Consider the following 41,300-nt stretch of genomic DNA (forward strand, 5'->3'; position numbering starts at 1 on the left):
GCTGATCGAAGCCAGCGGCCGTGATGCGGCGCGGCTGACCGCCACTGACATCGGCTTCGCACTCGGCCCGCGCCTGAATGCCGCGGGCCGGCTGGAAGACATGGCGCTGGGTATCGCGCTGTTGCTGACCGAAGACCCGCGCCAGGCACGCGAGATCGCGCAGACGCTGGAGCAGATCAACTCGGAACGGCGCGCCGTCCAGCAGTCGATGACTGACGACGCCGAGCAGGCGTTGAGCCGCGTGGTGCTGGACATGGCCGGGCAGCGACCGGTCGCGGCCTGCCTGTTCGATGCCGACTGGCATCCCGGTGTGGTCGGCCTGGTCGCTTCGAAGATGAAGGATCGCCTGCACCGTCCGGTGATCGCCTTTGCCCCGGCCGAACCCGGCGCCGACACCCTGCGCGGCTCGGCGCGCTCCATTCCCGGCCTGCACATCCGTGACGCGCTGGCGTTGGTCGATGCGCGCCATCCGGGCCTGATCGAACGCTTCGGTGGCCACGCCATGGCGGCCGGCCTCAGCCTGCGGCGTGACCACGTCGATGACTTCAAGGCCGCCTTCGTCGCGGTGGTGCTGGAAATGCTCGATCCGGCGGCACTGCAGCAGCAGGTGCTCAGTGACGGCGAGCTGGCCGTGGACGAGCTGGACCATCGCCACGCCGATGCGTTGCGCCTGGCCGGGCCGTGGGGCCAGGGTTTCCCCGAGCCACTGTTCGACGGCCACTTCGAAGTGGCCAACTGGCGCGTGCTGAAGGAGCGTCACCTGAAGCTGGAACTGCGCCTGCCGGGCGTACCCGGCACCATCAACGCCATCCATTTCGGCGGCTGGCACGGCAATGCGCCTGGCCGCCACGTGCACCTCGCCTACCGCTTGGCCTGCGACGACTACCGTGGCGGCAGCGCCATCCAGCTGATCATCGAACACTGCCTGCCCGCCTAGAAAAAGGGGACGGAGGGGATTAAGCCGCTTTTGCCTTGTTTGCCAATTGCGACTTAATCCCCTCCGTCCCTTTTTTGGGGCCCCGCCAACCCCGTTACGGTTGCTGGTGCGTTCAACGATCCACGATCCCACTGGAGTCCGGTCATGGTCTTCGCCCGTTGCTGCACTGTGTTGTTGCTGGCCCTTGCGGCCTGGCCTGCTGGCGCGCAGTCGCCGCCGATCTCCCGGCCGCAGGCCAGCACGCCGTTGCTGATTGCCCCGGCTGCCGAGCAGGCGGTCCAACTGCGACACGCCCGCATCGAAGGCGAGGTCCAGGCCGGCGTTGCCCAGACCCGGATCACCTTGGAATTCCACAACCCGAACCGTCGTGTGCTGGAGGGTGAGCTGCAGTTCCCGCTGGCTGATGGCCAGCAGATCACCGGCTTCGCGCTGGATATCAACGGCGAGATGCGTGACGCGGTGCCGGTGGCCAAGGACCGCGGTCGCCAGGTGTTCGAGGAGATCGCCCGTCGTGGCGTCGACCCGGGGCTGCTGGAACAGACCGCCGGCAACCAGTTCCGGCTGCGCATCTACCCGCTACCTGCCGGCGGCATTCGGCGCGTGCAGCTGGTGATGCGTGAGCCGTTGGCCTTCGACGGCCACGGCTGGCAGTGGACGCTGCCGCTGCAGTTCGCCGCCGGAGCAGCCTCGGTTGAACTGAAGCTGCAGGCCCCGGGCGCGACGGCCGCGGGTACGGCGCCATTCCGCATCAGCGCGGGCCAGCTGCAGTGGCAGGGCAGGGGCGCGCAGTTGCCGAAGCAGCTGCAGTGGAGCCTGCCCGCAGCACGTCAGGCGCAGGTCCAGGTGGCGTCCTGGCAGGACGGGCACTACCTGTTGGCGCAGCTGCCGGTGTCGACCGGCAGCACGCCGCGCACGTTGCCCCGCGAGATCGGCCTGCTGTGGGATGGCTCCGGCTCGGGTGGGCAGCGTGACCGCACGCGCGAGTTCGCCCTGCTGGATCGGTACTTCGCCGCGATGGGTGACGGCACCGTGGCGTTGACCGTGCTGCGCGATCGCGCCGAACAGGTGCGTCGATTCCGCATCCGCGCAGGCAACTGGAGCGAGCTGCGCGCGGCACTGCAGGCGGTGCGCCCGGACGGTGCCAGCGCGCTGGCCCAGTGGCAGCCGCAGCCGAGTGTGAAGGAATACCTGCTGGTCAGTGATGGCCTGCTGACCTATGGGCCGGACCAATTGCCGACGCTGGCACCGGATCAGCGCCTGTTCGCGATCAGCAGCGCCGGTGCCCGCACCGACAGCACGCGCCTGCGCGGCTGGAGCGAATCCCATGGCGGCCGTTTCGTCGCGCTGGGCAAGGATGTCGACGCGGCCGCGCATGCGCTGCTGGCGTCGCCGTTGGATGTGCAGGTCGATGCAGGGCGCGGCGTGCAGGATGTAGTGATCGATCGTCGCAGTGAAGCCCAGGGCTGGTTGTGGCTGCATGCACGACTGGCGGCCGACAGTGTGCCGATGCGGGTGCGCGTGGGTGGCGGCGAATGGCAGGCGCTGCCCGCCACGCAGAAGAGCAACGACGGCGAACTGCTGGCGGGCTTGTGGGCGCAGGCGCGCCTGCAGCAGCTGGCCGCCGACCGCCGTGGCAACCGCGAGGCGATGCAGCGGCTGTCGCAGCAGTTTGGCCTGGTCGGCCCGGACACCTCGCTGATCGTGCTGGAGACGTTGGAGGACTACCTGCGCTATGCGATCCGCCCTTCGGGCACGCTGCGCGCCGGGTACGACGCCAGGTTTGCAGTGCAGGTAAGAGATCGCGCCGCTGCTGATCGCCAGCGCCTGGATGAGGTGGCGGCACGCTGGAAGGAGCGCCAGCAGTGGTGGAGCCGCAGCTGGCCGAAGGGTGTGCCACCGCAGGCGAAGGGCGGGGCACTGGAAGTGGCCTCGGCGGACCATGCGATGGAATCGGCGCCGGTGGCAATGCTCGCCGCGCCGGCCCCTGCGGCACCGCCCGCCCCGGCACCGATGGCCGCCGCCGCCGAGCAGCGCATGGAAGCCAGCAGCGCGCGTGCACGTCGCTCTGCGTCTGCATCGAACAAGGCCCTGGATTCAATTACGGTCACTGGTGGCCGTGTCGCTGCGCCCGCTGCCGCCAACGAGGGCGAGCTCGGTATCCAGCTGGCGGCCTGGCAGCCGGACTCGGCCATCGCCCGGCGCCTGCGCCAGGGCCCGGCGTCGCAACTGTATGACCGCTACCTGGCCGAGCGCGATGCGCATGCCGACAGCAGCGCGTTCTTCCTCGACGTGGCTGACCTGTTGCTGGAGCAGGGTCAGCGCGACCTGGCACTGCGTGTGCTGTCGAACCTGGCCGAGATGGACCTGGACGACCGCCACCTGCTGCGCGTGCTCGGTTACCGGCTGATGCAGGCTGATGCCCCCGCACTGGCGGTGCCGGTGTTCGAGCAGGTGCTGGCGATGGGCCAGGAAGAGCCGCAGAGCTTCCGCGACCTGGGCCTTGCACTGGCAGCGGCCGGCAAGCCGCAGCAGGCGCTGGCGCCGCTGTACCAGGTGGTTGTGCGGCCGTGGGACAGCCGCTTCGATGGCATCGCCCTGATCGCACTGGATGAACTGACCAACCTGGTGGCCCGCAGCACGCCCCGGCTGGATACCACCAGTATCGACCCGCGCCTGCTGCAGGCGATGCCGCTGGACCTGCGCGTGGTGCTGTCGTGGGATGCCGACAACAGCGACATGGACCTGTGGGTGACCGACCCGAACGGCGAGCGCGCGTACTACGGCAACCGCCTGACCTACCAGGGCGGACAGATGTCGCAGGATTTCACCGGCGGCTATGGCCCCGAGCAGTTCTCGCTGCGTACCGCCAAGCCGGGCAAATACAAGGTGGAAGCGAACTACTTCGGCAGCCGCCAGCAGCTGGTGACCGGTGCCACGACCCTGATGCTGCGCCTGACCACCCACTGGGGCACGGCCAAGCAGAAGGACCAGATGGTGACGATGCGGCTGAAGGATCGTGCCGAAACCGTGCTGGTGGGCGAGTTCGAGGTGCGTTGAACGCCCGGACACCCGTGTAGAGTCGAGCTTGCTCGACTCTGCATTTCTCCCGCAAGCGGTGCAGGATAGGAGCGGAGGACCCGGACTTTTCCGACCGGGCACTCCGGGTAGATCCAGTGTGCCCATTCCGAGACGAGCCACTCAGTACGCACGCCACGCAGATTCGGATGCTCGGCTTCCGGCGACAGAAGAGCCAAAATCAATCCGGCCTTATTCATCGAGCCGGTACTGACGCGAAATCCATCGCGCCAGCGCCACCCGGCCATTTACTCTAACCGCGTATCCAGCTATCCAGCTGTTTTGCCAGCACGCGGTTCTTGTGCGCGCTGGCGACCATGCCTTTGCCTGGTGCCAGATTGATGCCCAGTTGTGCATTGACCTGCCTGATCCATTGTGGGAACTGTGCAAGATTGACGCCTGTAATTGGCGGCAGTTCGAGGTCATTGCTGATGGGCCGGTCCCCATATGCCTCGTACGTTCCATCACCTGCGGACAAACTGATCGACCACGAACTATCGGGCCAGCTGCTGAGAGTGAGGCTGACACGTGGATGGCCGTTCTGGGAGCTGTACTCGCCATCCTGATACAGCGTGATACGCGCGTTCCAGTCTCGGATGTTCTCCACTGTCCATGCCTGCCTCTGGACCAACTGAATGGCGGCGCCTGCCATGACGCGCTCGTTGTGCAGTGTCGACAGCTGTTCGCAGAGGGTGTTGAACGCCGGGTCTTCAGGACCATGCGGCTGGGCTGCCATCGCTGTGTAGTGGAGAAGCGAGAGAAATCGTTCACGGGCTGCGCTCCCTGCGTGATCGCGATCAAGCTGAATTCGCAGCGCGCCGAGGCGGGTTCGAGTATCCAGCAACGTGACCAGAATCATGCCCCAGTACAGGATGCTGTCGAGCTGTTCGGCATCGTGTTGAACGTGTTGAATGGCTTCGAGGACCTGTGGTGCCAAGCTGCGATAGGGCAGAAATCTCTCCACTTTGTCACGTTGGGCGTAGTACGACTGGTACTTTCTGCAATGCTCGACCAGGCGCACGCGCTGCTTGAGCTCTCCCGCGCTGCCAAGAGAGCCACTTGGGAGCTCGCCGTTCTCGTCGAAGCCGAAGCAGAAAAGATGCTCAAGGCCGAGCCTTGGCAGGCGCGAGTAATAGCCAACAGGAAGCCGCGTGAGTTCACGGTAGGCGGCACTCAGTGCCGGTAGATCCTTTTCGGGAAGTCCGGCGACCTTCCAGTCCCCCACTCGCAGCCAGTGGAAGTAGAAGCGTTGCAGCATGTCCCCAGACAGGTGGCGACCTGCTTTCGGTGCAAGTACGCCGAGTTGGTAGTGATAAGCCGGGTAAATGTCGCCTTGACGCTTCTCAGCAAGCGCAGCTTCTTCTGAGTCAACAAAGGCTACCAGCAGCTTGAGGTCGGATTGATCCATTGCAGGTCTCCAGGCAAAGGGGCCTTCTGGCGGGAAGGCGACCTCCTAGGCTGGCAGGGCGATGTGGAACATCCAATGCGAATAGTTGCAAATGCCGTGAAGGGGCGCGTATCCGTTGCCCGTATCAGGTCCCACGCGGAATCCGCCTCGCCAGCGCCACACCGCCGCCTAGGCAGCCAGCATCACGCACAACCCGGCGCGGAGTCGCCCGCCAAACGCGCAAAGCAGTATCAGCGCGGTATAGGCCGTTTCGTAGCCGAGCAGGCTGACGAACTGCATCTGCGACAGCACCCAGCCGGCATCGAAGGTCTGCTGCAGCCACAGGTGCCAATGGGTCTGGAACATCCGTTGTCCTCATTGCGCCGTCGCGGCGCGTACCGTCGGTGACGATAGCGGATCGGCTTTCAGGCCGAACAGCGGCCGCAGCCAGCGCGAACGACGGATCAGCAGTTCATGGATCAGCAGGCAGCCGCCGACGGTACCGCCGAGCAGCAGGGCCGGTTCGGCCCACGGCCCCAGCTGTAGCGGCTTGAGCCAGAACAACAGCACGATGATCAGGCTCTGGTGCAGCACGTACCAGGGATAGATCGCCTCGGTGCAGTACGGCAGCCAGCCGAACGGGCGGTCGAGGGCGACCTTGCCCCAGCCCAGGATGGTCAGCAGGGCGGTCCAGACGTACAGCGACTGGCTGGTGCGGCCCTGCAGGTCCCAGAACGTTTCAGGCCATTGCCGCAGCAAGGAATCAGCCGGCAGTACCTCGCCGAGGATGCGCAACCCCAGATACCAGGCGATCGCGGCCAGCGCCAGCCATAGCGTGGTGCGGCGCAGGGCGACCACACGCTGCCAGAACACCGGCTCGCGACCGAGCAGGTAGCCTGCCAGGAACACCGTTGCGTATTTGGCGTGCTGGTACCAGTCGCCAAGCAGGGCATTGGTGGACGGATAGATCGGCTCCAGCCAGATCACCCAGGCCAGCAGCAGGGCGGACGGCAGGCCGATCAGCAGCATCGGCGATGCAGCGCAGAACGCCACCGCGCGGCGCACCACCGGCCTTCCCAGCAATGGCATCAACAGGGCCAGGGCCAGCGTGTAGTTCCACAGATAGGCCAGGTACCACAAGTGGTTCCAGGTGATGCCGTACTGCCAACCGGCGAAACTCCCTTCCGGCCACGGCCGCACCTGCCAATAGCGCAGCAGGAAGTGGCCGAAGCCGGGTGCCACGTGGCCGTTGGCCACGCCCTCGCAGTAGGGCTGGATCGGCACGATCACGAACATGCCGAACAGCAGGGGCAGCAGCAGCCGCCACGTGCGCAGGCCGGCAAAGCGCAGCAGCCTGCCTTCCGGCCGCATCAGTGCGATGGCGATGCCCGAGATCAGGAACAGCAGCGACATCCGCCAACGATTGACGAACAGCATCGGCCACTGCAGCCATTCGGCGGTATGCATGCTCTTGAGGTGGAAGCCCCAGTCGTCCACATAGGCCATGGCGGTGTGGTAGAGGATCAGCAGGGCGAAGGCGAACACGCGCAGGGCGTCGATGTCGTGGCGTCGGGTCATGGTGGAGGTGTGCCGGAAGGTCGAGCCAAGGTGACGCCGTCCGGATCCTTGCGGCGACTGGCAAGGGGCCGCTGGAACCGACGCAGTGACCAATGGCGGGGGTGGTGGGACCAATGGAGCCGCTACCCTTGGTCCCTTGAGGCAGGCTGGAGCACCGCAACGACATGGATGCAGCAATGACCCAGGGCCGACCATCGCGCTGGCGTACGTCAACTCGCCTGCTGGTATGGGCGGCGATCCTGTCGGCCTCGGCAGTGACCAATGCGCTGGTGGAAGTGATGGACGCCAGTCGCCGCGGCGCGGATCTTGGGCTGTGGGAGCCGATGATCTGGGAGTTCAGCAGCCTCGCCCTGATCCTGTTGACCCTGCCGTTGCTGTGGTGGGGCTGCGAGCGCTGGCCGCTGCATGCCGATACCTGGAGGCGGCGGTTGCCGCTGTATCTGCTGGCCAGCGTCGGCTGGTCGCTGCTGCACGTGATGGGGATGATGCTGCTGCGGCATCTGGCCTACGCGTCGCTGGGCTACCGCTACCAGGACGATGCCGGTTTGTTGGAGCGTTTTGCCTACGAGTACCTGAAGGATGTTCGCACGTTCGCGATGTTCGTGGCCCTCGAGCACTTTGCCAGCTGGTTCGGCAGGCGCAGGCAGGGCGAAGCGAGCCTGCTGGCCGAGCCCGACGTCGGCCCGCCGGTGGAGCCGGTCGAGCGCCCCCAGCACTTCCTGGTGCGCAAGCTGGGCAAGGAATTCCTGGTTGCCACCGCAGATGTGGAGTACGCGCAGTCGGCGGGCAACTACGTGAACTTGCGGGTGCGCGGGCACGACTACCCGCTGCGGATCACCATGGCGGTGCTGGAGCAGCGGCTGGACCCGGGCGAGTTCCTGCGCCCACATCGCAGCTGGCTGATCAATCGCGGCCAGTTGCGCTCGATCGAGCCGCTGGACGGAGGCGAGGCCCTGCTGCACATGGCCGATGGAGCCAAAGTGCCCTGCAGCCGGCGCCAGCTGCCGGTCCTGCGGCAGGCGCTGGGCGGCGCGGGCGCGGGTAGAGTCGACTGTCGGTCGACTATCGCGCGCAGCGCGGGCTCCACCGCAACCTGAATGAAAAGCAGTCGACTGACAGTCGACTCTACTGAGGCGGGTCTACCAGTGGTTGGCTCCCAGCTGCGGGCCTGGTCCCTCATTCCGGGCGCCCCCGGCCTGCGGTATCATTGGCAGTCATCTTTTGAATGCATAACCGCCGACATGATCGAACTGAATCCTGTCCGCCAGCGCATCACCGATCTGACTGATCGCGTGCTGTCGCTTCGGGGGTATCTTTGACTACGACGCCAAGAAAGAGCGTCTTGAAGAAGTAACGCGGGAGCTGGAAAGCCCCGACGTCTGGAACAACGCCGAGTACGCCCAGAACCTGGGCCGCGAACGTTCCAGCCTGGAAAAGACCGTGGGCGGCATCGCCTCGGTGCTGGATGGCCTGAACGACGCCACCGAACTGCTCGAGCTGGCCGAGTCCGAGCAGGACGAGGACACCGCACTGGCGGTGGTCGCCGACCTGGACAAGCACCAGGCGCACGTGGAGAAGCTGGAGTTCCAGCGCATGTTCTCCGGCGAGATGGACAATGCCGCTGCGTTCGTCGACATCCAGGCCGGTGCCGGTGGCACCGAAGCCCAGGACTGGGCCGAGATCCTGCTGCGCATGTACCTGCGCTGGTGTGAATCGCGCGGCTGGAAGACCGAGCTGATGGAAGTCTCCGGCGGCGACGTCGCTGGCATCAAGTCGGCGACGCTGCGCGTGGAAGGCGACTACGCCTATGGCTGGCTGAAGACTGAAACCGGCGTGCACCGCCTGGTGCGCAAGTCGCCCTTCGACTCGGACAACCGCCGCCACACCAGCTTCACCTCGGTGTTCGTGTCGCCGGAAATCGATGACAACATCGACATCACCATCAATCCGGCCGACCTGCGCACCGACGTGTACCGTTCGTCCGGTGCCGGTGGCCAGCACGTCAACAAGACCGAGTCGGCGGTGCGCATCACCCACATCCCGACCAACATCGTGGTGGCCTGCCAGACCGGCCGCAGCCAGCACCAGAACCGCGACAACGCGATGAAGATGCTGGCCGCCAAGCTGTACGAGCTGGAGATCCAGAAGCGCAACGCCGAAAAGGACGCCGTGGAAGCGACCAAGTCCGACATCGGCTGGGGCAGCCAGATCCGCAATTACGTGCTCGACCAGAGCCGCATCAAGGACCTGCGTACCGGCATCGAACGTTCGGATACGCAGAAGGTGCTGGACGGCGACCTGGACGAGTTCGTCGAGGCCAGCCTGAAGGCCGGCCTGGCCGTGGGCTCCAAGCGCGTCGATGCCTGATCTGCGCGCCTGCGCGGATATCGTCACCCTCGTGCGCAACGCCGAGGGTGGCTGATCACGCTTCCGGTAGAGCCGAGCCCATGCTCGGCTGCTGTTGGCGCAGTAGCAGATGCGTCGAGCATGGCTCGACGCTACAACGGGTACGGCGGTAGCGATGATGCGCAGCGAAAGTGAACGCAAGGAACTCGGCGGCTTCCTCAAGGCGTGCCGCGCCCGTGTCGACCCCGCCACGCTCGGTCTGCCGGCCGGGCGGCGGCGCACCCCGGGCCTGAAGCGCGAGGAAGTGGCGCTGGCGATCGGGGTCAGCGTGAGCTGGTACACCTGGATCGAGCAGGGTCGTGAAGTGCGCGCCTCTCCCGAAGTGCTTGAGCGCCTGGCACAGGTGCTGCGCATGAGCGACGACGAACGCGCCTATGCCTTCGCGCTGTCCGGCTACGGCGTGCCGCTGGAATCACCGGACGAGAGTGTGACCGACGGCCTGCGCCAGCTGGTGGAGGCGATGCAGCCGATCCCGGCGTACGTGCGCAACACCCGCTTCGACATCCTGGCCTGGAATCCGGCCATTGCCGAGCTGTTCGTGGACTACAGCCAGCTGGCACCGCACGAGCGCAATACGCTGCGGCTGATGTTCCTGTACCCGCCGTACCGCACGCTGATCCTCAACTGGGAAGAAATGACCCGCGGCCTGCTGGCAGGCTTCCGTGCGGCGATGGCGCAGGCGCCGGACAAGGCCCCGTTCCTGGCGCTGGTCGAGGACATCTCGGCGCACAGCGAGGAGTTCCGCCAGTGGTGGCCGGAGCACGATGTGCGTCGGTTCGATGAAGGTGCGAAGAAGCTGAACCATCCCACGCGCGGGTTGCTGGACCTGCAGTACGTGGCGCTGGTGCCGGAGAGCCGGCATGACCTTTCCCTGGTGACCTACCTGCCGCGGAAGTAGGGGGTGTTCGGCAGGGCTTGCAGCCCTGCACCTGCTCAATGCAACGGCCAAAGCCAAAGCCAGAGCCAGAGCCAGAGCTAGGTTCCGTGGTTTGGCGGGGCGGTGTCGGCGTGCGGGGACGCCGCAAGTACGTCCGTGTAGGCTTGGCAGCCGCATCCATGCGGCTGACACCCCGCACGCCGACACCGCCCCACCTTCGACAGGTTCACGCGGCTGTTGGCAACTGCGGCTTTGTTCCGCGCGGCTGTTGGTAGGTGTCGACCTTGGTCGACACGATTTTTCTCTCAGATATCGAATGAGTCATCCACGCATGGCGTGGGTCTACTGTGTCGACCAAGGTCGACACCCACCAACAGCAACGCAGAGCGCCGTCCCGACAGATCGCTGAACTCTGTCGAAGGCGGGGTGGGTCCGGTTGAGGGGGCGTGAGCCGCATGGATGCGGCGACCGAGCTTACATGGACGTACTTGCAGCGCCCCCCTCAACCGGACCCACCCCGCCAACCCACGGAATGCCAGCTTCTGCCGTTGACGTTGCTCTGGCTTCGGCGGGTGCAGGGCGCAGCCCTGCCGATACCCCCCATTCAGACAGGTAAGTGCGGGTCACAGGATAAGCAGACGCCTTGTTGCCTCCGCCATTCGGGTCCACATTCCTGTGCAGGAGACGGGCCACCGCCCGTTGTCGAGACAACAGGAGCCCTGCATGTCCGCTGCCCCCACCACCGCCATTTCCCGCGATCCGGCCACTGGCCAGCAGATCGCCAGCCATCCCTTCGCCACCGACGCCGAGCTGGAAACAATCCTGGATCGCGGCCAGGTCGGCTTTGCGGCCTGGAGCGTCAAGAGCCTCGAACAGCGCGCAGACGTACTGCGTGCGATGGCCGCGGTACTACGCCGTGACCGTGAAAAGCTGGCCGCGCTGGCTACCGCCGAAATGGGCAAGGTCCAGGCCGAAGCGCTGGCCGAAATCGAGAAGTGTGCTGTGCTGTGCGACTGGTACGCCGACAACGGTGCGCAGTTCCTGCGCGACGAACCGACCCAGGTGCCCGACGACAAGGCTTACGTGTCCTACCTGCCGCTGGGCGTGGTGCTGGGCATCATGCCGTGGAACTTCCCGTACTGGCAGGTGATGCGCGCGGCGGTGCCGATCCTGATGGGCGGCAACGGCTTCCTGCTGAAGCCGGCCGAGAACATCGTCGGTACCGCGCAGCTGCTCGATGCCGCCTGGCGCGATGCCGGCTTGCCGGAGGGCACCTTCATCGCGGCCAACATCAGCCGCGAGGGCACCAGCCGCGCGATCGCCGATGACCGCATCGCCGCGGTGACCCTGACCGGCAGTGTGGCCGCCGGCCGCAGCATTGCTGCCCAGGCCGGGCAGGCGCTGAAGAAGGTGGTGCTGGAACTGGGCGGTTCCGATCCGTTCATCGTCCTGGCCGATGCCGATCTTGATGCGGCCGTCGATGCGGCGGTGGCCTCGCGCTTCCAGAACACCGGGCAGGTCTGCATCGCCGGCAAGCGCATCATCGTTGAAGACGCGGTATACGACCGTTTCGTGGCGCAGTTCTGCCAGAAGGCGCAGGCGCTGACCATCGGCGATGGTCGTGAAGCGGGTAATCGCATTGGCCCGATGGCACGCCAGGACCTGCTGGAACAGCTGGATGCGCAGGTACGCGCCTCGGTGGAAGCGGGCGCGAAGCTGCTGGTCGGTGGCCATCAGCTGGATCGCCCGGGCGCGTTCTACGCACCCACCGTGCTGGCCGACGTGGAGCCGGGCATGCAGGCCTTCGATACCGAGACCTTCGGTCCGGTGGCCTCGATCAGCCGCGCTCGTGATGCCGACCATGCGGTGGAGCTGGCCAACCAGAGCGAGTTCGGTCTCAGCGGCAACCTGTGGACCGGCGACCGCGCCCGTGCGATGCAGCTGGCGCGCCGGCTGCAGACCGGCGGCGTGTTCGTCAACGGCTTCTCTGCTTCCGACCCGCGCGTGCCGATCGGCGGCGTGAAGAAGAGCGGCTTTGGCCGCGAACTCTCGCACTTCGGCGTCCGCGAATTCGTCAACGCGCAGACGGTATGGTTCGACAAGCGTTGACGCGCAGCTTCCATCCTTCCTGCAACGATCCATCACCAGTCCAGCGAAAAGGACGGCATTCCAATGTCCAAGGGTTCAGATCTGCTTGTCGCCGCGCTTGAGAACGAAGGCGTCGAGCGCATTTTCGGCATTCCCGGCGAAGAGAATCTCGACGTGGTCGAGTCGCTGCGCCATTCCAGCATCGAGCTGGTCATCACCCGCCACGAACAGGCGGCGGTGTTCATGGCAGCCACCTATGGCCGCCTGACCGGCAAGCCCGGCGTGTGCCTGGCCACGCTCGGCCCGGGCGCGCTCAACTTCACCACGGGCGCGGCCTATGCGCTGCTCGGTGCATGGCCGGTCATCATGATCACCGGCCAGAAGGGCATCGTTGCCAGCAAGCAGGCGCGCTTCCAGATCGTCGACATCGTCAGCACCATGAAGCCGCTGACCAAGCAGGCGCGGCAGATCGTCTCGGCGCGCACCATCCCGACCATCGTCCGCGAGGCGTTCCGCACGGCGCTGGAAGAGCGGCCCGGTCCGGTGCTGCTGGAGCTGCCCGAGGACATTGCGGCTGATGAGGTCGGGGACGTGGCGCTGATTCCGCCGCATGCGGTGGATCGTCCCATTGCCAGTCCGGAGGCGCTGGACCGCGCGGCGGAGATCATCCGCAATGCCAAGCGACCGTTGCTGATGATCGCTTCGGCGGCGTCGCGGCCGCAGTCCAGCGAGGCGCTGTCGGCGTTCGTGCTGCGAGCCGGCATCCCGTTTTTCACCACGCAGATGGGCAAGGGCGCGGTGGCCGGTGGTTCGGGCCTGTACATGGGCACCGCGGCGCTGACCGAGCGCGACTACGTGCACATGGCCATCGACCAGGCTGATGTGATCGTGACCATCGGCCATGAGGTCACCGAGAAGCCGCCGTTCGTGATGCGCCCGGGTGGGCCGACCGTGATCCATATCGGCTATTCGCAGGCGGCGGTGGAGCAGGTGTACTTCCCGCAGGTGGAAGTGATCGGCGATATCGGCCGCTCGCTGACCCAGCTGGCCGACCGCATCGAAGGCGCGGTGCCGAACGCCGATGCGCTGCTGCCGTTGCGCGCGACCATCCTGGAGCACCTGGCCGCCCGTGCCGAGGAGGCCGGCTTCACTCCTCAGCGGCTGGTGCATGACGTGCGCCAGGTGATGCCGCCGGACGGCATCGTGGCGCTGGACAACGGCATGTACAAGATCTGGTTTGCGCGTAACTACCGCACCCAGGTGGCCAACACGCTGCTGCTGGACAACGCGCTGGCGACCATGGGTGCGGGCCTGCCGTCGGCGATCATGGCCTCGATCCTGTATCCGCAGCGGCGGGTGCTGGCGGTGTGCGGTGATGGCGGATTCATGATGAACAGCCAGGAGCTGGAGACCGCGCGCCGGCTGGGCCTGAACCTGGTGGTGCTGATCCTCAACGACGGCGCCTACGGGATGATCCGCTGGAAGCAGGCGGTGGATGGCTTCACCGACTACGGCATGACCTTCAGCAACCCGGATTTCGTGAAGTACGCGGAAGCCTACGGCTGCAAGGGCCACGAGGTGACCGCCATCGAGCAGTTCATCCCGACGCTGGAGGCGGCCTTCAACGAGGGCGGGGTGCACCTGGTGTCGGTGCCGGTTGATTACTCGGAGAACCAGCGGGTGCTGGTGGACGAGCTGCGGCAGGCGTTCCCTGGGAACGGTTGACGCCGGGACGAGCGCCAACCAAGGTTGGCGACTACCGGGGCATCGGTTCCCCGGAATCCGGTAGGTGTCGACCTTGGTCGACACACGGACCGCCAACCAAGGTTGGCCGCCATCTGGGCGGGCCCGGCCCAAGGCCGGGGCAGGGCGGTTTTGGTATGCTGGGCAACCGGCTGTGCCGGGTGCAACATCCCCCCTCACTACACGATTCCCGCAGATCCATGAGCGAAGCTACCGATACCCCCCCCGTTGACGAAAACAAGTTGATCGCCGAGCGCCGCGAGAAACTCAAAACGCTGCGTGGGCAGGGCATCGCGTACCCGAACGACTTCCGTCGCGAGGACTTCGCCGGTCGCCTGCAGGAAGAATTCGCCGATGCCGAGACCTGGACCGCCGAGGCGCTGGAAGGCAACGGCCGCCAGGTGAAGATGGCCGGCCGCCTGATGGCCAAGCGCATCATGGGCAAGGCCAGCTTCGCGCAGATCCAGGACGAGTCCGGCCGCATCCAGCTGTTCCTGCAGGGCGCGGTGCTGGGCGATGCCTACACGGCCTTCAAGGGCTGGGACGTGGGCGACATCATCGCCGTCGAAGGCGGCCTGACCCGTACCAAGACCGGCGAACTGTCGGTCAAGGCCGAGTCGATCCGCCTGCTGACCAAGTCGCTGCGCCCGCTGCCGGACAAGTGGCACGGCCTGGCCGACGTCGAGCAGCGCTACCGCCAGCGTTACGTCGATTTGATCGTGACCCCGGAATCGCGCGCAGTGTTCATCAAGCGCTCGAAGATCATCCGCGCCATGCGCGCGTGGCTGGACAACCGCGACTTCCTGGAAGTCGAGACGCCGATGATGCATTACATCCCCGGCGGCGCGGCGGCCAAGCCGTTCACCACCCATCACAACGCGCTGGACCTGGACCTGTACCTGCGCGTGGCGCCGGAGCTGTACCTCAAGCGCCTGACCGTGGGTGGCCTGGAGCGCGTGTACGAGATCAACCGCAACTTCCGCAATGAAGGCGTCAGCACCCGCCACAATCCGGAGTTCACCATGATGGAACTGTACGAGGCCTATGCCACGTACAACGAAATCATGGACCTGACCGAGGGTGTGATCCGTGATGTGGCCAAGGCCGTGAACGGTGGCACCGAAGTGGAATGGGACGGCGCGAAGATCGACCTGGGCCCGGCGTTCCGTCGTTGGCGCATGGATGAGGCAGTGCGCCACCACAACCCGGAAATCTCGGCCGCTGATTGCACTGACCGCGATGCGCTGCTGCGCCATTGCGAGCGCTTGAAGATCCGCGTCAAGCCGTCCTACGGCTGGGGCAAGCTGTTGCTGGAAATCTTCGAGGCCACGGTCGAGCACACCCTGATCCAGCCGACCTTCATCACCGACCATCCGGTCGAGGTCTCGCCGCTGGCCCGTGCCAATGACAACGACCCGGGCTACACGGATCGCTTCGAGCTGTTCGTCAACGGCAAGGAGCTGGCCAACGGCTTCTCCGAACTGAACGACCCGGAAGACCAGGCCCAGCGCTTCCAGGCCCAAGTGGCCGCGAAGGAGGGTGGCGACGACGAGGCGATGCACTATGACGCCGACTACATCCGTGCGCTGGAGTACGGCATGGCCCCGACCGGCGGCCTCGGCATCGGCGTTGATCGCCTGGTGATGCTGCTGACCGGCAGCAGCTCGATCCGTGACGTGCTGCTGTTCCCGTACATGCGTCCGGAGCAGTAAGTCGTCTTTTTGACTCCTGTTTGTGCGCGCCGTCGCGAAATGAGACGGCGCGATTGACGCCTCCCGCGCTCGGCGTATCGTTAATGCACTACCTTGACGTCTGTTATGGCTTGATCGGCGCCAGGGGGAGTGCGCATTGTGGAGAGTCCGCTTCACAATGTGATGACGATCATGAACCGGGACGCATGACACGGGAGTCGGGCCGATGCAGGGTGCGAGCGTTCGCAGCAGCAGGGTATCCTCGCCTGCTGATGATCCAGCATGGTCGAGAAACCAGGCGGAGTACGCGTTGAACATCGTCATTGTTGACGACCAGACGTCCGCGCGGACGATGCTGCGTCACGTCATCGAAGACATCGCGCCGGAACTGAGCGTGTATGACTTCGGTGATCCGCTGACCGCATTGGCCTGGTGCGAGGCGCACCCGGTCGACCTGCTGCTGCTCGATTACCGCATGCCGGAGATGGACGGGCTGGAGTTCGCCCGTCGATTCCGGCGCCTGCCCAAGCACCGCGATATCCCGGTGATCCTGATCACCGTGGTCGGCGACGAGCCGATCCGCCAGGCGGCGCTGGAAGCGGGGGTCATCGACTTCCTGGTCAAGCCGATCCGCCCGCGCGAACTGCGCGCGCGCTGCTACAACCTGCTGCAGCTGCGCCAGCAGACCGAGAACGTGAAGCAACGTGCGTTGTCGCTGGAGCAGCGCCTGCTGGCCAGCATGCACGAGGTCGAGGAACGCGAACGCGAGACCCTGTCGCGATTGGCGCGGGCGATCGAGTTCCGTGATGCCGGCACCAGCGCCTATCTCGAACGCATGGCGCGCGTTGCGGGGCTGATCGCCGAGCAGCTTGGCCTGCCCGAAGACGACGTGCGCCTGATCGAGATGGCGGCGCCGCTGCATGACATGGGCAAGATCGCCATTCCCGACGCGGTGCTGCTCAAGCAGGGCAAGCTCAATGACGAGGAGCTGGCGATCATGCGCCGGCACCCACGCATCGGCCACGAGCTGCTGAGTGGCAGCCAGAACCGTTTCATCCAGGTGGGTGCGCTCATCGCGCTGCGCCATCACGAGCGCTATGACGGCAGCGGCTATCCCGACGGCCTGGTCGGCGAAGCGATTCCGCTGGAAGCCGGATCGTTGCTGTCGCCGACGTCTTCGATGCGCTGATCTCGCCCCGTCCGTACAAGGAAGCATGGACCATGGAAGCCACTCTGGCTTATCTGTACGCCCAGCGTGGGCGACTGTTCGATCCGCGTTGCGTGGATGCGCTGATGCGCGGCCACCAGCAGTTGATGGATATCTGCGCCCAGCACTCGACGGCATCGACGCGACCGGGTGGGTGACATGCAGGACCTGTTCGCACGCGTGAGGCGTCGGCTGGCGCAGCGTCCGGATTCGGAACATGGCCAGGCGATCGTGCGGGTAGTGCTGATCTCGCTGATCCTGGTCTATGTTCTGTTGTCCGGCGCCCGCCTGCACCGGCTGGATCAGTACCAGGGCGCGCTGGCAACGGCGGTGACCGGGCTGGGCCTGTCGCTGCTGTTGTTCGGCTGGCTGCTGTGGAGGCCGCAGCGCTCGGACCCGCGACGGGTGGCCGGGATGCTGGCCGATTACGGACTGATCGCGATCGGCATGATCCAGATGGGTGAGCCGCTGGCGTGGGTGTATGCGGTGGTGATGTGGGTCACGGTGGGCAACGGCCTGCGCTTCGGGCCGCGTTACCTGACCGCTGCCATCGTGCTGGCGATGGTCAGTTTCGGCACTACCGTGCTGTTGACTCCCTATTGGCAGGCCAACCTGGGGCTGGCCATTTCCCTGTGGTTGGGGTTGCTGGCAGTACCGTTGTGCTGCTCCTCCCTGCTGCGCCGAAGGATGCGACATCCAACCATGGATACGATTCCCGCCGCTGGATCCGACAAGCGCTCGCTGTTGGCCCGCTTCAAGCAGCGCCTGTCCGGGCGCGAGGACAGCGAGCACGCGCAGAACCTGATCCGCATCATCATCACGGCACTGTTCATCAGCTATCTCGGATGGCGCTCGCTGAGCGGCGGCGGTGAGGCGCTGACGGCGACGTGGCTGATCCTCGCCTTCGAGCTGACCATTTCCGCCGGCCTGCTGACCGCGATCCTGGTCAATCCGGGCGTGTCGCATGTGCGCCGGGTGATCGGCATGCTGACCGATTACACCTGCATGGCCTGGATCATGACCATCCAGGGCGAGCCGGCCGCACCGCTGTATGCGGTGATGCTGTGGGTGACGATCGGCAACGGCATGCGCTACGGCAGCACCTACCTGCGCGTGGCCACGGCCATGGGCTGCCTGGCCTTCCTGTGCACGGTGATGCTGTCGCCGTACTGGCGCGGCCACGATTATCTGGGCTGGGGCCTGCTGCTGGGCCTGGGCGCGATTCCGCTGTACTTCGATTCGCTGCTGCATGCCTTGACCCGGGCGGTGGCCGAGGCGCGCCAGGCCAACGAAGCCAAGAGCCGCTTCCTGGCCAACATGAGCCATGAGTTCCGCACGCCGTTGAACGGGCTGGCCGGCATGACCGAAGTGCTGGCCACCACCCGCCTGGACGACGAACAGCGCGAGTGCCTGAACACCATCCAGGCCTCGACCCGCAGCCTGCTGGCGCTGGTGGAAGAGGTGCTGGACATCTCCGCGATCGAAGCCGGCAAGGTGCGCGTGGAGTGGCACGAGTTCGCGCTGGCCGACGTGCTGCAGGCGATCAACCTGATCCTGACCCCGCAGACCCGCTCCAAATCGCTGGATTATCGCGTGCAGGTGGACGACAACGTGCCGCCGCGCCTGTTGGGGGATGCCGGGCATCTGCAGCAGATCCTGCTGAACCTGATGGGCAACGCGGTCAAGTTCACCGACAGTGGCTACGTGCATCTGCGCGTTTCCAGCCCCGATGCGCTGGGCAGCGAGCGGATGCGCCTGCGATTCGAGATCGTCGATACCGGCATCGGCGTGCCGGTGGCGTTGCGCGGACGCCTGTTCAATGCGTTCGAGCAGGGCGATGTCGGCCTGGCCCGTCGCCATGAAGGCACCGGTCTGGGCACCGCCATTGCCAAGGGCCTGGTCGAGTCGATGGGCGGGCAGGTCGGCTATGCGCCGAACAGCCCGCGCGGCAGCGTGTTCTGGGTCGAGATCACGCTGGACGTCGCAGACACCTCATCAGCCCCGGCGGTTCCGTCCGAGGTGGCTGAAGCCGGCAATGTCATCGCGTTTTCCAACCCCTTCCTGCGCCATCGTGCACGGGTGCGGAGCCTGCGGGTTCTGGTCGCCGACGACCACGAGGCCAATCGCATGGTGCTGCAGCGGCTGCTGGAGAAGGCCGGCCACAAGGTCACCTGCGTCAACGGCGGCGCCGAAGTGCTCGATGCGTTGGAGCAGGCCAGTTACGACGCAGCGATCGTCGACCTGCACATGCCCGGCATGAGCGGACTGGATCTGCTCAAGCAGTTGCGGGTGATGCAGGCCAGCGGCATGCCTTACGTTCCGGTCATGGTGCTGAGCGCAGACGTCACCCCCGAGTCCATCCTGCGTTGTGAGCAGGCCGGCGCCCGCGCCTTCCTTGCCAAGCCCGTGGTGGCCACCCGCCTGCTGGAAGTGCTGGCCGATGTCGCCGCCAACACCCGCGCAGAACCCGGCATCCAGTCAGTGCCTGCATTGCCGTTCGGCGATGGCGTGCTCGATACCGCGGTGCTGGACGAGCTGGCGTCGCTGGGCATGGGCGATGGCTTCGAACGCAAGTTCATCGACCAATGCCTGGCGGACGTTGACGCGAGCATGGGCCAGCTGCAGGGCTGCGGCGAGCGCCAGGCCTGGGAGGATTTCCGCGAGCACGCCCACGCGCTGCGCGGCGTGGCAAGCAACCTGGGGCTTGTCCAGGTTGCCGCCTCCAGTGGCGAAATCATGCGCATGGCGGACTGGCAGCTGAAGGGTGAATGGAGCTCCCGCCTCAGCAACCTGGCGACCGCTCTGCGCAACGGCAGGCATGCGTTGGCTGCCCGTAGTGCGGGGGCACCGCACCGCGACGACAGCGAGCGCAGCCCGTCCTGACCCGCCAGACGATCAGGCCGGGTCGCCATTGCGTCGGGCCTGCGCCCGTACCAGCCGATCCATGGTGCGCAGGGACTTCTCGCCGAGTTGCATGGCGGTGTCTACCCAGATCTCGGTGATCCGCATCATTTCATGCAGCGGCACCATGGTGGCGATCTCGTTGACCTCACGCATCGCCGCCCAGGCGTGCGGGATGCGTCGGCTTTCCTTGATCACCTGTTCGACTGCGGCAACACCTTCGCCCACCGGCACCACGATGTCGACCAGGCCCATTTCCTTCAGCTGGCTGGCGGTGTAGAGGTTGCCTTCCAGCATGATCTTCTCCGCCAGCCGCGGACTGATCCGCTGGCACAGGAAGGAGTAGGCGCCCATGCCGGGGAACAGGTCGAACAGCACCTCCGGCAGGCCCATCAACACGCCTTCCTCGGCGACGATGGTGTGGCAGCTCAGTGCGGCCTCGAAGCCGCCCCCCAGTGCATTGCCCTGGACCAGGGCGATGCTGTGGGCACGGGTGCCCAGGCCAGCATGGAAGGCATGCACGCCGCGCACGCAGCGCTGGGCATAGTCGAGCAGGCGGGCGCGGTCGCCCTCGCGGATCAGGCGGCAGAACAGTTCGAGATCGCCGCCCAGGTTGAACACGTCGCTGTCCGAGGCAAGTACGACATGGGGTGACAGAGCGTGCGAGGCGCTGAGGCGATCGCCCAGTTCGCGCTGGTAGTCGACGATGTCATCGACCAGGCGCGAGGCGAAGCACGGCCGGCCTGGCTGGTTGACCAGGTTGGCGTGCATATGGATCCAGTAAACATCCCGCTCGGGTTCTTCGGTGATACGCAGGGTAGGGTGCTGCTCGGGACGGGTAATGATGGGGCGTACTGCAGACATGGGAGTTCTCCGTGTGACCGTCCGGCCAACCGCAGAGCGGACGGAGAGGAGTGAGGGGGCGAGCTGAACATGCGGCGGCGACTGATTCTATGCACCCGTCGTGAACCGCCCGCAAGCGCCGGGTCGGCCATGTTCCGGCAATAAAAAGACCCCGCCGTCTCCGGCGGGGTCCCCTGTACTGTCGTGTTGCCCGGAAACCCTTACTGGGCGGGCGTATCACGCAGCTCGCGACGGAGAATCTTGCCGACGTTGGTCTTCGGCAGCTCCTTTCGGAATTCTACGATTCTGGGGTGCTTGTAACCGGTCAGGTTGGCCCGGGCATGTTCCTTGACCATTTCCGCGGTCAGATTCGGGTCCTTCTTCACGATCACGACCTTCACGACCTCGCCGGACTTCTCGTCCGGGACACCGACCGCAGCCACTTCCAACACGCCGGGCATCATCGCGATGACGTCCTCGACCTCGTTCGGGTACACGTTGAAGCCGGACACCAGGATCATGTCCTTCTTGCGGTCGACGATGTAGAAGAAGCCCTGTTCGTCCATCTTCGCCATGTCGCCGGTGTGCAGCCAGCCGTCGGCGTCGATGGCGGTGGCGGTTTCCTCCGGGCGCTGCCAGTAGCCCTTCATCACCTGCGGGCCCTTGATGCACAGCTCGCCCACTTCGCCCAGCGCCAGGATGTTGCCGTTGTCGTCCTTGATGCACGCATCGGTGGACGGGATCGGCAGCCCGATGGCGCCGTTGTACTCGGGCAGGGTGAGCGGGTTGATGCAGGCCGCCGGCGAGGTCTCGGTCAGGCCATAGGCTTCGACCAGGGTCACCCCGGTAACCTTCTTCCAGCGTTCGGCCACGGCACGTTGTACCGCCATGCCGCCGCCGAGGGTGAACTTGACCGAAGAAAAGTCGATCTCGTCGAAGCCGGGCGTGTTGAGCAGGCCGTTGAACAGCGTGTTGACGCCGGTGATGGCGGTGAAGCGGGTGCCCTTGAGCTCCTTGACGAAACCCTTCATGTCGCGCGGGTTGGTGATCAGGTGGTTGCAGCCACCGAACTTCATGAAGACCAGGCCGTTCGCGGTCAACGCGAAGATGTGGTACAGCGGCAAGGCAGTGATGATCACTTCCTTGCCCGGCTCGATGCCCGAGGTGGACAGCCACGCCGACGCCTGCTGCATGTTGGCAATCAGGTTGCGGTTGGTCAGCATCGCGCCCTTGGCCACGCCGGTGGTACCGCCGGTGTACTGCAGGAAGGCGATGTCGTCGTGGTCGATCTCGACCTTCGGAAGCGCGTGGCGGCTGCCCAGCTTGAGCGCCTGCCTGAAGCGGACGGCGCCCTTGATGTGGTAGTTGGGCACCATCTTCTTGACGTACTTCAGCACGAAGTTGACGATCGCGCCCTTGGCGCCGAGCAGGTCGCCCAGGCCGGTGGTGACCACGTGCTTGACCGGCGTATCGGCGATGACCTGTTCGACGGTGTCGCCGAAGTTGTCGACCACCACCAGCGCACTGACGCCCGCGTCGACCAGCTGGTGCTTGAGTTCGCGCGCGGTGTACAGCGGGTTGACGTTGACCACGGTCAGTCCGGCGCGCAGCACGCCGAAGGTGGCCACCGGGTACTGCAGGCAGTTGGGCATCATCAGGGCGACGCGGTCACCCTTCTTGAGCTTGAGCTCACCCAGCAGGTAGGCGGCGAACTGGGTGACCAGCGCATCGGTCTCACCGTAGGTGAGCACTTTGCCGAAGCTGGAGTAGGCCGGACGGTCGCGGAATTTCGCGACGGAAGCGTCGAAGACCGAAGCTACCGAATGGAACTCGTTGACGTCGATTTCGGCGGGAACGCCTTTCGGATAGCTCTGCAGCCAGGGACGATCCAGACTCATATTCCCCCTCCAGGAATCGTGATGTATTAGGTTCCGGCCCTGAGCGTAGCGACAATGGCCGTTCATTGCAGCATACCCCGCCGTAGGGAAAACGCGAAGAGGCCCCGAAGGGCCTCTTTGCTTGGTCGTGCCGGCCGCTGGCCGGCATCTGCGCTCGATCGGGATTCCGGTGGATGCCGGCCAGCGGCCGGCACTACCGTGTCGCCAAGCGGGGCGCTTGCGTCAGTCCTGCTTGCGCACCGGTGCACCGTTGGCCTTGTAGTACGGCGCGGTGCTGCGGGCCAGCGGGGTGCGGCCGCGGATCACGTCGGCCAGCTTCTCGGCCATCATGATGGTCGGCGCGTTGAGGTTGCCGGTCACCACCTGCGGCATGATCGAGGCATCGACGATGCGCAGGCCTTCCAGCCCGTGCACGCGGCCCTGGCCGTCGACCACCGCCATCGGGTCATCGGCGTGGCCCATCTTGTTCGAGCACGACGGGTGGTAGGCGGTCTCGGCATGTTCGCGGACGAACGCATCGATCTGCGCATCGGTCTGCAGCGCGCTGCCCGGGGAAATCTCGCGGCCGCTGTACGGTGCCAGCGCCGGCTGCGCGAAGATCTCGCGGGTGATGCGGATCGCCGCGCGGAACTCGCGCCAGTCCTGCTCATGCGACATGTAGTTGAAGAGGATGCTCGGATGTTCGCGCGGATCCTTCGAACGCACGTGGATGCGGCCGCGGCTGGGCGAGCGCATCGAACCGACGTGCATCTGGAAGCTGTGCGCCTTGATCGGGTTGGAGCCGTTGTAATTGATCGCCACCGGCAGGAAGTGGTACTGCAGGTTCGGCCAGTCGAATTCGGCGTCGCTGCGGATGAAGCCGCCGGCCTCGAACTGGTTGCTGGCGCCGATGCCGGTGCCCAGGAACAGCCACTCGGCGCCGATGGCCGGCTGGTTGTACAGCTTCAGTGCCGGTGCCAGCGAGACCGGCTTCTTGCACTCGTACTGCAGGTACATCTCCAGGTGGTCCTGCAGGTTGGCGCCGACGCCCGGCAGGTGGTGCACCAGGTCGATGTCCAGGCTGCGCAGCAGGTCGGCCGGGCCGACGCCCGAACGCTGCAGGATCTGCGGCGAGGCGATGGCACCGCCACACAGCAGCACTTCGCGGCGCGCGGTGGCACGCTGCGGCTGGTCGTTGTGCAGCCACTGCACGCCCACCGCACGCTTGCCCGAGAACAGGATGCGGTCGGTAAGCGCGTGGGTGACGATGGTCAGGTTCGGGCGCGGCTTGGCCAGGTCCAGGTAACCACGGGCGGTGCTGGAGCGACGGCCCTTCGGGGTCACCGTGCGGTCCATCGGGCCGAAGCCTTCCTGCTGGTAGCCGTTGAGGTCGTCGGTGCGCGGGTAGCCGGCCTGCACGCCGGCTTCGACCATCGCAGCGAACAGCTCGTTGTTGCCGGCCTTCGGCGTGGTCACCCGCAGCGGGCCGTCGCCACCGTGGTAGTCATTGGGGCCGATGTCGCGGGTTTCCGCCTTGCGGAAGTACGGCAGGCAGTCCAGGTAGGTCCAGTCTTCCAGGCCCGGCATGCTGGCCCAGTTGTCGTAATCCATCGCGTTGCCGCGGATGTAGCACATGCCGTTGATCAGCGACGAGCCGCCCAGGCCCTTGCCGCGGCCGCAGTCCATGCGGCGGTTGTTCATGAAGGGCTCGGGATCGGTCTTGTACGCCCAGTTGTAGCGCTTGCCCTGCAGCGGGAAGGCCAGTGCCGCCGGCATCTGGGTACGGAAGTCGAGCCGGTAGTCCGGGCCACCGGCTTCCAGCAGCAGCACGCTGACATCGGCATCTTCGGTGAGGCGGGTAGCCAGCACGTTGCCGGCCGAACCGGCGCCGATGATGATGTAGTCGTACTCGTTGTGGGTGCTCATGGGTGTCTCCTGCAGGCCGGGGCGCGCTGCATGCAGGCGTCCCGGCGGAATGTCGGATCGGCGCGGTGGCCGGACGAGGGTGCGCGCTCGGGGCGCGCCGGTCAGAACACGCTGGCGTAGTCGCCCAGTTCCACCTGCACCGACTTGATGCGGGTGTAGTGGCCGAGGGTGGAGATGCCGTTCTCGCGGCCGACGCCGGATTCCTTGTAGCCACCGACCGGCATTTCGGCCGGAGACTCACCCCACGTATTGATCCAGCAGATGCCGGCTTCCAGGCGGTGGATGATGCGGTGGGCGCGGCTGATGTCCTTGCTGACCACGCCGGCGGCCAGACCGAAGGTGGTGTCGTTGGCGCGACGCACCACTTCGTCTTCGTCGTCGTAGGCGAGGATGCTCATGACCGGCCCGAAGATCTCTTCCTTGACGATGGTCATGTCATCGCGGCAGTCGGAGAACACGGTCGGCAGAACGTAGGCGCCATTGGCCAGCGCGCCTTCGGTGGCACGGCCACCGCCGGTCAGCAGGCGGGCGCCTTCGGCCTTGCCGCTTTCGATGTAGCGCAGCACGTTTTCCATGTGCGGGAAGCTGGTCAGCGGGCCGAAGTTGGTTTCGGCGGCCATCGGGTCGCCGATGCGGATGCGCTTGACGCGCTCGACAACGGCGGCCTCGAACGCGGCGAGCATGCTGCGCGGCACGAATACGCGGGTGCCGTTGGTGCAGACCTGGCCGGAGCTGAAGAAGTTGGCCATCACCGCGATGTCGGCGGCGCGGTCCAGGTCGGCGTCATCGCAGATCACCAGCGGCGACTTGCCGCCCAGCTCCATGGTCACTTCCTTCAGCGAGGAGGACGCGGCGCTGGCCATGACCTTCTTGCCGGTGGCGACGCCGCCGGTGAAGGAGATCTTCTCGATCACCGGGTGCTCGGTCAGCCACTGGCCGATCTCGCGGCCCGGGCCCTGCACGACGTTGAACACGCCAGCCGGCACGCCGGCTTCGGTGTAGATCTCGGCCAGCCGGATCGCGGTCAGCGGGGTCACTTCCGAAGGCTTGAACACCATCGCGTTGCCGGCGGCCAGCGCCGGGGCCGACTTCCACATGGCGATCTGGATCGGGTAGTTCCAGGCGCCGATGCCGGCGACCACGCCCAGCGGCTCGCGACGGGTGTAGAAGAAGCTCGATTCGCGCAGCGGCAGCTGGATGCCTTCGATGGCGGTGGCCAGGCCGGCGTAGTACTCGACCACGTCGGCGCCGGTGACGATGTCCACGGTGGTGGTTTCGGCCAGCGCCTTGCCGGTGTCCAGGGTTTCCAGGTGGGCCAGTTCGTCGTTGCGCTCACGCAGGATCTCGACGGCGCGGCGCAGGATGCGCGAGCGTTCCATCGCGGTCATCGCGGCCCACACCTTCTGGCCTTCGGACGCGCTCTGCACGGCACGCTCGACGTCGGCCTGGCTGGCAACCTGCACTTCGGCGATCACCTCACCGGTGGCCGGGTTGACGGTCTTGAAGGTCTTGCCGCTGGTGGCATCGACGCGCTGGCCGTGGATGTAGAGCTGTTGGACGGGCAGGGTGGTCATGGGGCGTACTCCTTGGAAGGGGGCGGGTGCTGAAGCGCTTATAGCGCGACAGCCTGCAACTGGAAGTCGATGTAGCCGTAAGCGATGCGCCGGGACTTCTCGGCGTTGAACTGGCCGCCGACCAGGCTGCCGCGCAGCCACAGGCCATCGATCATCGCGGCCAGCCCGCGGGCGGCCAGGCGGGCCTGCGGGTGGGGCAGCAGGCGGTTGAACTGGTGGCACAGGTTGGAGAACAGGCGCTGGTCGTTGGCGCGCTGCAGCCGGGCCAGTTCCGGCTGGTGCATGCTCGCGGCCCAGAAGGTGAGCCAGACGCGCATCGCGGTGCCGTTGATCTGGCTGTCGTCGAAGTTGCCGTCGACGATGGCGCGCAGCTGCTCGCGCGGGTCGTCGCTGGCGTCGGCGCGGTAGCGGGCGACCGCGTCCTTCAGCTCGCGCAGGATCTGCCGCATTGCAGCATTGAGCAGGCCGTCCTTGTCGCCGAAGTAGTGGGCGACGATGCCGCTGGACAGCCCTGCCTTCTTCGCGATGGTGGCGACGGTCGCATCGGCCATGCCGATCTCGTCGATGGTCTGGAAAGTGGCCCGGATCAGCTGTTCGCGCCGTACCGGTTCCACGCCTTTCTTCGGCATTGTCTCTCCACGGATTGCGACCCGAAGGATCGGGCTGCCCGCCATTATGCTTTTTATTGATTGAACGTTCAATCAATAAACCCTAGGATGCGCTCGCGCCCCACGCCATGGGCCCGGTTTACCGGTCCGGCCCCGCCCATGTGCTCCCTCGGACTTGATGAGACGACCCCATGTCTTCCCTGGCTCATCCCAAGCGTTCGCCCCTGCGCTTGAACCGTTTTGTCTTCTTCAGCTCCTCGGTGTCGATCGGCATCCTCGGGCTGCTCACCGTTCTCTATCCCGAAGGCAGCGAGCACTGGCTGCAATGGGCGCAGGCCGAGGTGTCGGCCGCGTTCGGCTGGTGGTACATGCTGCTGATCGTGCTGTGCCTGGGCTTCGTGCTGTGGCTGGCGTTCTCGCCGTATGGCCGCATCCGCCTGGGTCACAACGAGGAATCGCCGGCCTTCGGCTACGTCGCCTGGGTCTCGATGCTGTTCTCGGCCGGCATCGGCATCGCGCTGCTGTACTACGGCGCCTACGAGCCGCTGGACCACTTCCTGCATCCGCCCGGGCAACCCGGCGGCACCGTGGCCGCCGGCCGCGAGGCGATGGTGCTGACCTTCCTGCACTGGGGCCTGCACGGCTGGGCGCTGTATGCGCTGGTCGGCGTTGCGCTGGGCTATTTCGCCTACCGCCGTGACCTGCCGCTGGCGCTGCGCTCGGCGCTGTATCCGATCTTCGGAGAGCGCATCCATGGCCGCATCGGCGACATGGTCGATGGCTTCGGTATCCTCGCCACGCTGATCTCGATGGTTACCAACCTCGGCATCGGTGCGCTGGTGGTGCAGTCCGGCCTGGTCTACCTGTTCCACATCCCGGATACGCCGCAGGTGCTGGTGGCGATCGTGCTGGTGATGATGGTGGTGGCCACCATCGGCGTGGTCGCCGGTGTGGAGAAGGGCATTGCCTGGTTGTCCAACCTCAACGTGCGCCTGCTGTGCGGCCTGCTGCTGTTCGTGCTGGTCACCGGCCCGACCCTGCACCTGTTCGATGGCCTGATCCAGAACACCGGCGATTACCTCGGTGCGTTCGTGCGCAAGAGTTTCGACATGTACCTCAACGACCCGAAGGGCCGTGAGTGGATGGGCTCGTGGACGCTGTTCTACTGGGCCTGGTGGATCGCCTGGGCGCCGTTCGTCGGCCTTTTCGTGGCACGCATCTCGCGTGGCCGCACCATCCGCGAAGTGATCATGGGCGTGCTGCTGATCCCGCTCGGCTTCACCCTGGCGTGGCTGTCGATCTTCGGCAACACCGCCATCGACCTGGTGCTCAACCATGGCCAGGCGATCCTGGGTGACGTGGCCCAGCACGATGCGGCGATGACGCTGTTCAAGCTGCTGGAATACCTGCCCGCCGCGCCGTACGTGGCCGGTGCCGCAGTGGTGATCGGCTTCGTGCTGTTCCTGACCCCGGTCGATTCGGGCACGCTGATGATCGCCAACCTGTGTACCCGTCGCGTTGACGATGGGGTGGAAGACGGCCATGACGCGCCGATCTGGCTGCGCGTGTTCTGGGCCGTCGGCATCACCGTGGCCAGCGTCGGGCTGCTGCTGGCCGGCAATTTCAGCGCAATGCAGACGGCGGTGGTGCTGTGCGGCCTGCCGTTCTCGTTCACCCTGGCGTTCTACATGTGGGGCCTGCTGAAGGCGCTGCGCACCGACCCGGACGCGCCGCGCCGCTGAGCGCGCACCTGGCGCCCATCCCGGTGCCGCCGGAGATGCGGTAGAGCCAGGCCATGCCTGGCTGCAGAGAAACAGGAAGGGCCGGATCCGCGAGGATCCGGCCCTTTTGTTGGGTAGTCGACTAGCAGTCGACTCTACCGAGAGCGGAACGTTACTTGCTGGCCAACTGGCGCAGCACGTACTGCAGCAGGCCACCATGACGGAAGTATTCGACTTCCTTCGGGGTCAGCAGCATCACCGACACCTCGAAGGTCTTCTTCGTGCCATCGGCCTTGGTCGCGGTGACCGTGGCGCGCTTGCTGGCGCCATCCTGCAGGCCGGTGATGTCGATCACTTCCGAGCCGTCCAGGCCCAGGCTCTGCGCGTTCTCGCCGTTGCGGAACTGCAGCGGCAGCACGCCCATGCCGACCAGGTTGGAGCGGTGGATGCGCTCGAAGCTTTCGGCGATGACCGCCTTCACCCCCAGCAGCAGGGTGCCCTTGGCAGCCCAGTCACGCGACGAGCCGGTACCGTATTCCTTGCCGGCCAGCACCACCAGCGGCACCTTGTCGGCCTTGTACTTCATGGCCGCATCGTAGATCGCCAGCTTTTCCGGCTGGCCGCCACCGGCCGGGTAGTACAGGGTGTTGCCGCCTTCCTCGCCACCGAACATCAGGTTCTTGATGCGGATGTTGGCGAAGGTGCCGCGCACCATCACGTCATCATTGCCGCGGCGGCTGCCGTAGCTGTTGAAGTCGGCCGGCTGCACGCCACGTTCCTGCAGGAAGCGGCCCGCCGGCGAGTCCTTCTTGATGTTGCCGGCCGGGGAGATGTGGTCGGTGGTGATCGAATCGCCGAACAGGCCCATCACGCGCGCACCATGCACGTCGTCGATGCTGCCGGTCTGCATGGTCATGCCATCGAAGTACGGCGGGTTCTTGATGTAGGTGGACGCATCGCTCCACGCGTACAGGTTGCCGTCCGGCGAGGCGATGGTGTTCCAGCGGGTGTCACCCTTGAACACATCCGCGTAGTTCTGCTTGAACATCTCCGGGCCGATGGTGGCGGCGATGACGTCACCGATTTCCTTGTTGCTCGGCCAGATGTCGCGCAGGAACACCGGCTGGCGATCGCTGCCGGTACCCAGCGGCTGGGTGGTCAGGTCGATGTCGGTGGTGCCGGCGATGGCGTAGGCCACCACCAGCGGCGGGCTGGCCAGGTAGTTCATCTTCACTTCGGGGTGTACGCGGCCCTCGAAGTTGCGATTGCCCGACAGCACCGAGGTGACCACCAGGTCGCCGGTGGCGATGCCGGCGCTGACTTCGGTCGGCAGCGGGCCGGAGTTGCCGATGCAGGTGGTGCAGCCGTAGCCGACCACGTAGAAGCCGATCTTTTCCAGCTCCTTCAGTACGCCGGCCTTTTCCAGGTAATCGGTGACCACCCGCGAGCCCGGCCCGAGCGAGGTCTTCACCCACGGCTGGCGGTTCAGGCCCTTGGCGGCCGCATTGCGGGCCAGCAGGCCGGCGCCGATCATCACCGCCGGGTTGGAGGTGTTGGTGCACGAAGTGATGGCAGCGATGACCACCGCGCCGTCCTTCAGGCGGACCTTGCGGCCTTCGATCTCGATGTCGGCGAAGCCCTTGGCCAGCTGCTCGTTGCCGACCGCGGCGCCGCCGCCTTCGTTGACGAACGAGGAGACGTCGTCGCTGCGCTTGTCACGGTTGGCGGTCATGCCGACCAGGGCTTCACGGTAGTTCTTCTGCACGTCTTCCAGCAGCACGCGGTCCTGCGGGCGCTTCGGGCCGGCCAGCGACGGCTTCACCGTGCCCATGTCCAGTTCCAGCGTGGTGCTGTACTGGGCGTGCGGGCTGCCCGGCTCGTGCCACAGGCCCTGCGCCTTGGCGTAGGCCTCGACCAGGTTGATCTGCTCTTCGCTGCGGCCGGACAGGCGCAGGTAGTTCAGCGACTCGGCGTCGATCGGGAAGATGCCACAGGTGGCGCCGTATTCCGGGGCCATGTTGCCGATGGTGGCGCGGTCGGCCAGCGGCAAGTGCTGCAGGCCGTCACCGTAGAACTCGACGAACTTGCCGACCACGCCCAGCTTGCGCAGCATCTGGGTGACGGTCAGCACCAGGTCGGTGGCGGTGGCACCCTCGGGCAGCTTGCCGGTCAGCTTGAAGCCGACCACCTGCGGGATCAGCATCGACGATGGCTGGCCGAGCATGGCGGCCTCCGCTTCGATGCCGCCCACACCCCAGCCCAGCACGCCGATGCCGTTGATCATGGTGGTGTGGCTGTCGGTACCGAACACGGTATCGGGGTAGGCCACGGCCTTGCCATCCTTCTCCGCGGTCATCACCACGCGGGCGAGGTTTTCCAGGTTCACCTGGTGGACGATGCCGGTGTTCGGCGGCACCACCTTGAAGTTGTCGAAGGCCTTCTGGCCCCAGCGCAGGAAGCCGTAGCGTTCCTGGTTGCGCTGGAATTCGATCTTGCCGTTGAGGTCCAGTGCGTCCGGCTTGCCGAACACATCGACCTGCACCGAGTGGTCGATGACCAGTTCGGAGGGAATCTGCGGGTTGATCTGCTCCGGCGAGCCGCCGAGCTTGACCACCGCATCGCGCATCGCGGCCAGGTCGACCACGCAGGGCACGCCGGTGAAGTCCTGCAGGACCACGCGCGCCGGCATGAAGGCGATCTCGGTGTCCGGTTCTGCCGCCCGATTCCAGCGGGCCACGGCTTCGATGTGGTCCTTGCCGACGGTGATGCCGCCGTCCTCGTGCCGGAGCAGGTTCTCCAGCAGGATCTTCATCGAGTAGGGCAGGTGGGAGATATCGAAACGCTGGCCCAGCGTGGGCAGGCTGAAGTAGTCGTAGGTCTTGCCGCCGACGTTCAGCTGGCTGCGGGTGGAGAACGAATCGCTCATGCGGGGTAACTCCTTCTTGCGGATGGCTTGCTCTGGCCCGTGCGTGCAGGGGCCTGCTTGTGGTCGCCGGTGGCATTCCGGCCCCGGATCCTGCCCAGTATCGGCGATCCAGCGCCCGGCAATGACCCGGCTGGCTTGGAACGCAAGGTTACAGCGGTGTGTGTAGCCTTCGTGTCAGCGCGTGCGGTCGTCGCCCGCTGGCCAGAACGCAGACGGGACGCCCATGGGCGCCCCGTCCGGAAGTGCGTGTCGAGCAGGACTTACTTGCCGTTGGCGGCATCCAGCAGCGGATTGCCGGTCTTGCCAACAGCGTTGCTCTTGGACTTGGCCGTCAGCACACCCTGCTTGTTGAATTCCAGGACGGTCGCTTCCTGGATGTTCTTGCCGAAGGTCTTGATCTTCACGTAGTCGTAGTACCAGACCTGCGTGTCGCCCAGCTGTTCGCGGCGGCCGGGTGCGCCGAACTTCTCACGGACCTGGTCCTGGCTGGTCTTGCCGACTTCCAGGGTGTCCATCTGCTGTTGGGTGATCTCGACGCCGGTGGTGTAGGCGCCGAACGGATTGGCGTGGGCTGCCGTCGTCGAAAGGGCCAGCGGGGCAGCCAGCATCAGGGCAAGGGTCAAGGCGCGCATGGAACATCCTTTTATGGCGGGTAGGTGCGGGCGGCACGCGGTGCGTCCAGCCCGGGGCCGCAGCAGGTCGCTGCGGAGCCAGTCTAACCCCCGGATGCGACCAGCGCAGGATCGCGGTCACGGATTGGGCGGGTTTGTTCCAGATACTGCGAGTATGTATAATTCATGCATACTTTTTGAGGCGTACCCCCATGGAAGCCACCGTTGCTGAACGCGGACAGATCACCCTGCCCAAGGCGGTGCGTGATGCCCTCGGCCTGACCAAGGGCACGCTGCTGAAGGTCGAGCTGGACGGCAGCCGCATCATCCTGCGCAAGAGTGTTGACGATGCCATTTCACGGGCGCGCGGCAAGTTCGCGCTGGACGGCTTCGAATCGTCCGACGCGGCGGTGCGCGCGGTGCGTGACGAGGAGTAAGCCGTGATGATCGCCGTCGATTCACCGGTGCTGGTCGAGCTGCTCAGCAATGGTCCGCAGGCCGATGCCGTGGAAGCCATCCTGCGGCAGAGCCTGGTCGGCGGCCGCGTGGTGGTCTGTGGCGCGACGTTGGCCGAAGTCTGCGCTTCGCTGCGCGGCGGTGCCGAAGTGCTCGAAGCGCTGGAAGAGATGGGCGTGCATTTCAACCCGATGGAAGCCAAGTCGGCACTGCGCGCCGGCGAGATGCACCGCCGTCATCGCCAGCGCGGCGGCAGCCGCCGCAGCCTGGACGAATTCATGGTCGGCGCCCACGCACTGCTGCAGTGCGACGGCCTGATCACCTGGAACGACACGTTTTACCGCGACTACTTCAAGGGCCTGAAGCTGATCGTGCCGCAAGCCTGAGCCCACTTTGTTATTTCAACCTACGCATTACCCGGGAGTTGTCATGTTGGAAGCCTACCGCCACCACGTCGCCGAGCGCGCTGCGCTTGGCATCCCGCCGCTGCCGCTGAGCGCGCAGCAGACGGCCGATGTCATCGAACTGCTGAAGAACCCGCCGCAGGGCGAGGCCGAGTTCCTGCTCGACCTGCTGACCCACCGCGTGCCGGCCGGCGTCGATGACGCAGCCAAGGTCAAGGCCTCGTACCTGGCCGCGATCGCGCTGGGCAGCGAGCAGAACCCGCTGATCAGCCGCGAGCGCGCCACCGAACTGCTGGGCACCATGCTCGGCGGTTACAACGTTGCGCCGTTGGTGCAGCTGCTGGACGACACCAGCGTCGGCACCATCGCCGCCAACGGCCTGAAGAAGACGCTGCTGGTGTTCGACGCGTTCCACGACGTGCAGGAAAAGGCCAAGGCCGGCAACGCCAACGCCCAGGCCGTGCTGCAGAGCTGGGCCGATGCCGAGTGGTTCACCAGCAACCCGGAAGTGCCGCAGAGCCTGACCGTCACCGTGTTCAAGGTGCCTGGCGAGACCAACACCGACGACCTGTCGCCGGCACCGGATGCGACCACCCGCCCGGACATCCCGATGCACGCCCTGGCGATGCTGAAGAACAAGCGCGACGACGCGCCGTTCACCCCGGAAGAAGACGGCAAGCGCGGCCCGATCCAGCAGATCCTCGACCTGAAGGACAAGGGCCACCTGGTTGCCTATGTCGGCGACGTGGTCGGTACCGGCTCCTCGCGCAAGTCGGCCACCAACAGCGTGCTGTGGTGGACCGGTGATGACATTCCGTTCATCCCGAACAAGCGCGCCGGTGGCGTCTGCCTGGGTTCGAAGATCGCCCCGATCTTCTACAACACCATGGAAGATGCCGGCGCACTGCCGATCGAGCTGGACGTGTCGAAGATGGAGCACGGCGATGTGGTCGAGCTGCGTCCGTACGAAGGCAAGGCGCTGAAGAACGGTGAAGTGATCGCCGAGTTCCAGGTCAAGTCCGAAGTGCTGTTCGACGAAGTGCGTGCCGGTGGCCGCATTCCGCTGATCATCGGCCGTGGCCTGACCGGCAAGGCGCGCGAAGCGCTGGGCCTGGCCCCGACCAACCTGTTCCGCCTGCCGGTGCAGCCGGCCGACACCGGCAAGGGCTTCTCGCTGGCACAGAAGATGGTCGGCCGCGCCTGTGGCCTGCCTGAAGGCCAGGGCATGCGCCCGGGCACCTACTGCGAACCGAAGATGACCTCGGTCGGCTCGCAGGACACCACCGGCCCGATGACCCGTGACGAGCTTAAGGACCTGGCCTGCCTGGGCTTCTCGGCCGATCTGGTGATGCAGTCGTTCTGCCACACCGCCGCCTACCCGAAGCCGGTGGACGTGAAGACCCACCACACCCTGCCGGAGTTCATCTCCACCCGTGGCGGCGTTTCGCTGCGCCCGGGCGACGGCGTGATCCACAGCTGGCTCAACCGCATGCTGCTGCCGGACACCGTGGGTACCGGTGGTGACTCGCACACCCGCTTCCCGGTGGGCATTTCGTTCCCGGCCGGTTCGGGCCTGGTCGCCTTCGCTGCGGCCACCGGCGTGATGCCGCTGGACATGCCGGAGTCGGTGCTGGTGCGCTTCAAGGGCAAGATGCAGCCGGGCGTGACCCTGCGTGACCTGGTCAACGCGATCCCGCTGTACGCGATCAAGTCGGGCCTGCTGACCGTGGCCAAGGCTGGCAAGAAGAACATCTTCTCCGGCCGCATCCTGGAAATCGAAGGCCTGCCGGAGCTGAAGGTCGAACAGGCGTTCGAATTGTCCGACGCCTCGGCAGAACGTTCGGCGGCCGGTTGCTCGGTGCGCCTGAACAAGGAACCGATCATCGAGTACCTGACCAGCAACATCACCCTGCTGAGGTGGATGATTGCCGAGGGCTACCAGGATCCGCGTTCGCTTCAGCGTCGCATCGAGAAGATGGAGGCGTGGCTGGCCAACCCGCAGCTGCTGGAGCCGGATGCCGACGCCGAGTACGCCGCCGTCATCGAGATCGACCTGGCCGACATCCACGAGCCGATCGTGGCCTGCCCGAACGATCCGGACGACGTGAAGACCCTGTCCGAAGTCGCTGGCGCCAAGATCGACGAAGTGTTCATCGGTTCGTGCATGACCAACATCGGTCACTTCCGTGCCGCTGCCAAGCTGCTGGAAGGCAAGCGTGACCTGCCGACCCGCCTGTGGGTGGCCCCGCCGACCAAGATGGACGCCTCGGAGCTGACCAAGGAAGGCGTGTATGGCACCTTCGGCGCCACTGGCGCCCGCATGGAAATGCCGGGCTGCTCGCTGTGCATGGGCAACCAGGCGCAGATCCGCGAAGGCTCCACCGCGATGTCGACCTCGACCCGCAACTTCCCGAACCGCCTGGGCCGCAATACCAACGTGTACCTGGGTTCGGCCGAACTGGCCGCGATCTGCTCGCGTCTGGGCCGCATCCCGACCAAGGAGGAGTACATGGCGGACATCGGCGTGATCAACGCCAATGGTGCGGAGATCTACCGCTACATGAACTTCGACCAGATCGAGGAATACCAGGACGTGGCCAACACGGTCGCTGCCTGATGCGGTAGTGCCGGCCGCTGGCCGGCACGCCGTTGAAACGAAGAACCCCCGGTGAGAGCCGGGGGTTCTTCATTTGGGGGCGTACCCAGGTTCAGGCCTGGGTAACGGCCGCCGCTTCCTCGGTCACGGCCGGCGTTTCCGCCGGAAGCTCGGCTTCCACCGCAGGCTGCGGCAGAACGCCATGATCGGGGAACAGGCGGGGCAGCTCAGCCACGAAACGCGCGATGCAGGCCTCGGCGAACTCACGCGACGCCGCCTTGACCTTCGCATAGTCGTCTGCCTGCCATTCCTGCAGCGGGGCAACCCGTGCTTCGTCCCGGCAGTGCACGCCCTGGCCGCCACTGGCGCTGCGGAACAGCTTGCGCACCACCGGGAAGCCGATGGTTACATCGTGGCGCAGCTCGTAGGGGGTCTCTGCATCGCTGAGCTTCTGGTACACCAGCGACCACTGGCCGGCGCTGGCTTCCACGGTGCGCTCGTCGCTGGGAATGGCGCCGGGGTGGGCCGCGAAATAGAGTGCCAGCTGCTCGCGGATCATGCCGGGCAATGCGCCGAAGGCCGGGCTGGGCACAGAGTGGATGTCCTCGCCACGGACGTTGTTCTTGCTGAAGCTGTTGCTGGTACCGATGTCACCCACGCCAGTGACGAACGCAAGAGCAGACAGGCCGACCTTGGCCGCGGTGACGGCAGCGGTATCGGCACGCATCACCAGGCGCAGCACGTGATCGCCCACGCGATTGCCGTTGGGGCCTGCACCCAGTCCGGAGGTGACCTTGATGTGCTGCAGGCTGCTGTAGTCGACAGGAGGTGCCACGGCGGCTGTGACATTCCCGATGGCCGGATCGGCCGCGGTGGGGGCGTGCGCCGCGTCTGGCGCGGTCGCCGCATCCGTTGCTGGATCGAGCGTTGATCCGCTGGTGACTGCGGAAGCCACGGCAGGCGTGGGTGTGGGTGCTTCGTCGTTGGCGTAGGCCGACGGCGCCAGCAGCAGGGTGGCCGCGATCGCGGCGGTGAGGCAGGTTGGGCGTAATGCCACGGTAGTACTCCTTGGGGAAACGAAGATGAGGCGCTGTGCGCGCTCTGGTGGTTGATGCCCGGCGAAAGCCGAAGGTAGGGGAGCGATTGCTCAGCGCGGCGCGAACTCCCTGATCGGGAACGCATTGCAATGGGCGATCGCAGCGGCGATGTCGACCGGAGCATCGGCGGCGGCACTGCGGCGCCTGTTCACCGTGGCCGCCTCTTCCCACAGGCTGGGCAATACCTGCGGTGCGTCCAGTACGCGTTCGCGCACGGCATCGTGAAGGGCGCTGCTGTAATCGGTAGCCGGTACCACCACGCACAGGCGTGTGCCGGGATTGCTGCTGGCCTGCTGCAGCATCTTCCGCAGTGCCTCGGTGCTGCCCGCGTCGTCGGTCAACCGTTCCGGTGCGCCGCCCTGGCGGGCATCCTGGATCTGCAGCTGGCCTGGGCTGAACAGCAGGACCTGCATGTCCTGCCGCGGTTCAATGCGGACCGGCGCACGCGTGCCCTCACAGGTGCTGGGGGTCTTGCGTGCGACCTGTGGCGTCGTGCTGCCATCGGCGTGTACCTGGCGCAGATGCAGGCGGCACATCTTGTCGGCCACTTCCATTTCCACTTCGTAGTCCTGTCCGGGCCTGGCCACGAACTGACCCGACAACTGCCCGTCGCAGTACATGCGGCTTGATGCGTCGAAGCGCGCTTCGACAATCAGCGGCTTGCCGCCGGCGACTTCGTACTCCTGGTAGCTGAGCATGGAGAACCGCTCGTTCTCCTTGCTGCGCAAGGTTTCCGTGGCGGGGATGCCGAGCACGCCCTTGTCACCGGCGTTGTTGTACTTGACGTCGATCCTGTCACGGTAATCCTCGCGGCAGGCGGCGTCGGTGTACAGGGTGGTGGTCCGCCCCAGGCTGGCATAGATGCGCACCCGTGCCGGCGGCACGGCACCGCCTGCGTAGGCCGTGAGATCTTCAGCAGCAAGCGGGCGAGGGTACATCGCCGGTATTCGCTTGATGAGCTGCTCGGTGCACTTCATCGTGATCACCTGGGCGGCAATCTTGAGCCTGGCGTAGTCATTGGCCTGCCACTCGCCCAGGGTCGCCCGGTCGTCGCTGTCACTGCATCTGATGATTTCAGCCAGGGTGCCATCGGCACGGCGTTGCTCGATCGTGCTGACGTGGTTGAGGCGGTAAAGGGGATCCTTCCGCGTGTTGCCCTGGTGCACCAGCGCCCAGGTGTCTGCACTGAAACGCAGAGTGCTGCTCTGGTTGGGCAGCGCGTCGGGCGCATAGCTGAAGTAGCCACCCACCAGCGCCCTGGCTACGTTGGGCATCAGCGTGGTGGCGGGGCTCGCCTGGCTCTCGACGATGCTGCCGGGCAGGGTGTTGCGCCGGAAGTAGTCCGGCTCATTGCCGCTGAAGAGCAGTGCGAGGCCCTTTGGCGTGAGCGACTCGCTGTCATCGGGGGTGACGATGCGCAACGCCACGTCGGGTGCGTGGAGGCGCTTCGATGCGGTATCCGGACCACTCTGGATCTGAACGCGATCGGTCCAGGCGGTGCCCTTCGCGACGGGGGCGGGGGGAAGCCCCGGGGTGGCCTGCGGCGGTGCCGGCACGCCGGCAGCGGTGGCTGCCAGCGGAGCCAGCAGAGCGGCCGCCAGCAGTGACGGTTGGTAACGGAAGAGACGCAGGGCCATGGTCAAACTCCTTGGAAAACACGACAGCCGTGCCGGCCCTTCCGGGGCCGGCATCTGAAAGAGGGAATCAGGCGGTGCGATGCCGCGGACGATCAGCCGCGGGCGAGCGCCAAGAGTCGTTCGGCGATCCGTTCCAATGGCACCTGTTCTTCGGCCGCTCCCAGTTTGAAGGCAGCGCCGGGCATGCCCCAGACTACGCTGGTGGCTTCATCCTGGACCAGTGTCGGCGCGCCGGCCTGGCGCATCTCCAGCAGGCCGCGTGCGCCGTCGTCGCCCATGCCGGTGAGGATGGCGCCGATGGCATTGCCGCCGGCATTCTGCGCGACCGAGCGGAACAGCACATCGACCGCTGGCTTGTGCCGGTTCACTGCCGGACCATCATCGACGCGGCAGCGCCAGCGCGCACCGTCGCGGATGATCCGCAGGTGCTTGCCGCCCGGCGGCAGGTAGGCGTGGCCGGGCAGTACAGCTTCGCCGTCGCTGGCCTCACGCACGGCCATCGCGGAATGCCGGTCCAGGCGTTCGGCGAAGGCGCTGCTGAAGCTGGCAGGCAGGTGCTGGGTCATCACCACGGCAGGCGCATCGGCCGGCATGCCTTCCAGCACCACGCGCAGCGCCTCGGTACCGCCGGCCGAAGAACCAATCGCTATCAGGCGGTCGGTGGTGCGGAACTGCGGTGCAGCCGGGCGCATTGCAGGAGCTGCTTCCAGCAGGAGTTTCGGAGCGGCAGCACGCACCAGCGGGCGCACCCGCGAGCGCGCCGCCATCTTCACCTTGGCGATGATCTCGTCGGCGTAGCCCTGCAGGCCGCGTGCGACGTCCAGCTTGGGCTTGGAGACGAAGTCCACGGCGCCCAGTGCCAGTGCCTGCAGCGTGGTATCGGCGCCGCGCTCGGTCAACGAGGAAATCATCACCACAGGCAGTGGATGCAGCCGCATCAGGTTTTCCAGGAAGGCGAGGCCGTCCATGCGTGGCATTTCCACGTCCAGCGTGATCACGTCCGGGGCCAGACGCTTGATCTTCTCGCGCGCCAGCAGCGGGTCGGCAGCGGTGCCGACCACGTCGATGGCCGGATCGCTGGACAGGATTTCCGTGAGCATCTGGCGCACGACGGCGGAGTCGTCGACGATCAGGACCCGGCAGGGGGCGTTGCCGGTCAGGGTCATTCGAACAACTCCACGCCACCGGTGACCGGGGCCTTGGACAGGCGCGCACGCACTGCCGATTCGGTGGCAGCCACCTCGGCCTCGTGGGCGTGCGGCAGGCGCTGCACCACCACACGGCCGGTGTCGGCGAAGAACCAGATCTTGCGCGGATGGATGCCGCACAGGTCCTCGGCGATGATCGGAATATGCTCGGCCTGCAGGTACTGGCGCACGAACTCGGCGTTACGGGTACCGACCGGATTGCTGGTGAAGCCCTTCAGTACGTTGGCGCCGCCGAACACCTTGGCCTCGATGCGCTTGCGGTGCGCGCCGCGCTTGAGCATGTCATTGATCAGCAGTTCCATCGCATAGCTGCCGTAACGCGCGGGCGCGCCGTCGCCGGCGTTGCCCTCGGGCAGCAGAAAGTGGTTCATGCCGCCGATCTTCAGCACCGGGTCGCGCAGGCAGGCGGCCACGCACGAACCCAGGGTGGTGGTCAGCGCGGTGGTGTCATCGACCACCAGGTACTGGGTGGGCAGCAGCTTGGCGGCAAGGGTCTGGAAGCGTGCATCCTGGTAGCGCATCACGTCGTCGGTACGCAGTGAGGCGTTCATGAGCCGGCCTTTGCCGCGCGGCGGTACAGGGTGCGCCCGCAGGGCTGGATCAGGTCGGCGGCGTGCAGGTAGTTCTCCGAGTGTCCGGTGTAGAGCAGGCCATCGTCGGCCAGGTGCTGCACCAGGCGGCCGAGGATGGCGCGCTGGGTCGGCTTGTCGAAGTAGATCATCACATTGCGGCAGAACAGCGCGTCGAACGGGCCGCCGACGTCGTAGCGCGGGGCGAGCAGGTTCAGCGGACGGAACTCGATCAGCTCGCGCAGCGCCGGCAGCACGCGGCACTGCCCCTCGTTGGGACCGCTGCCACGCTGGAAGTAACGGCGGCGCAGGTCCGGGTCGAGATTGGCGACACGGTCGATGTTGTAGACGCCGCGGCCGGCGGTGGCCAGTACCTGGGTATCGACGTCGGTAGCGATGATGCGCACCGGCGGCTTCAGCGTACCGAAGGCCTCGCAGGCGGTGATCGCCATCGAATAGGGTTCCTCACCGGTGGACGCCGCGCACGACCACAGCAGCAGCGGCGCACGGCTGGAACGCTGCTGCAGTTCTTCGCGCAGCTTGTCGAAGTGGTGCGGCTCGCGGAAGAACGAGGTCAGGTTGGTGGTCAGTGCGTTGGTGAACGCCTGCCACTCGTCACCGTCTTCCTGCTCAAGATGGTCCAGGTACTGCTGGAAGCTGCGCATGCCCAGCGTGCGCAGGCGGCGCGACAGACGGCCATAGACCATGTCGCGCTTGGCCGGTGCGAGGGCGATGCCCACGCGCTGGTAGATCAGGTCGCAGACGCGGCGGAAATCACGGTCGGCGAACTCGAACTCGCGCGGGCCGGTGACGATGGGAGTAGGACTTTGCACGGGGGACGTGTCCATCGGCAGAGGCGGCGGCCGAAGCCGCCGCGGGTGGGTCTCAGAATTCCTGCCAGTCGCTGTCGCTGGCGGCGAAGGTGCTGGCGTTGCTGCTGCGACGTACCGGCGTGGGCGTGCTGGTCGGCTGCGGACGTGCCACGGTGGTGATGCGCGCCGGTTCCACGCGTTCGGCGACAGCCTTCACCGCGGCCGAGACCTGGTTGTCGAGGCGGAAGATCGCCACGGCGTCGGCCAGCTGCGCGGCCTGGTCTTCCATCGCACGTGCGGCGGCGGTGGCTTCTTCCACCAGTGCAGCATTCTGCTGGGTGGTCTCGTCCATCTGCACCACGGTCTGGTTGACCTGCTCGATGCCGGCCGACTGTTCCTGCGAGGCGGCGGAGATCTCGGCCATGATGTCGGTCACGCGCTGCACCGAGGCGACGATCTCGCCCATGGTGCTGCCGGCCTGGTGCACCAGGCTGGAGCCTTCGGCGACCTTGCCGACCGAATCATCGATCAGGCCCTTGATCTCC

29 protein-coding genes and 2 pseudogenes (1 of these 31 running past the window's edge) are annotated in these 41,300 nt (G+C 66.0%); 14 read left to right on the forward strand and 17 right to left on the reverse strand.

All coding sequences use genetic code 11. From position 1 onward, the window contains the following. Both recJ and AC5P6X_RS16545 read left to right on the forward strand, forming a co-directional pair. Window positions 1-937, forward strand: partial view of a single-stranded-DNA-specific exonuclease RecJ gene (recJ, locus tag AC5P6X_RS16540; protein WP_088435746.1) — the 3' portion only. The gene continues 821 nt to the left of window position 1, outside the view; the window shows 937 of its 1,758 coding nt (coding positions 822-1,758); its start codon lies beyond the left edge, outside the window; its stop codon occupies window positions 935-937. 144 nt (window positions 938-1,081) lie between these two features. Continuing rightward, window positions 1,082-3,994, forward strand: a complete 2,913-nt coding sequence (locus AC5P6X_RS16545; RefSeq protein ID WP_123958530.1) for a DUF2135 domain-containing protein — start codon at window positions 1,082-1,084, stop codon at window positions 3,992-3,994. 89 nt (window positions 3,995-4,083) lie between these two features. On the opposite strand, the pseudogene imm45 reads toward AC5P6X_RS16545, so the two are convergent. From imm45 to AC5P6X_RS16565, 4 genes and pseudogenes are all read right to left on the reverse strand, one after another. Beyond that, window positions 4,084-4,260 (reverse strand): annotated as a pseudogene (imm45, locus tag AC5P6X_RS16550) (Imm45 family immunity protein); the annotation flags it as partial. A 5-nt stretch (window positions 4,261-4,265) separates the two neighbouring features. After that, the gene (locus AC5P6X_RS16555) at window positions 4,266-5,420 is read right to left on the reverse strand and encodes a hypothetical protein (protein WP_099605335.1); all 1,155 of its coding nucleotides are present in this window, start codon (window positions 5,418-5,420) and stop codon (window positions 4,266-4,268) included. A gap of 168 nt (window positions 5,421-5,588) precedes the next feature. After that, entirely contained in the window at window positions 5,589-5,765 is a 177-nt protein-coding gene (locus AC5P6X_RS16560) for a hypothetical protein (RefSeq protein WP_232015537.1), read from the reverse strand. Between the two features lie 9 nt (window positions 5,766-5,774). Further along, window positions 5,775-6,977, reverse strand: a complete 1,203-nt coding sequence (locus tag AC5P6X_RS16565) for an acyltransferase family protein (RefSeq protein WP_088435741.1) — start codon at window positions 6,975-6,977, stop codon at window positions 5,775-5,777. 176 nt (window positions 6,978-7,153) lie between these two features. Here AC5P6X_RS16565 and AC5P6X_RS16570 point away from each other — a divergent pair, with 176 nt between their 5' ends. The 8 genes and pseudogenes from AC5P6X_RS16570 (at window position 7,154) to AC5P6X_RS16605 (ending at window position 19,872) form a co-directional block, all read left to right on the forward strand. Beyond that, window positions 7,154-8,074 carry a LytTR family DNA-binding domain-containing protein gene (locus AC5P6X_RS16570; RefSeq protein ID WP_049448345.1) on the forward strand — a complete coding sequence of 307 codons (921 nt, stop codon included), beginning with the start codon at window positions 7,154-7,156 and terminating at the stop codon, window positions 8,072-8,074. A gap of 144 nt (window positions 8,075-8,218) precedes the next feature. Next, window positions 8,219-9,344, forward strand: a protein-coding gene (gene prfB / locus AC5P6X_RS16575; RefSeq protein WP_014037064.1) for a peptide chain release factor 2 whose coding sequence is annotated in 2 segments (ribosomal slippage) — window positions 8,219-8,293 and window positions 8,295-9,344 — 1,125 coding nt in all. Because the reading frame shifts where the segments join, the coding sequence is not laid out codon by codon here. Window positions 9,345-9,498: 154 nt separating this feature from the next. Beyond that, complete coding sequence (locus tag AC5P6X_RS16580) at window positions 9,499-10,281, forward strand: helix-turn-helix transcriptional regulator (protein WP_032966703.1); 783 nt, start codon at window positions 9,499-9,501, stop codon at window positions 10,279-10,281. A gap of 702 nt (window positions 10,282-10,983) precedes the next feature. Continuing rightward, entirely contained in the window at window positions 10,984-12,369 is a 1,386-nt protein-coding gene (locus tag AC5P6X_RS16585; protein WP_049449865.1) for an NAD-dependent succinate-semialdehyde dehydrogenase, read from the forward strand. A gap of 63 nt (window positions 12,370-12,432) precedes the next feature. Continuing rightward, window positions 12,433-14,073, forward strand: a complete 1,641-nt coding sequence (locus AC5P6X_RS16590; RefSeq protein WP_099605333.1) for an acetolactate synthase large subunit — start codon at window positions 12,433-12,435, stop codon at window positions 14,071-14,073. A 218-nt stretch (window positions 14,074-14,291) separates the two neighbouring features. Then, a complete protein-coding gene (gene lysS, locus AC5P6X_RS16595) occupies window positions 14,292-15,803 on the forward strand; it encodes a lysine--tRNA ligase (RefSeq protein ID WP_005413225.1) in 1,512 nt (503 codons plus the stop codon). A gap of 205 nt (window positions 15,804-16,008) precedes the next feature. Next, window positions 16,009-17,147, forward strand: a pseudogene (gene rpfG, locus AC5P6X_RS16600) (cyclic di-GMP phosphodiesterase response regulator RpfG). A gap of 1 nt (window position 17,148) precedes the next feature. Next, complete coding sequence (locus AC5P6X_RS16605; protein WP_108270022.1) at window positions 17,149-19,872, forward strand: response regulator; 2,724 nt, start codon at window positions 17,149-17,151, stop codon at window positions 19,870-19,872. Between the two features lie 12 nt (window positions 19,873-19,884). Here AC5P6X_RS16605 and rpfF read toward each other — a convergent pair whose 3' ends face one another. The 5 genes from rpfF to betI form a co-directional block, all read right to left on the reverse strand. Continuing rightward, window positions 19,885-20,754, reverse strand: coding sequence for a diffusible signal factor synthase RpfF (gene rpfF, locus AC5P6X_RS16610; protein WP_032966706.1), 870 nt, complete (start codon window positions 20,752-20,754; stop codon window positions 19,885-19,887). A gap of 200 nt (window positions 20,755-20,954) precedes the next feature. Beyond that, window positions 20,955-22,631, reverse strand: coding sequence for a long-chain fatty acid--CoA ligase (locus AC5P6X_RS16615; protein WP_012480081.1), 1,677 nt, complete (start codon window positions 22,629-22,631; stop codon window positions 20,955-20,957). Between the two features lie 222 nt (window positions 22,632-22,853). Beyond that, on the reverse strand, window positions 22,854-24,536 hold the full coding sequence (gene betA / locus AC5P6X_RS16620) for a choline dehydrogenase (protein WP_005409499.1): 1,683 nt from the start codon (window positions 24,534-24,536) through the stop codon (window positions 22,854-22,856). Window positions 24,537-24,637: 101 nt separating this feature from the next. After that, window positions 24,638-26,110, reverse strand: coding sequence for a betaine-aldehyde dehydrogenase (gene betB, locus AC5P6X_RS16625; protein ID WP_005409500.1), 1,473 nt, complete (start codon window positions 26,108-26,110; stop codon window positions 24,638-24,640). Between the two features lie 38 nt (window positions 26,111-26,148). After that, window positions 26,149-26,739: a transcriptional regulator BetI gene (betI, locus tag AC5P6X_RS16630; protein WP_005409501.1), complete on the reverse strand. Its 591-nt coding sequence runs from the start codon at window positions 26,737-26,739 to the stop codon at window positions 26,149-26,151. Window positions 26,740-26,909: 170 nt separating this feature from the next. Here betI and AC5P6X_RS16635 point away from each other — a divergent pair, with 170 nt between their 5' ends. After that, the gene (locus AC5P6X_RS16635; RefSeq protein WP_005409502.1) at window positions 26,910-28,460 is read left to right on the forward strand and encodes a BCCT family transporter; all 1,551 of its coding nucleotides are present in this window, start codon (window positions 26,910-26,912) and stop codon (window positions 28,458-28,460) included. Window positions 28,461-28,611: 151 nt separating this feature from the next. Here AC5P6X_RS16635 and acnA read toward each other — a convergent pair whose 3' ends face one another. Together acnA and bamE are read right to left on the reverse strand one after the other, a co-directional pair. Next, on the reverse strand, window positions 28,612-31,365 hold the full coding sequence (gene acnA / locus AC5P6X_RS16640; RefSeq protein ID WP_495215531.1) for an aconitate hydratase AcnA: 2,754 nt from the start codon (window positions 31,363-31,365) through the stop codon (window positions 28,612-28,614). Window positions 31,366-31,625: 260 nt separating this feature from the next. Then, on the reverse strand, window positions 31,626-31,997 hold the full coding sequence (gene bamE / locus AC5P6X_RS16645; RefSeq protein ID WP_005409504.1) for an outer membrane protein assembly factor BamE domain-containing protein: 372 nt from the start codon (window positions 31,995-31,997) through the stop codon (window positions 31,626-31,628). A 191-nt stretch (window positions 31,998-32,188) separates the two neighbouring features. Between bamE and AC5P6X_RS16650 the strand changes: the two genes are divergently transcribed. The 3 genes from AC5P6X_RS16650 to acnB are packed head-to-tail and all read left to right on the forward strand — an operon-like array spanning window position 32,189 to window position 35,453. Beyond that, complete coding sequence (locus AC5P6X_RS16650) at window positions 32,189-32,413, forward strand: AbrB/MazE/SpoVT family DNA-binding domain-containing protein (RefSeq protein WP_005409505.1); 225 nt, start codon at window positions 32,189-32,191, stop codon at window positions 32,411-32,413. 6 nt (window positions 32,414-32,419) lie between these two features. Beyond that, window positions 32,420-32,818 (forward strand): type II toxin-antitoxin system VapC family toxin, encoded by a 399-nt coding sequence (locus tag AC5P6X_RS16655; RefSeq protein WP_005409506.1) that lies wholly within the window; start codon window positions 32,420-32,422, stop codon window positions 32,816-32,818. A gap of 43 nt (window positions 32,819-32,861) precedes the next feature. Continuing rightward, on the forward strand, window positions 32,862-35,453 hold the full coding sequence (gene acnB / locus AC5P6X_RS16660) for a bifunctional aconitate hydratase 2/2-methylisocitrate dehydratase (protein ID WP_123958532.1): 2,592 nt from the start codon (window positions 32,862-32,864) through the stop codon (window positions 35,451-35,453). Window positions 35,454-35,544: 91 nt separating this feature from the next. Here the strand turns inward: acnB and AC5P6X_RS16665 are convergent, their stop codons facing one another. From AC5P6X_RS16665 to AC5P6X_RS16690, 6 genes are all read right to left on the reverse strand, one after another. Further along, entirely contained in the window at window positions 35,545-36,489 is a 945-nt protein-coding gene (locus AC5P6X_RS16665) for a hypothetical protein (protein WP_108270018.1), read from the reverse strand. 90 nt (window positions 36,490-36,579) lie between these two features. Further along, window positions 36,580-38,166 carry a hypothetical protein gene (locus tag AC5P6X_RS16670; protein WP_049449855.1) on the reverse strand — a complete coding sequence of 529 codons (1,587 nt, stop codon included), beginning with the start codon at window positions 38,164-38,166 and terminating at the stop codon, window positions 36,580-36,582. Between the two features lie 92 nt (window positions 38,167-38,258). Next, entirely contained in the window at window positions 38,259-39,332 is a 1,074-nt protein-coding gene (locus AC5P6X_RS16675; RefSeq protein ID WP_108270017.1) for a protein-glutamate methylesterase/protein-glutamine glutaminase, read from the reverse strand. Next, entirely contained in the window at window positions 39,329-39,925 is a 597-nt protein-coding gene (gene cheD, locus AC5P6X_RS16680) for a chemoreceptor glutamine deamidase CheD (RefSeq protein WP_005409511.1), read from the reverse strand. Before cheD ends, AC5P6X_RS16675 begins: the two co-directional genes overlap by 4 nt. Beyond that, a complete protein-coding gene (locus AC5P6X_RS16685; RefSeq protein WP_088436941.1) occupies window positions 39,922-40,791 on the reverse strand; it encodes a CheR family methyltransferase in 870 nt (289 codons plus the stop codon). The genes cheD and AC5P6X_RS16685 overlap by 4 nt, the downstream gene beginning before the upstream one ends. A gap of 37 nt (window positions 40,792-40,828) precedes the next feature. Further along, window positions 40,829-41,300: methyl-accepting chemotaxis protein (locus AC5P6X_RS16690; protein ID WP_495201458.1), on the reverse strand; the 472-nt coding region annotated here is incomplete at its 5' end.

The sequence above is a fragment of the Stenotrophomonas sp. YJH_SMC_40 genome, assembly GCF_059368615.1.

What these genes read in the sequence shown, in the direction of transcription:
- AC5P6X_RS16545 (WP_123958530.1), top strand. Translation starts at nt 1,082, where the DNA reads ATGGTCTTCGCCCGTTGCTGCACTGTGTTGTTGCTGGCCCTTGCGGCC.
- AC5P6X_RS16555 (WP_099605335.1), bottom strand. Translation starts at nt 5,420, where the DNA reads ATGGATCAATCCGACCTCAAGCTGCTGGTAGCCTTTGTTGACTCAGAA.
- AC5P6X_RS16560 (WP_232015537.1), bottom strand. Translation starts at nt 5,765, where the DNA reads ATGTTCCAGACCCATTGGCACCTGTGGCTGCAGCAGACCTTCGATGCC.
- AC5P6X_RS16565 (WP_088435741.1), bottom strand. Translation starts at nt 6,977, where the DNA reads ATGACCCGACGCCACGACATCGACGCCCTGCGCGTGTTCGCCTTCGCC.
- AC5P6X_RS16570 (WP_049448345.1), top strand. Translation starts at nt 7,154, where the DNA reads ATGACCCAGGGCCGACCATCGCGCTGGCGTACGTCAACTCGCCTGCTG.
- AC5P6X_RS16580 (WP_032966703.1), top strand. Translation starts at nt 9,499, where the DNA reads ATGATGCGCAGCGAAAGTGAACGCAAGGAACTCGGCGGCTTCCTCAAG.
- AC5P6X_RS16585 (WP_049449865.1), top strand. Translation starts at nt 10,984, where the DNA reads ATGTCCGCTGCCCCCACCACCGCCATTTCCCGCGATCCGGCCACTGGC.
- AC5P6X_RS16590 (WP_099605333.1), top strand. Translation starts at nt 12,433, where the DNA reads ATGTCCAAGGGTTCAGATCTGCTTGTCGCCGCGCTTGAGAACGAAGGC.
- lysS (WP_005413225.1), top strand. Translation starts at nt 14,292, where the DNA reads ATGAGCGAAGCTACCGATACCCCCCCCGTTGACGAAAACAAGTTGATC.
- AC5P6X_RS16605 (WP_108270022.1), top strand. Translation starts at nt 17,149, where the DNA reads ATGCAGGACCTGTTCGCACGCGTGAGGCGTCGGCTGGCGCAGCGTCCG.
- rpfF (WP_032966706.1), bottom strand. Translation starts at nt 20,754, where the DNA reads ATGTCTGCAGTACGCCCCATCATTACCCGTCCCGAGCAGCACCCTACC.
- AC5P6X_RS16615 (WP_012480081.1), bottom strand. Translation starts at nt 22,631, where the DNA reads ATGAGTCTGGATCGTCCCTGGCTGCAGAGCTATCCGAAAGGCGTTCCC.
- betA (WP_005409499.1), bottom strand. Translation starts at nt 24,536, where the DNA reads ATGAGCACCCACAACGAGTACGACTACATCATCATCGGCGCCGGTTCG.
- betB (WP_005409500.1), bottom strand. Translation starts at nt 26,110, where the DNA reads ATGACCACCCTGCCCGTCCAACAGCTCTACATCCACGGCCAGCGCGTC.
- betI (WP_005409501.1), bottom strand. Translation starts at nt 26,739, where the DNA reads ATGCCGAAGAAAGGCGTGGAACCGGTACGGCGCGAACAGCTGATCCGG.
- AC5P6X_RS16635 (WP_005409502.1), top strand. Translation starts at nt 26,910, where the DNA reads ATGTCTTCCCTGGCTCATCCCAAGCGTTCGCCCCTGCGCTTGAACCGT.
- acnA (WP_495215531.1), bottom strand. Translation starts at nt 31,365, where the DNA reads ATGAGCGATTCGTTCTCCACCCGCAGCCAGCTGAACGTCGGCGGCAAG.
- bamE (WP_005409504.1), bottom strand. Translation starts at nt 31,997, where the DNA reads ATGCGCGCCTTGACCCTTGCCCTGATGCTGGCTGCCCCGCTGGCCCTT.
- AC5P6X_RS16650 (WP_005409505.1), top strand. Translation starts at nt 32,189, where the DNA reads ATGGAAGCCACCGTTGCTGAACGCGGACAGATCACCCTGCCCAAGGCG.
- AC5P6X_RS16655 (WP_005409506.1), top strand. Translation starts at nt 32,420, where the DNA reads ATGATCGCCGTCGATTCACCGGTGCTGGTCGAGCTGCTCAGCAATGGT.
- acnB (WP_123958532.1), top strand. Translation starts at nt 32,862, where the DNA reads ATGTTGGAAGCCTACCGCCACCACGTCGCCGAGCGCGCTGCGCTTGGC.
- AC5P6X_RS16670 (WP_049449855.1), bottom strand. Translation starts at nt 38,166, where the DNA reads ATGGCCCTGCGTCTCTTCCGTTACCAACCGTCACTGCTGGCGGCCGCT.
- AC5P6X_RS16675 (WP_108270017.1), bottom strand. Translation starts at nt 39,332, where the DNA reads ATGACCCTGACCGGCAACGCCCCCTGCCGGGTCCTGATCGTCGACGAC.
- cheD (WP_005409511.1), bottom strand. Translation starts at nt 39,925, where the DNA reads ATGAACGCCTCACTGCGTACCGACGACGTGATGCGCTACCAGGATGCA.
- AC5P6X_RS16685 (WP_088436941.1), bottom strand. Translation starts at nt 40,791, where the DNA reads ATGGACACGTCCCCCGTGCAAAGTCCTACTCCCATCGTCACCGGCCCG.